The sequence below is a fragment of the Burkholderia catarinensis genome (genome assembly GCF_001883705.2).
Lineage (GTDB): Bacteria > Pseudomonadota > Gammaproteobacteria > Burkholderiales > Burkholderiaceae > Burkholderia > Burkholderia catarinensis.
This window is the reverse complement of sequence record NZ_MDEQ02000020.1, coordinates 1-57,671: the sequence shown is the minus strand read 5'-3', so window position 1 is coordinate 57,671 and position 57,671 is coordinate 1. Positions and strand designations below refer to the sequence as shown.

Genomic DNA, 57,671 nt, shown 5'->3' with positions numbered 1-57,671 from the left:
GCGCATCGATATCGTCAGACGTGCCCATTTAAAGAGCATTCAGGAACACGAATTGCTTGATGCCCCGTGTAGCAAACTCGGGAGTGAGCAATGCACATCGGCCACACCGTCGGCAAGGCGGCCGCGTGGCTTTCCGTTGTCGTCACCCTGGCGCTTGCAGCGCTGGTTGTCTTCATGGTGACGTTCGACTGGAATCGCGCCCGGCCTTGGGTCGATGACAAGGTGTCGGACGCGATCGGGCGGCCGTTCGCCATCAACGGCGATCTGCGTATCGGGTGGCGTCGGCCCGCGAGCGAGCAGGGCTGGCGTGCATGGGTGCCATGGCCACGATTCAGCGCACACAATGTCACGATCGCCAACCCCGATTGGGCGCGCACGAAGTATTTCGTCACGCTGGACGCGATCAGCTTCGAAGTCGAGGCGCTGCCGCTGATGGCACGCCGCATCGTGATTCCGGCAATCGATCTGGTCAATCCGTCCGTCGACCTCGAACGCCTCAGGGACGGGCGAGTCAACTGGACGTTCAAGCTCAAGAAGCTCGCGCAGCCGGGCAGCTGGTCGCTCGACTTGCATGAGATCGCGTTTGCCCAAGGCAATCTCGGCTACTACGACGAGCAAAAGCAATTCGATCTGAGCGCCGTGATCGACACGCTTGGCCAGCCGATCCCGTTCGATGCGGTGGTGAAACAGCAGGAGGCGTTGGCGCACCGCGAATCGGCACGGGCCGTCGGGCCGGCAGGTCAAAAAAAGCTCGCGGCCCAGGCTCACTCCGGTTCGGCCCAGCCGGTGGTACCTGCGTCGGGTGCCGAGGCGGCGTCCCGCGCATCGGCAGCGGCCTCGCAAGCGTTGGCCGCTGCTTCGCATGCTGCAGCGCTGACATCCGGCACCGCAATAGCCCCGTCCGTATCCGGCCCACCGGGGGCGTCGAACCCACCCGCAACTGCCGCACCGGGCGCAACGGGCGCAACGGCCTCGGCGACGACGAGCGCATCGGCAGGCGCAGCGCCCGCGGCATCTGCGAGCGTTGGCACTTACATGATTGGCTGGACCGTCAAGGGGACCTACAAGAAGGGGAAAGTCGCCGGCACCGGCAAGATCGGCAATTTGCTGGAGGTGCAGGGCACGCAACGCCCATTTCCGGTTCAGGCCGATTTGCGCTTTGGCGATACGCACCTGGCGCTCGTTGGCACGCTGACTGATCCGTCTCGCCTGGCAGCAGTTGATCTCCGACTGTGGCTCGCGGGCACCAGCATGGCTCAGCTGTATGAAGTCACGGGCATCACGCTACCCGAAACCTCTCCTTATGCGACCGACGGCCGACTGGTCGGCCAATTCCGGGCGTCCGGCGACGTCTTCAAGTACGAGGACTTCACGGGACGCGTCGGCGGCAGCGATATCAACGGCACGTTGGTGTACGTTTCGCGCGAACCGAGGCCGCTCTTGTCCGGTACGCTGGTGTCCAAGCTGCTGCAGTTCTCCGACCTGGCACCGCTCATCGGCGCCGACACGAATGCCAGTAAGGCGCGGCGGGGCGCCGCCGTCGCGCAGCCCGCGAACAAGGCGGTGCCGGTCGAGGCATTCCGCACTGACCGCTGGAAGAAGATCGACGCGGACGTTCGATTTAGCGGGCGGCGCATCGTCAAGACCGCGAGCTTGCCGATCACCGACCTGTCGACCCACGTCGTCATGCATGACGGTGTGCTGACGCTCAACCCGCTGAACTTTGGTGTCGCGGGCGGTACGCTTGCTTCGAACATCCACCTGGACGGCAGCGGCATGCCGCTCAAAGGGCGGTTCTCGCTGCAGGCGCGACATCTGAAACTCAAGCAGCTGTTCCCGACATTCTCGGTGATGCAAACAGCGCTCGGCGAGCTCAACGGCGATGCCGCGTTATCGGCCACCGGCAATTCGCCGGCGGCACTCGCGGCGACTTCCAACGGGGAAGTGAAGACATTGGTTACCGATGGCACGGTGAGTCTCTTGCTGATGGAAGCCGCCGGGCTGAACGTTGCAAACGTGGTGTACGAGAAATTGTTCGGCACACGTGACGTAAAGATCAACTGCGGCGTGGCCGACTTCGTGGTCACCAATGGCGTGCTCGACTCGCGCGTATTCGCGCTCGACACCGATGATGCGGTGATCGGAATGGACGGCAACGTGAACCTGCGAGACGAGACCATGAATCTGACGATCCATCCTCATACCAAGGGATTCCGGGTGATATCGCTACGCTCGCCGCTGTATGTCACCGGATCCTTCAAGCAACCGCACGTCGGGGTGAAGGCCGGGGCACTGATCGCGCGTGGCGGTGCAGCGGTCGGGCTGGGCTTGCTGAATCCGCTCGCGAGTCTGCTCGCGTTGCTGCAGCCGGGCCGCAGTCGCCCGTTGCCGTGCCAGCAGATGCTGACCGACATGGAGCACCCCCCGACGGCACCACCGCCGGGAATCCGGCAGAAGACGAAGGCTGCACCGGCGTACATGAACGAGCTATCGGCTGCTTCTGCAGCTTCCGCAGCTTCCGCGCCGACTGGTGCCGAACCCGGGCATGCGGAGCGACCGAACGGGGCCTCCTCTCACAACCGGTAACGCTGCTTTGCCCGAGGGCGTGATCCGTGTCTTCATTCGACACCCTCGATTCCTGGTCAAATTCGAAGAAACGAGTACAGCGTCGCTGGGTCATCCAGAAAATCCGTTGTCACCGTGAGGAGTGGTCATGCCAGCCCGCTCCCGTCGCACCGATGTGGCGGCGGGTTTTCAGATCGCGCGGGGCATCGATGACGCTGGAGAACCGTTTTTTAAGCGGAGCGCTCAGCAAGGCGGGGTTGCCGAGCGACCTCAATCATCGAGCCGTCGTCTCTGCGTAGGTCAAACTAAGGATACCTACATGATTATCTTGGTAGCGAAAGAATTGTAGGGCTTGGGCTGCGCAGGCCGAGGGCGGCTTCGCTCAGTTATGAATCGGATGACATGGCTGAAAGATGACGAAGCAATCGAGCACTGTGATCGATTGCGAGCATCCGAATGCAGGTAGGCGACGAACTCGGAAAGACAGGGATAACCCGAGTTCGTATCGTGAAATAGCGACGATGACGACGGACCGCATCACAGCCGCTCGGCCTTTTGTTTACGAGGGTCAGCGGCCTGAGTTGCGAGGATTACCTCAATGACTCGCGGCCGCCTATAATCGCTTTCAACTTGTCCAAGAAATCGCGGTTACCAAGGTGAGGGGGTGTCCAAATGGGACAGTGCCGTCGCATCTATTCGCGCTTCATCCTCACCAGCTCGATCGCCGGTCTGGCAAGTCTGGCAGGCGCAGGCCTCGCGCACGCCGAGGACAGTCCTTCGAGCTTGCCGACCGGATTCAAGCCATCGGAAAGAACGATCAACGTCTATGCGGTGTATGGCGACGGACGCGCGACCAACGGCGGCGATATGCATTGGCGTGCCTACGAAGTCGGCTTCGGCGACGTCTTGAACGACTACTTCTCGGTCTACCTCGCGTATGTGAACGAGGGGCATCCCGTCGATCACCACCGTGATGGCTTCGCCGCTCTGGGTTCGTTTCGTTGGCCGGTCGGCGATCGCCTAGCGCTCGAATTGTCGGCGGGACCGTATTTCAGCATGGATACGACACATGTCGACAACCAGCCGCGTAACGAAAAGCGATGGGGCGTGCGTGCCTCGGCAGCGGTGCGGTATTACCTCGTTCCCAACCGCTTCTTCCTCAAGGTGCAGTACAACCACGTCCAGATGATCGACGGATTCAATTCCGACGCGGTGCTCTTCGGCATCGGCTCGGATTTTGGCGGCGATCCCGGCCCGGCGTTTTCGGACGGCAAGACGCAGGTTAGCGTTTGGGCGGGGACGTCGCAGACGAACCGCCCCCAGGTGCCGATCGAAAAGGGATATATGGTCGAAGTCAAGCGGCCGCTCGGCAACGCGTGGGCCTATTCGGCGAGCTTCGTCTACGAAGGCAATAACGGCGTCGCCGGTCGAAGAGGTGTGGCAGCGCAATTCTGGTACGTCGCGCCGATCAAGAGCAAATGGGCGCTTTCGGCAGGTGTAGGTCCGTATCTCTCGTATGATCGGGACGAGGTCTCGAGCAAAACGCGACTCAATGCGTTGCTCAGTGCGCAGGTGACCTATCAGGTCACGAACGATTGGGCGGCGAGCTTGCGTTTCAATCGTGTCGCAACCGGCCACGATAAGGACCAGGACATGTTCATGGTCGGCCTGGCACACAATTTCTAGTGTCTCATTCTCACGCGTAGGCCCATTCCGTTTAGAGCGTCGTGAAGCGGGCGTTGCGGCATGGGCTTTCAGACGGAATAGCGTGGTTAAGTCTTCGCGCAGAAGAAATGGGATTCGCGTGGCCGGCGCGTCAGTTCGTCGATGACCACGTGCTTCGTTATGGTGCACTCGAGTAGCCGCTGTACGCCCGTCAATCGGGCGCGGACGGAACGTTGATTTGCCACGTCGACAGAGCCTTCAATATGTCAGCATTCGTTACAGAGAACGGTTCACTGGGGCTGAAATCACAGTGGTTGTGGCCGGCGAGACACACCAGGCTGCGATGTGTATAGTCTGAAATTTCCATACACATCGCGAGGTGTGCCATGCGTACCAATATTGAAATCGACGACAAGTTGATGGCCGAGGCGCTTGCCGCAACCGGTGTCAAAACCAAGCGCGAAGCTGTCGAGCTCGGTCTGAAGACGATCATCAGGCTCAAACAGCAAGAGCAGATTCGCCAGTTCCGCGGAAAGCTCCACTGGGAAGGTGATCTCGACGCCATGAGGACGGATCGATGACGCTCGTGGATTCGAGCGTCTGGATTGACTATTTCCGCGGTAAGGTTTCACCGGAAACCGACAAGCTCGACGTTTTGCTCGGCAACGAGGTACTGTTGTCGGGTGACCTGATCGTCGCAGAAGTGTCGCAGGGTTTTTCGGCTGAATCCGAATTCAATGTGGCTCGCCAACTGATGACGGCGCGCTTGAATGTCGTGCCGCTGGTCGGCACCGACAACGCTGTTCAGGCCGCTCGAAATTATCGTGAGTTGAGAGCGCGAGGCGTGACGATCCGTAAGACCATCGACACGCTGATCGCGACTTACTGTATTGAGAACGGCGTTTCACTGCTGTACAGCGATCGCGACTTCGATCCATTCGTTCAATATCTGGGTCTTCGATCAGCCCTTCTGGATGATTGAGCGAAGCCAGGCCAGCCTCGTCGGCATTTAACGATTCGGTAGATGAGCCGTGCCGAGAGTGCTGCCGCTGACTAATCAGGTCAGTGGTGCGTGACAGGTGTTGTGGCGACGCTCGACGTTGAAGTGGTGCCCCATCCGTGGTCTGCACAACGTCCCGTGACTTCCGTCGGCGCCTGCCGAGTGCGGCTTCGTCGCTTCCGCTTTTTAGTGTTTTCGCGGGGTGACAGAAATTTCGGTTTAGGGGCCTGAGCGGAAAGCCTTGCAGGCGTTGACTCGCAGCACAGGCACGATTCAAAGTTAAATGAATTGTGATCCCTTGCCGCCGCAAAATTTTGCACAATGACGGCAGCGCGGCCCGTTGCCGCGATTCCCCCTCGGGAACCCGGCCAGCCGAACGGGGACCGGGGCCGACCCGAACCGACATCCGACCTCGACCTTTACGCCGACGTGCCGCCACCCACCGCCATGGACCAACCGAAACGCATCCTGATCGTCGAGGACGACGCCGACATCGCCGACGTGCTGAGCCTTCACCTGCGCGACGAGCGCTATGAGGTCGTGCACAGCGCGGACGGCGCGGAAGGGCTGCGCCTGCTCGAACAGGGCGGCTGGGATGCGCTGATCCTCGACCTGATGCTGCCGGGCGTCGACGGCCTCGAAATCTGCCGGCGCGCGCGTGCGATGACGCGCTACACGCCGATCATCATCACGAGCGCGCGCTCGAGCGAGGTGCACCGGATCCTCGGCCTCGAGCTCGGCGCCGACGACTATCTGGCCAAGCCGTTCTCGGTGCTCGAACTCGTCGCGCGCGTGAAGGCGCTGCTGCGGCGCGTCGACGCGCTCGCGCGCGATTCGCGGATCGACGCGGGTACGCTCGACGTCGCGGGGCTGGCGATCGACCCGATCGCACGCGAGGCGAGCGTCGACGGCACGCGCATCGACCTCACGCCGCGCGAATTCGACCTGCTGTATTTCTTCGCGCGCCACCCGGGCAAGGTGTTCTCGCGGATGGACCTGCTCAATGCCGTGTGGGGCTACCAGCACGAAGGTTACGAACACACGGTCAACACCCACATCAACCGGCTGCGCGCGAAGATCGAGGCCGATCCGGCCGAACCCGTGCGGATCCTCACCGTGTGGGGCCGCGGCTACAAGCTCGCCGCGCCGGGCCAGCGGGACGCGTCATGAAGCTCACGCTCACCCAGCGGCTGTCGCTCGTGTTCTCGATCCTGCTGCTCGCGTGCTCCGGCGCATCGGCGTGGCTGCAGATCCGCGCGAACGACATGCGCGAGCAGGAAGTCGTGCAGGGGCTGTCGCGCGACCTGGCCGCCAATATCGTCAACAGCGTCGCCAACAACGCGCCGCTGATGGACGCGAACGGGCTGCGCCCCGACGCCGTGCGCACGCTGTTCGGCCAGCTGATGGGCGTGAACCCGAGCGTCGAGGTGTACCTGCTCGACAACGCGGGGCGCATCAAGGGCGACGATGCGCCGCCCGGCCACGTGAAGCGCGACCGCGTCGATCTCGCGCCCGTGCAGCGCTTCATCGCGGGCCAGCCGCTGCCGATCCTCGGCGACGACCCGCGCAGCCCCGACGCGCGCAAGGTGTTCAGCGCCGCGCCGCTGCAGCGCGCGGGGCAGCCGCCGTCGGGCTACATCTACGTGGTGCTGCTCGGCGAGGCGCACGACCGGCTGGTCGCGCGCGTCGACGCCGGCAACGTGCTGCGCACGACGCTGTGGTCGATGGCGGTCGTCGCGCTGCTCGGCCTGCTCGCGGGCCTCACCGCGTTCAGCTTCATCACGCGCCCGCTGCGCCGGCTGACGGACGCGATGCGCCGCTTCGACGCGAACGGCGCGCCCGACACGCAGCCGCCGGTGCCGCGCTCGCCGCCGGGCCGGCGCGGCGACGACATCGTCGTGCTCGAATCCGCGTTCGCGCAGATGGCCGACCGGATCGGCGACCAGTGGCGCGCGCTGACGCACCAGGACCTGCAGCGGCGCGAACTGATCACGAACATCTCGCATGACCTGCGCACGCCGCTCACGTCGCTGCACGGCTATCTGGAGACGCTGTCGCTGAAGGCCGACACGCTCGCCGAGACCGAACGGCGGCGCTACCTGTCGATCGCGCTCGCGCAGAGCGCGAAGGTCGGGCGGCTCGCGCAGGCGCTGTTCGAGCTCGCGCGGCTCGAATCGGGCGGCGTGCAGGCCGAGCGCGAGCCGTTCTCGCTCGTCGATCTCGTGCAGGACGTGTTCCAGAAATTCGAACTGGCCGCGCAGGCGCGCGGCGTCGCGCTGCATGCGCGGATCCCGCCGCGCGTGCCGGTCGTGTCGGCCGATCTCGGGATGATCGAGCGCGTGCTGACCAACCTGCTCGACAACGCGCTGCGGCACACGCCTTCGCACGGCGAGGTCGAGGTCGCGCTGGAGCCGCGGGGCGACCGCGTGGTCGTGACCGTGTCGGATACCGGGGAAGGGATTCCGGCGGCGCGGCGCGAAGGGCTGTTCCAGCGGCCGCAGCGGCCGGCGAGCGGTGGTACCGTGACGAGCGGCGGGCTCGGGTTGCTGATCGTGCACCGGATGCTGGCACTCAATGGCAGCAGTATCCGGCTGGTCGACCAGGCCGGGCGCGGCGCGGTGTTCGAGTTTGCGCTGGCGGTCGCGCAGCAGGCGGCCGGCGACGCGCGCTGAAGCCGGGCGATGTCGCGCCTGGGCGGCGCTCAGCCGCCGCGCTTGCGCCGCACGTCGCTCGGTGTCGTGCCGGTCCAGCGCTTGAATGCGTGGCGGAATCCCACCGCGTCGCTGAAGCCGAGCGTCAGCGCGATGTCCTCGGTGCTGAGCGTGGTCGTGGTGAGATAGTCGATCGCGAGCGCCTTGCGCACGCTCGCCAGCAGCTCGCTGTATGACGTGCCTTCGGCTTCGAGCTTGCGGCGCAGCGTGCGCGACGTGATGCACAGGTTGGCCGCGATCGCGTCGATGTCCGGAAACTGCCCGGGCGTGCGTGTGAGTTCCTGGACCACGCGCCGCGTGACGCCGGCCTGGCTGCGCAATTCGTCGAGCAGGCGCGCGCAGTGCGACGACACCTGCGCGGCGGTGATCGGATTCGCGAGCTGCGGCGCGCGCGCAAGCCATGCGGCCGGATAGCTGAGCACATGATACGGCTGGTCGAACGCGATCGGGCATTCGAGCGCGTCGGCCAGCAGCGCCGCATGCGCGGGCTCCGGCTGCGCGAACTGCGCGCGCGCCGGCACGCACCACGCACCCATCACGTCCTTGATGATCGTCACGTGCAGCGCGAACTGCATGTCGATCAGGAAACGGTACAGCGGCTCGTCGAGATCGGGCAGCGCGACTTCGTGCCGGTCCGGAAACAGCCACGACGCGGCATCGCCCTGTTCGACCCAGCGGATCGCGAGCATGCCGTTCGCGAGCTGGTGGTACTTGACGGCCGAATCGAACGCGTGCGCGAGCGATTCCGAGCACAGCATCGCGTAGCCGTACATCCCGTAGCTCGACGCGTGCAGCAGGCGGCCGACGCGCACGCCGAGATCGGCGCCGTCGTATCGGCCGATCGCATTGCGCGCGGCCGTCAGGAACTGCAGCGACGACGTGAGCGTGAACGGATCGACGACGGCGGCCGGCGTGAGGCCGGTGCCGTCGAGCACCATGGCCGGATCGAGGCCGGCCTGCGCCGCCACGTCGACCAGCACGGCCAGCTTGGCCGGCGTGAAGCGCTGCTCGCGCAGTGCGTGGGTGGGCGCGGCGTCCGGCAGGCGGGCTGCGCGGGCGGCCGTCGGGTTCAAGAGCGGACTGCGCGGCATGAGGGGATCCTGCGTCCGAATCGATATCGTTTACGGCACGCAATTTTGCTCGGGATCGGTCCCATGCGCCACAGGGTTCACCCTGATACCGCGCCGGCGCCACCCGCTTCAGCCAGCCTGGAACACGCCGGCCTGCCACGCGAACGGCTTCGCGAGCCGGTTCCACGTGTTGATTTGCGCGACGATCAGCGTGAGCGTCGCGAGTTCGTCGCGATCGAAGTGCTCGCGCGTCGCGTCGACGAGTGCGTCGCCGATCGCGTTCTCGCTGATCAGCGTGAGCGCTTCGGCCCAGCGCAGCGCGGCCTGCTCCTTCGGGCTGTAGAGGTCGGGCGTTTCGTGCCACACGGGCAGCAGGTTGTAGCGCAGCGGATCGTCGCCCGCGTGGAGGCCTTCCTTGATATGGCGGTCGAGACAGTATGCGCAGCCGTTCAACTGCGACACGCGTGCGCGCACCAGTTCGACGAGCCTGAAATCGTGGCCGGCGTTGTTCGCGTATTCCTCGACGTTGAGCACGACGTCGAGCAGCCGGGCGGGGAGTTGTCCAAACGAGATGCGTTCTGGCATGGCGAATGACCTTTGAGGGAACCGGATAGTCGGATCGTTGGGCGGATTTCTTGTGCTTCGTGTTCCGGTTTGGCGCACTGCCGCGATCGGCGGAATGTGTGCAGTAATCCTGATTATCAGGCGACGGGATCGACCGGCAAGACCAGGCGACGATGCGTGCATGGCCCGTTGTGCGGATGCGTGAGCGTCGGCTTCATCAGTGGCGTACGCGGCACGTTCGGCCGCGGCGAACCGGAAGCGAAGCGATCGTATCAGGTGCGACCGGCGGCAGGAATCGCCCGATCCCGTATGGTGTTCATGTCGATGGGCCGATAGTCGGGGCCGGCTGGCGCAGGCCGAATTGACGGCGCTGCGCGAGCTTGCCCGGACAAGCGCGGCCGTCCGCATGTCCGTTTCGATCATCTTTTCGGCCGCCCGGATCATTTGCAAAGCGCGCCGCGCGGGCGATAGTCGCCGGTCAGGCGGCGGCCCGCGCCCTTCCGGCGTGCAGGCCGCCGTGCGAACGGCGCGCTGCGGGCGCGCCGTCCCAGAGGAGTGAGACATGACGAAGAGACACTGGACCGGGTCGTATGGCTCGATCCCCGCCGAGATCGACGCCGATCGCCATCCTTCCGTAAGCGCGCTGCTGGACGACGCGATGCGCCGCTTCGCCGATCGTCCGGCGTTCCATGCGTTCGGCCGCACGCTCACCTATGCCGACGTCGATCGCCTGTCGACCGCGCTGGCCGCCTATCTGCAGCAGGCCGTCGGCGTCCGCAAGGGCGATCGCGTGGCCGTGATGCTGCCCAACGTGCTCGCGTTTCCGGTCGTGTTCGTCGCCGTCGCGAAGATCGGTGCCATCCAGGTCAACGTGAACCCGCACTACACGGCGCGCGAGCTCGAGCATCAGCTCAACGACGCGGGCGTCGAGGTGGCCGTCGTGTGCGGCGAGTCGATGGGCACGTTCGCCGACGTGGTCGGCGGCACGCGCGTGCGCACCGTGCTGAGCGTGGGGCGCGGCGATCTCGGCGCAGTCGATGCGCCGGCCGGTGCGTGCGATGCGCTGCCGCCCGGTTCGATCGCGCTCGCGGATGCCATCGCCGCCGGCGAATCGCTCGCGTGCGAGCCGGTCGCGCTGGGCGGCGCGGACCTGCTGCTGCTGCAGTACACGGGCGGCACGACCGGTCTGTCGAAAGGCGCCGCGCTGTCGCACCGTAACCTCGTCGCGAACATCGAACAGTTCGCGGCGATCGCGCAGGCCGCGCGGGAGCCGGGCGAGGAGGTCGTCGTCACGGCGATCCCGCTGTACCACATCTTCGCGCTGACGGTGAACTTCCTGTCCTACTTCGCGATCGGCGCGCAGAACTGGCTCGTCGCGAACCCGCGCGACATGGACAGGTTCGTCGACGTGCTGAAGGCCGCGCGGCCGACCGTGTTCGTCGGCGTGAACACGCTGTACGCGGGGCTCGCCGGCCATCCGCGCCTGAAGGAAGTCGACTGGTCGCGGCTGAAGCTGTCGGCCGGCGGCGGCGCGGCGGTGATCGACGTGATCTCGTCGCGCTGGAAGGCGGTGACGGGCAATTTCATCCGCGAGGGCTACGGGCTGTCGGAAACGTCGCCGGTCGTGTCGTTCAACCCGCAGTCGATCGATGCGTTCACGGGCACCACGGGCCTGCCGCTGCCGTCGACCGACGTGAAGCTGCTCGACGATCAGGATCGCGAGGTGGCGATCGGCGAAGCGGGCGAGATCTGCGTGCAGGGGCCACAGGTGATGAGCGGCTACTGGCAGAAGCCGGAAGCGAATGCGGCCGCGTTCACGGCGGACGGCTATTTCCGCACCGGCGACGTCGGCGTGTTCGACGCAGCCGGGTTCCTGCGGATCGTCGACCGCAAGAAGGACATGATCATCGTGTCGGGCTTCAACGTGTACCCGAACGAGGTGGAAGCCGTCGCGACCGCGCTGCCGGGCGTCGCCGAATGCGCATGTATCGGCGTGCCGGACGAACGTACGGGCGAGGCCGTCAAGCTGTTCGTGGTGCCGGCGCCGGACGCGGACGTGACGGAGGAGCAACTCGTCGCGCATTGCCGCGCGAGCCTCGCGGCCTACAAGGTGCCGAAGCTCGTCCGTTTCGTCGACCGGCTGCCGAAGTCGACCGTCGGCAAGATCCTGCGCCGGGAACTCAGCCGCACCGACTGATGGCGCCGAAGTGCCGCGCTGCCGCGGCTGCGCGGCCGGGCGCGCCGAAGGTCTCGCACGGGCCGCTCAAGTACAATGCGAGCGGTTCGATCGACGGGGACGCGATGACCGGCTCAGATCCACTTTCCGCCCGGCCCGGGCGTGCGCTGCCGTCGCCGAGCGCGACGGTGCCGATCTCGCTCGTCAACGGCTTCCTGGCAAGCGCGGGCGCGCAGCGCGACGTGGTCGAACGTTACCTGCGCGGGGCCGGCATCCCGATCGAGCTGCTCGGCGAACCGCATGCGCGCGTGACGGAGGAGCAGTTCTCGACGCTGTACCGCACGCTCGCGATCGACCTCGACGACGAGATGCCCGGCATCTTCTCGCGCCCGCTGCGCGGCGGCACGCTGAAGTACCTGTGCCTGAGCCTGCTCGATGCGCGCAACCTCGAAACGGCGCTGCATCGTTTCGGCCAGTTCTTCCATATCCTGCTCGACGACTTCTTCGTCGAATCGAAGCGCGACGGTCTCGTCGCGCAGGTGCTGCTGCGCCCGAACGAGGCCGTCGGCCCGATCGGCGCGCTCGGCCAGGAGCTGATGCTCAAGCTCGTGCACGGCGTGTGCTCCTGGCTGATCGGGCAGAAGATCCCGCTGCTGCAGATCGAGTTCGCGTGCCCGCGGCCGCGTCATGCGGTCGAGCACCTGTACTTCTTCACCGGCTCCGTGCAGTTCGACCGCGAGCGCACGCTGATGCGCTTCAGCGCGGACTACCTCGACGCACCGATCCGGCAGAGCAAGCGCAACCTGCGCAAGTTCCTCGCGCGCGCGCCCGGCGACTGGATCTTCGAATCGTTCAGCGAACAGCTCGTGTGCCATCGCGTGCGGCAGTACCTGTCGGCGGCGCTGCCCGACCTGCCCGCGATCGACCAGGCGGCCGAGCACTTGCATTGCTCGGTGCGCACGCTGAGCCGCCACCTGGCCGCCGAAGGGACGACGTTCCAGGTGCTGAAGGACGAACTGCGTCGCGACATCGCGATCCAGCGCCTGACCGATACGCCCGACACGATCGCGGCGATCGGCGCCGACATCGGCTTCGACGATCCGAGCGCGTTTCACCGCGCGTTCCGGCACTGGACGGGGAGCACGCCGGGGACTTACCGGCGGCAGGCGTAGCATGTTGTTTCAAGCCGGCTCCCATAACCGGCTCCCTTCGTTCGTTCCCATGGACGGCTCCCGTCGGAGAATCCCATAACCGTCTCCCGATATCGCTGCCGGCATCTCCCCGCCGCCCCGGCCGGCACGTCGGTTGCTCGCCGTTTTCGTCCAAACCGGCTCCGCTCGAATCCATGTCCGGCGGGCCATTTCCGGTCGGGCCCCCGGATCCCGTGGCCGATTTTGTCACTATGTGGGCCGGATATGACACTGGAAATCGGCGATCGCCGCATTAGGATGGATCATCACGTCGCCTGGGTCCGGCTCTGGCCGGTTTTGCCTCATCGGGCCCTATGGCGCGCCTCATTCACCGCCTGATTGGAACATCGACCATGAGCTATAACGCCCCCGTCAAGGACATGCTGTTCGTGCTGAAGGAACTCGCGGGCATCGACGCCGTCGCGCAGTTGCCGGGCTTCGAGGATGCCGGCTACGACACGGCGCAGGCCGTGCTCGACGAGTCCGCGAAATTCTGCGGCGAGGTGCTGGCGCCGCTGAACGTCGAAGGCGACCGCAACCCGAGCAGCTGGAAGGACGGCGTCGTGACCGCGACGCCGGGCTTCGGCGAAGCGTTCCGCCAGTTCGTCGAAGGCGGCTGGCAGGGTCTGCAGCATCCGACCGAGTACGACGGCCAGGGGCTGCCGAAGCTGATCGCGACGCCGTGCATCGAGATGCTGAACGCAGCGAACCTGTCGTTCGCGCTGTGTCCGTTGTTGACCGACGGCGCGATCGAGGCGCTGCTGACGGCCGGCACCGACGAGCAGAAGCAGCGCTACGTGCCGAAGCTGATTTCGGGCGAATGGACCGGCACGATGAACCTGACCGAGCCGCAGGCGGGCTCCGATCTGGCGCTGGTGCGCTCGCGCGCCGAGCCGCAGGGCGACGGCACGTACAAGGTGTTCGGCACGAAGATCTTCATCACGTGGGGCGAGCACGACATGGCGGACAACATCGTCCACCTGGTGCTCGCGCGCACGCCGAATGCGCCGGAAGGCGTGAAGGGCATCTCGCTGTTCATCGTGCCGAAATTCATGGTCAACGCGGACGGCTCGCTGGGCGCGCGCAACGACGTGCACTGCGTGTCGATCGAGCACAAGCTCGGGATCAAGGCGAGCCCGACGGCGGTGCTGCAGTACGGCGACCACGGCGGCGCGATCGGCTACCTGATCGGCGAGGAGAACCGCGGCCTCGAATACATGTTCATCATGATGAACGCGGCGCGCTTCGGCGTCGGGATGCAGGGGATCGGCGTGGCCGACCGCGCATACCAGAAGGCGGCGGAATTCGCGAAGGAGCGCGTGCAGAGCCGCCCGGTCGACGGAACGGCGAAGCAGTCGGTGACGATCATCCATCACCCGGACGTGCGCCGGATGCTCGGCACGATGCGCGCGCTGACCGAAGGCGCGCGGGCGCTGGCGTATGTGGCGGCGGCGCACAGCGACATTGCCCACCGCCATTCGGACGAGGCGACGCGTGGCCGTCATCAGGCAATCTACGAGTATCTGGTGCCGGTCGTGAAGGGCTGGAGCACGGAGATGGTGAACGACGTGGCGAGCCTGGGCGTGCAGGTGCACGGCGGGATGGGCTTCATCGAGGAGACGGGCGCGGCGCAGTACTACCGCGATGCGCGGATCCTGGCGATCTACGAAGGCACGACGGCGATCCAGGCGAACGACCTGGTCGGGCGCAAGACGATGCGCGACGGCGGCGCGGTGGCGAAGGCGCTGATCGCGGAGATCGGCGACACGGTGGCGGCGCTGGGCAAGCTGGACGGCGCGGCAGCCGCGTCGATGAAGGCGCAGCTGGAGCAGGGCGCGCGTGCGCTGTCGTCGGTGGTGGATTACGTGGTGGCGAACGTGAAGCAGGACCCGAACGCGGTGTTCGCGGGCAGCGTGCCGTACCTGAAGCTGGCGGGCGTGGTGCTGTGCGGGTGGCAGATGGGTCGGGCGCTGGTGGCGGCGCAGGCAAAGCGCGCGAGCGACCCGGCATTCTTCGACGCGAAGATCGCGATCGCGCAATGCTACGCGGAGCACATTCTCGTGCAGGCAGGTGGCCTCGCGGCGTCGATCGTCGGCACGAAGGGCAACGAGAGCGTGCTCGCATTGACGGAAGACCAGTTCTGATCGTAATGGTCGGGACGCAGGAGGAGACAGGATTTTGACCACACAGGACTTGCTCGCGCAATACGGCCCGCGCGAATCGATGGAATACGACGTCGTGATCGTCGGCGGCGGCCCCGCGGGGCTGTCTGCGGCGATCCGGCTCAAGCAGCTGGCCGCCGAGAAAGGCACCGAGATCGGCGTGTGCGTGCTCGAGAAGGGTTCCGAGATCGGCGCGCACATCCTGTCGGGCGCGGTGATGGATCCGCGCGCGATCACCGAACTGTTCCCCGACTGGAAGGAACGCGGCGCCCCGCTCGATGTCGAGGTGACGGAAGACCGCTTCCTGTTCCTGTCCGAGAAAAGCGCGGTCACGACGCCGAACTGGGCGCTGCCCGAGAACTTCAAGAACCACGGCAACTACGTGATCTCGCTGGGCAACGTCACGCGCTGGCTGGGCACGCAGGCGGAAGCCTTGGGCGTCGAGATCTTCCCGGGCTTCCCGGCCGCCGAGATCCTGTACAACGACGACGGCTCGGTAAAGGGCGTCGCGACCGGCAACATGGGCGTGGGCAAGGACGGCGAGCCGACCGAGAACTTCCAGCTCGGCATGGAACTGCACGCGAAATACACGCTGTTCGCCGAAGGCTGCCGCGGCCATCTGGGCCGCCAGCTGATCTCGACGTTCAAGCTCGACGCGAACGCGGATCCGCAGGCGTACGGGATCGGCATCAAGGAACTGTGGGAAATCGATCCCGCGAAGCACAAGCCGGGCCTGGTGATCCACACGGCCGGCTGGCCGCTGAAGTCGGATACCTACGGCGGCTCGTTCCTGTATCACATGGACAACAACCAGGTGATGGTCGGCTTCGTGGTGGGCCTCGGCTACACGAACCCGTACCTGTCGCCGTTCGAGGAATTCCAGCGCTACAAGACGCACCCGTCGATCCGCGCATTCCTCGAAGGTGGCAAGCGCGTGTCGTACGGCGCACGCGCGATCACCGCGGGCGGGCTGCTGTCGCTGCCGAAGACGGTGTTCCCGGGCGGCGCGCTGATCGGCGACGATGCGGGCTTCCTGAACGCGTCGCGGATCAAGGGCAGCCACGCGGCAATCAAGACCGGCATGCTGGCCGCGGACGCCGCGTTCGACGCGGTGCAGGCCGGCCGCCAGTCGGACGAACTCAACGCGTATCCGGACGCGTTCAAGCAGTCGTGGCTGTACACGGAGCTGTACCGCGCGCGCAACTTCAAGCAGTGGATGGCCAAGGGGCTGTACCTGGGCACGCTGATGGTCGGGCTCGAGCAGAAGGTGATGGGCGGCAACATGCCGTGGACGCTGCATCACAAGCACGCGGACCACGAGATGCTGAAGCCGGCGTCGCAGTGCGAGCCGATCGTGTACCCGAAGCCGGACGGCAAGCTGACGTTCGACCGGCTGTCGTCGGTGTTCGTGTCGAACACGAACCACGAGGAGAACCAGCCGGCGCACCTGACGCTGAAGGATGCGAACGTGCCGGTGAACGTGAACCTGCACACGTACGCGGGGCCGGAGGCCCGCTTCTGCCCGGCGGCGGTGTACGAGTTCGTGAAGAACGACGACGGCAGCGACCGGCTGGTGATCAACGCGCAGAACTGCGTGCACTGCAAGACCTGCGACATCAAGGACCCGACGCAGAACATCGTGTGGGTCACGCCGGAAGGCGGTGGCGGGCCGAATTACCCGAACATGTAACGCAAACGCATCCCTGCGCCTGCGGGCGCGAACGAACCGGAGTGAGACGATGAGCAATGCAGCGAAGGAAGTCGTGGTGGTGAGCGGTGTCCGTACCGCGATCGGTGATTTCGGCGGCAGCCTGAAGGATTTCTCGCCGACCGACCTTGGTGCGAAGGTCGTGCGCGAAGTGCTGGCGCGTGCGAACGTGCCGGGCGACGCGGTCGGGCATGTCGTGTTCGGTCACGTCGTGAACACCGAGCCGAAGGACATGTATCTCGCGCGCGTCGCCGCGATCGACGGCGGCGTCGCGCAGCACGCGCCGGCGCTGACCGTGAACCGCCTGTGCGGCTCGGGCCTGCAGGCGATCGTGTCGGCCGCGCAGACGATCATGCTCGGCGATGCCGACGTCGCGATCGGCGGCGGGTCGGAGAACATGAGCCGCGCGCCCTACACCGTGCCGGCCGCGCGCTTCGGCCAGCGCATGGGCGACGGCAAGCTCGTCGACATGATGCTCGGCGCGCTGCACGACCCGTTCCAGACGATCCACATGGGCGTGACGGCCGAGAACGTCGCACGCAAGTACGGGATCTCGCGCGATGCGCAGGATGCGCTCGCACTCGAATCGCATCGTCGCGCGGCGCGCGCGATCGCGGAAGGGCGCTTCAAGGACCAGATCCTGCCGGTCTCGATCCGCACGAAGAAGGGCGAGGTCGCGTTCGACAGCGACGAACACGTGCGCCACGACGCGAGCCTGGACGACTTCTCGAAGCTTCGGCCGGTGTTCGTGAAGGAGAACGGCACGGTGACGGCCGGCAACGCGTCGGGCATCAACGATGCGGCAGCCGCCGTGCTGATGATGAGCGCGGACGCCGCGCGCGCGCAGGGCGTGAAACCGCTCGCACGCCTCGTCGCGTATGCGCACGCGGGTGTCGATCCGGCCTACATGGGCATCGGCCCGGTGCCGGCCACGCAGAAGGCGCTCGAACGCGCGGGCCTGAAGATCACCGATCTCGACGTGATCGAGGCGAACGAGGCGTTCGCCGCGCAGGCCTGCGCGGTCACGCAGGAGCTCGGCCTCGATCCCGCGAAGGTCAACCCGAACGGGTCGGGCATCTCGCTCGGTCACCCGATCGGTGCGACCGGCGCGCTGATCACGGTCAAGGCGCTGTACGAGCTGAAGCGCATCGGCGGGCGTTACGCGCTCGTGACGATGTGTATCGGCGGCGGCCAGGGGATTGCCGCGATTTTCGAGAACATCTGATAATCGAACGCTCAGCACCCGAACACACAGGAAATTTCATGGCCATCGAAATCGTCGGCGTCGTGGGCGCCGGAACCATGGGCAACGGCATTGCGCAGACCGCCGCCGTTGCGGGACTCAACGTCGTGATGATCGACGTCAGCGACGCCGCGCTCGACAAGGGCATCGCGACGCTGAAAGGCAGCCTCGAGCGGCTCGTGTCGAAGGACAAGCTCGACGCGGCGACGCGCGACGCGGCGCTGGCGCGCATCACGACGTCGACCGACTACGCGAAGCTCGCGTCGGCCGACATCGTGATCGAAGCCGCGACCGAGAACGTCGAGCTGAAGGGCCGCATCCTGAAGCAGATCGAGGCCGTCGCGCGGCCCGACGCGATCATCGCGACCAACACGTCGTCGATCTCGATCACCGCGCTCGCGGCGCCGCTCGCTGATCCGTCGCGCTTCGTCGGCATGCACTTCTTCAACCCGGTGCCGCTGATGCCGCTCGTCGAGATCATCCGCGGGCTGCAGACGAGCGACGCGACCGCGTCGGCCGTGCGTGCGCTGACCGAGCGCTTCGACAAGTCGCCGATCGGCGTGCGCAATTCGCCGGGCTTCGTCGTGAACCGGATCCTCGTGCCGATGATCAACGAGGCGTTCTTCGTGCTGGCCGAAGGCATTGCGTCGGCCGAGGAGATCGACGCGGGGATGAAGCTCGGCGCGAACCACCCGATCGGGCCGCTCGCGCTGGCCGACCTCGTCGGCCTCGATGTGTGCCTCGCGGTGATGGATGTGTTCGCGAAGGACTTCGGCGATCCGAAGTATCGTGCGTGCCCGCTGCTGCGCGAGATGGTGACGGCGGGAAGGCTCGGGCGGAAGACGGGGCGCGGGGTGTACGACTACGCCTGATCCATCGGGGGAGATGAACTGACCGTCAATTCGGGCCGGCGCGCGGGATCGTGTGCCGGCTCGTGTACTGCTTCCCCGTCTCCTGCGTAGCTCATTGCATATCTTCATATGCCGCAACGCGACTGTTGCGCATTCGCGGGTTCCCGTGCCTCTTTCCCCCATATCGAGTGCTGAAGCGGCTCTTCGATATTGGCGGTTTCATTTGATTATCAACGGTCGTTCCATGGAAAGCGACGGGCCGATATGCCCGAATCGGGCCGCCGGCTCGGATCCCATAACCCCTGTTTCGATGTGAATGGCGACAAAAATTGTCGCTTGTTTCCCGGGAGTGCTTTATCCGGCCAGTGACGTCGATCTGTCTACGATCATTATTTGAACATCCCCGGGCGCGAGGCCTCTGGGCGGTCGATGGGTTGTGCTTGACAGCGCGGGCGATGCGGCGCAATGCCGGGCTGTATTGCAGGATTCGGAAAAATGCGGCGAATCATAAAAACCAGCTGTCGAAAATAAATTATTTAATAAGAAAAGCAAGCACTGAAAGCAATGTGTAATTAACGTCGTGAATGCCGATTTTATTGTATGACAATTGTTGACTGTCTTTCGGTGTTGGCTGTGCGAACATCTGCTGAAAATACCGAGCGAGACCAACCATGCGCCGCGCCATGCGCGATATTGAGATTCGGCACGTTCAACGGGGAACGGCCAAGCACGCGATTATTTTCGATCAAGCTTCGCTGACAAGCGAAGGGCACTCGCTTTGGGTCAAAGCAGTTGCATGGATCTTGACGGTCGTGATGTATTTCAGTCCGGCCGTGTTTCTCGCGGATCAAACCGCGCATGCCTCGCCGATCGTCGATCCGCGTGCACCCATCCCATTCCAGCCGTCCGTCACTCAGACGAGCACGGGTGTGCCTGCGATCAACATCCCCGGCGCCAACGCAAATGGAATCAGCGTTGGGCAGTACCAATCGTTCGATATCGATTCGCGCGGCGTCGTGCTCAATAACAGCACTGTGGCCGGCACGCCGCTGCTCGGCGGTACGCTCGGCGCCAACCCGAACCTGAACGGCCGGCCGGCGACGACCATCATCAACCAGGTCACGTCCAACAATATCGCGACGTTGAACGGGCCGCTCGAGGTGTTCGGTGCGCCGGCTGCGGTTATCGTAGCGGCGCCAGGCGGAATCTCCGTAAACGGCATGGCGCTGACAAACGTACCCGGTCTCACGCTGACGACGGGTACTCCGCAGTTTCTTACTGGCGTCGGCGGTACGGGGACCGATTTCGCGCACGCCGGTGCGGTGGCGTTCGACGTTCGCTCAGGCAACATCTCGATCGACGGTCCAGCAGGGGTAAATGGGCCCGGCGCCGGTATCGAAGGCACGGTCGGGAATATCGATCTCATCGGCCAAAGCGTCAGCATCAACGCACCGTTGCGCGCGGATCAGCGCGTCAACGTGGTAACGGGCAACCAGCTCGTCACGCCGACGTCCGGCGCGAGCGGCATCGCTTACGGTACATCCGCCAACGGCGCGACGAACACCGCCGCCGCGATCGGCAAGGCGATTGCCGTGGATGCGAACCAGTATGGTTCGGTGACGAGCGGCACGGTCTATATCGTGTCGACCGCGGCCGGCATGGGCGTGAATACGCAAGGTCCGCTGTCGGCTACGGCGGGCAACGTGGTCGTCAATGCGAACGGCGACGTGTCGGTCGGTCAAACGTTTGCCAATCAGAACGTCACCCTGACCAGCGCGGGCAATACGACGATCAGCGGTACCGGGCTCGCGAACCAGAACTACACGGTCAATGCGAACGGCGATATCAATGCACCGGGCTCAGTGTCGGCCGGGCAGAACGTCGCGATGACCGCGGGCGGCAATCTGAGTGCCGCATCTGTCGCGGCAAACGGCGCGGCGAATTTGACGGCCGGCCAGTCAATGTCGATCGGTTCGCTCTCGGCGCATGACGTTGCGTTGCAGGCGACGAACGGTAACCTGACTGTCGGTGGCCTGAGTGCACCGGGGACGATTTCGGCAAAGGCTGGACAAGACTTAACCGTCAACGGTGCTGTACAAGGTGGCAGCACGGTCGCCCTGACTGGCGGGCGAAATGCGACCGTCAATGGTTCTGTATCGGGCGTCGACAACACGTCGATTACTGCTTCGACGGGTTCGGCGCAAATCAATGGCGACGCAGTCAGCAACGCGGCGCTGTCGATCGCGGCCGGCCAGAGCGCAACAGTGAGCGGTACGGCGTCTGCGCAAGGGCCGCTCACGATCACGGCAACAGCAGGTGACGCGACCATTTCAGGGACCGCTGTGACGCCCGGCGTCCTGACGGTGCAATCCGGCGGCACGACCACGCTCGGTGGCCAGACGCAGGCGGCAACGGCGAACGTGTCCGGCGGCAGCGTGGCGGTCAATGGGGCGCTGACGACGACGGGCGACACAACGCTCGCGGCCACCAACGGCAACCTGACGGGCGCCGGTGCGATTGGTACGACGCAAGGCAATGTCAATCTGTCGGCGAGCCAAAACATTGCGTATAGCGGTGGCGTGCAAAGTGGCGGCGCGGTGACGGCCACGGCCGGTCAGGATGCGACGCTCGCGAACGTCTCTGCGCCGGGTGCGATTGCGATTACCGTTGGCCGCGACGCGACTGAAACAGGCAATCTGGCCGGCGGTAGCAGTGTGCAGATGACGGCCGGGCGGAATGCTACGGTCACCGGTTCGGTTGCGTCGGTCGGTGACGCGTCGATCAAGGCGCAATCCGGTTCTGCGACTGTGAATGGAAACGCGCAGTCGAACGGCGCGCTGACGATTTTGGCCGGCCAGAACACAGCGATCGGCGGTACCGCGCAGGCGCAGGGGCCGGTGTCGATCACGGCGCAAGGCGGCGCGATTTCGGGCCAGGGCAACGTCATGTCATCGCAGGGCGCCGTTAACTTGAATGCCGGGCAAGCGATTGATCTGAATGGCGCCGTGCAAAGTGGCAGCACGATCGACGCTGCGGCTGGCACGAATGCCAGTTTCGGTGGGACGGTGAGCGCGCCTGGCGCGGTCACGATTCACGCGGGGCAGAACTCGACCTTGGGCGGCAACGTCACGAGCGGCGGTAACCTGAGCGTGACCTCGGGCGGTAGCACGCAGGTGAACGGCGGCGCGGCGTCGGTCGGCAACATGACGCTCGCGGCGAATGGTGGAACCCTGAGCACGACTGGCAACGTTTCGTCGATGGGCGCCTTGAGCGCGACGGGGCAGCAGGGTGTGAGCCTGGGTGGTACCGTCTACGGTGGTGGCGATACGTTGATCGGATCGAGTGCAGGCGGCGTCTCGGTCGCTGGTACGGTTTCGACACCCGGCGCGCTGAACATCAATGCCGGACAGGACGCGACCGTTGCCGGCACCGTGCAGAGCGGCCAGAGCACAACGATTTCGGCGGGTCGCGATGCGAATCTGAAGGGCGGTCTGTCGGTCAGCAATGCCGGTAACGCGAGTGTGACGGCAGGCCGAGACGTGAACGGCACGGGTTCGATCAGCGTCGCGAACGATACGACACTGAAGGCCGGTAACAACATCAATGTCTCAGGGGACATTCAGACCGGCAACAACCTGTCGGCGACGGCGAGCAACAAACTGTCGGTCGGTGCGACGACTGCTGTAGGTGCCAGCACGCTGACCGCGACGAACGGCAGCGCGACGCTGACGGGTGATGCATTGTCGGGCGGGGCGACGACGATCGCGGCCGGTACGGACGTCAATACCCAAGGCAGCGTCAAGAGTCTTGGCGATCTGAGCATCAGCGCAAAGTCCGGCAACCTGACCGCGAACGGTTCGGTATCCACAGCGGGTAACGCGACCCTGAACGCAGGGCAGAACCTGACGCTGAACGGTCAGACCACGGCGTCGAAGGACGCGACGCTGGTCGGAAACAACATCACGACGCAGGGCGTGGCGGTGGGCGGAAATCTGACGGCCACGGCAACGAACAACCTCGATACCTCTGCCGGCCAGCTCAACGCACAGTTCGACGCGAGCGCGCCTGCGCTGTCGGTGAATGGCAATGCCACACTGAAAGGGACGAATGTCACGACCGCGAACGCAGTAGTCGGTGGCACGACGCAAATCACGGCATCGCAGAACCTGACCACGGGCGGCACCGCAGCGTTCAAGGGCGATGCGAGCTTGAGCGGCAACTCGATTTCGAACGTCGGCACGCAGATGGCTGGCGGCAATCTGAACGTCTCGGGTTTCAACGTCACGAACACGGGGAGCCTGTCGTCGCTGCAAACCGCAGCCGTCAACGCGACGAATCTGAACAACAGCGGTTCGATCTACGGCCCGGCCGCGAATATCAACGTCAGCAACGCGACGACCAATTCCGGTTCGTTGCTCGCGACGAACGCGCTGAACCTGACAACCGGCAGCTTGAGCAACTCCGGGCTGATCTTCGCCGGCGATGTCCAAAACCCAACGACCGCGACTGGCAACACCACGGTCACGGTCACTGGCGGTAACGGCTCTTTCAACAATGCAAACGGCAAAATTCTCGCGCAGAACATCGCGACGCTGAATCTGCCGAACCAGACGCTCGATCCGTCGGCTGGGGCCTTGGGGACGATCGACGGTACCAACGGCGTCAATCTTTCTGCGTTGTCGGTGAACAACTCGGGTACTTGGACGCTCCCGGCAAGGGCCGTGACAGTCACGGCCGCGCAAGGCATCACGAACGCAGGAACGATCAATCAAGGCACCGGTTCGCTGACGCTGAACAGCGCCGTTGGCAACACCGGCACGATCAACGGTAACGACCTGACGATCAATGGCTCCCTCGCCAACCAGTCGAGCGGCACGGTGGTAGCCAATGCCCTGACGTTGAACGGATCGGGAACGAATACCGGCACGGTGCAGGCGAACAACACGCTATCGATTTCGGGGACCAGCTACGACAATTCGAACGGTACGACCCAGGTCGGCACGAGCAATGGGCCGGCCGGCAGCGGCAATGCGACCATCACGTTATCGGGCGATCTCGGCAATGCCGGTGGGCATTTGACGGCCACGAACGACCTGTCGATCACGGCCAACAACGTCAACAACGCAGCGATATCGTCGAGCGCGGCCAGCACGACAACAACGAGGGTGGTGGATAACCCCGGTCTGTTGTGGTCGACCGTCATCGGAACGATCAATTACCAGTTCTTCTTCCCCGGCGCTGGCGATCACGTGCCGATGGAAAACATTCCGCTCACGCAGCAGGCAACGCTGGGCGATTTATTGTCTCCGGTCGGCGTGGCGATCACGCAAGCGCCGATCGCATCGACCGGCACGTTCACGATGGTGCAAGTGCCGGGAAGCGCATCGCAGGGACAACCTCCGTTGGGGAGTCTTGGCGCGGCCTACTGGTATGTGCAGTCCGCGAACGTACCGAATGCCGGTATCAGTCAGACCTTTACGTTGCCGACCGTGACCGAAACCACGACGACGGCGGGTGCCGTTTCCGGGCCGCCGTCGGTGATCGCGGCTGGCCACAATCTTTCGCTGAATGCTCAGACCCTTAATAATCAGGGCGGTACTGTCAGCGCTGGAAATGACGCGTCGCTGAACGTCCAGACGTTGAACAATGAGGCCCGTTCCTATACGTCGACGGTGACGGATACGGTCGACGCGACCGGGCTGAATACGTTGTTGTCGGGCTTGGCCGCGTTGAGCGGGGCATCAGCTAGTGGATTCCTGGGGCAAGGCGGCACGCCGATCGCGGTCTATCAAAGTGTTAACACGCATCCGGGAGAAATGGGGGGCGGTATTTATGGTACGGGGATTCATGCGTGCGATCTGAACAGCCATTGCTCGTACAACATCGGCATGCCGACGACGTTCACGATCAATGCGCCGTCGACGGTCACGATTCCGTCCGTGTCGCAGAGTACGACCGTGCAGGGCACTGCCGGTCAAGTGCTTGCAGGACATAACCTCAATGTGTCCGGCGGCAATCTGACCAACACCGGCACGCTCGCGGCTGGCAACGACGTCACGATTCAAGCGGCGAGCTTCACGAATCAGGGATCGAATGTCGGCTCGAAGTCGGTGACGGCCGGTTGTGCATCGGGCGTCTCGAATGCGGGTTGCACGTCGCTGCATACGACCAATCCGAACTCGGAGTTGTATAGCTATCAGCAGGCCAATAGCAACGTTACCGCGGGCCACGACATCGTCATCGCTGCCAATCAGGTCAGCAATACGTACGGAAATTTGGTTGCGAAGAACGATGTCGTCATCGGCGGCGCTGGCACGACCGCGACGAACCCGACGCAAGCCGCCAGCGTCACGAACACCTCGGCCGCGATCGAGGCGGGCAACAACGTGCAAATCAACGCGGCGAGCGTGACGAACACGATCGCCGCACCGGTCACGGTTCACCAGAACTACGGGTCGGCATCGCCCTACACCGGTTGCGGACAGAATTGCGAAGCGTATGTCGAGGTGCAGTCGGCCAGGCCGTCGACGATCACGGCCAACAACAATCTGTCGATCACGACGAGCGTGTTCAGCAACACCGGGAGTCTCGTCACGGCATTGAATACCGCGACGATTAATGCGACCCAAAGCGCATCGAGCGATAACCAGTACCTGCATGCGTACTGGACCGGCAATCCGCTCGGCACGCGGACGTGGGGTTGTCTGGGCATGGCGTCGACCTGTCAAAACCTGTATGGCGGTGCGTTCAACGCCGGAGACGCACAAGCCACTTCAGGCCTGCCGTCAAACGTCGGGCTGCCGGACTTCGTGCCCGGCACGATTCAGGCGGGCAACCTGAGCGTGCATTCGCCGACGCTGAACAACACCGGTAACGTGATAGGTCAATCGATCACGCTGACGGGCTCGCAGCTGGTCAACGGGATCACGAACCCGAACGTATTTACGCCGCCTCCGGTCGTCTCGGGGCAGGTCATTTCGCTGGCTCCGCCGACGCTGCCGAGCTCCGTCGCGAATGCAGTGAACAATGCCGGGCTGGTCACCGACCAAAATGGGCGTCCGACGTCGGTCACGGGCACGACGGGCTTGCCGGCCAATACCCCTATCGGGACGCAGACGGTCGGCCAGCCGGTCGCACCGGTGGTTACGGTCACGACTCGTCCGGTGGGCGCATCGCTTGGCTCGGCGGCTACGCCAATCGCTGGTACGCCGCTCAGCACGACCGTCGAGACGGTGACGGGCGAGACGGTCACGGCAACATATTTGACGAACAATCCGGCGGCTCAGGTCGTGAATTCGATCTCGTCGGCGTCGTTGGTTGCTGCATTGCCGGCCAATCTGCGGCCGAGCACTGTCCCGTTCTACTACGATCCGTATACCGAGAATCAGCAGATCGAGCAGGCTGCGTTGCAGGCAACCGGCAAGAGCAGCTTTTACAGCACGACGAGTGCGACTGACAGCACGGGCCAGGCGTCGATCAACAATCAGGACAAGACGGCGCTGTACGGCGCAGCGCTCGAATATGCGGAGAAAAACAATGTGTCGCTCGGCACGAAGCTGAGCGATGCGCAGCTCGCGCAGATCAACTCGCCGATGCTCTGGTATGTCGAGCAGTCCGTGCCGGAGCCGGGATGCAGCACGACCGGCGGCGCAGCCTGCCCGATGGTGCAGGCGTTGATGCCCGAGGTGCTGCTGCCGAAGAACTTTGCGGTGGTGAACGCTGATGGCGAAATCACGGGCACCAACGTCACGCTCAACTACGCCAACAGCATCCTGAACACCGGCACTGTCACGGCGCAGAACCTGACGGTCAACACGAATTCGCTGACCAACGAACAACGCTCGACGGATGTCGGGACGATTTATCAGAAAGGTCCGGAGGGCGTGACGCTGGAGACCACGGGCACCGTGGCGCAGCAAGGCGGCTTCATGTCCGCCGCCAACTACGATCTTCAAGTACAAAGCCTGAATCAGATCGGCGGAGCGCTCCAGAAAATCGGCGCGGACGGTGCCGTCGACACGGCTGGTACCCAAGCGATGCTGGCGAATCTGAAGGGGCAGCTCGGCGGCAACTTCACGCAACAGACCGTCACCGACCATCTCGATACCAAGGTTCTCGACGCCGACGCGTGGTACGACCAGCTCTTCATGACGGCAGTCATTACCGGCCTCTCGATCATGTCAGGGGTGGCGGCATCGGCGGCCGTTGGCGCGCTGGCTTCGGCAAGCGCGGGGACGACCTTTGCAGCGGCCGTGCCCGCGACTACGACGACGGCGGCGATTGGCGCGGGCACGGCGAACCTTGCCTTGTCGGCCGGGTTCGCCGGCATGATGAATAGCACGATGAGCCAACTGAATTCCGGCGGCTCGTTCAGTGTTGGGAAGATGCTGGAGACTGGCGGTGTCGCAGGACTGACGGCGGGACTGACGAACGGCATCACGTTCGATAACGGTAGCCTTGGCTGGTCGTGGAATGCCTCGCAGAACAGCCTGGCCGCGCTGGCGGGTGTGCAGTCGGTAGGAAATACGCTGGTGCCGCAGGCTGGTGCCGCATCGGGTTCGCTCCCGACGGCGATTGGTGCACTTGCAGCCGAGTCGGTGCTCCAGGCGACGGTTCAGACGACATTGCGAGGTGGCAGCTTCCTGACGAACCTGCGCGATAGCGCGGCGACGAACGCGGCGGCGTCGATTGCCTACACGATCGGCAATCTGAACCAAGACGGCACACTGACCGGTGCGGCGTATGTGGCGGCTCATGCAGCGCTTGGCTGTGCTGCAGGTGCGGCAACGGGGCAAGGGTGCGGCGGTGGTGCGATTGGTGGGGCTGTGTCGGCGATGACGGCGAATGCGATCGCGACTGCGGTAACCGGCGGGCAGGGCATCACCGACCAAGGGCAGCTTGCGGCGATTGTGACGGCGACGTCGCTACTTGGTGGCGCGGCGGCTGGCTTGCTGGGTCAGAACGCGCTGGCTGCGATGACGGCGGCTCAAAATGAGACGCAGAACAACACGTGTGCAGCGGGACATAACTGCGGTACGTTGAAAAGCGCAGCCGCAGATACAGGACGTGCTGTATGGAACACGGCAGTCGGAGCGGTTGAGGCAATTCCGAATCTGATCGGGAACGGCGTTTTGCCGGGTTACCCTGGCTACGTGCCGTTCCTGAGTGGTGCGATGCTTCCTTATGATGATCCAGACTATGGGAGTCTGGTGTCGCTGGTGGGAACGGTTGGGGCTGCGTCGCTGCTTGGAGGTTCGAGAGTAAGCAGTGCAACGGCGGATGGTACGGTGCCGGCGGCTGGTAGTATCAGGAATGTCAATCCAACCGGCGGTGACATGAACTGCGTCAACTGCGCAATAGCGACCGATGCTACGTTGCGCGGTAATCCAGCGAGTGCGCTGCCTGGTAGTCCGACGAGCATCCTTGTTCTTCAGAAGCAGTTCGGGAGTAGGTTCGCGCCGGCGACGACGAGCAGCATTGAGCAGTCGTTGCTTCAACAAGGCAATGGTGCGACTGGGATTGTGTACGGCTTTCCGCCTGCCGGATCAGATGTGGGGCACGTATTCAATGTTGTCAATCAGAATGGCACTATTAGATATCTCGATGGACAAACGGGTACTGTTGCAAACCCAGCAGGCTTTCCGAATTTGCTGTTTATGCCCGTGAAACCAATTGGTGCGAAATGACTGAAATTTCTCTAGCGGCCGCAATTGAGATTGCAGAGAGCTATCTCAACGAGTCAGTTCGTACCCCACATAATTCTATTGAAGATGATCGATGGGTCGTGTCGACGGAAAAAATCGTGGACTGCGGTGAATACTGGCTCTTCCATTATCAATCAGCCTTGTACTTGAGTACTGGTGACCCAGCTTATCTACTTGCGGGGAATATTCCTCTTAGAGTTTCCAAGGCGGGAGTGGTGTTGGGATTTGGTAAGCGCGAGTGAACATGTTCTTGATGCAAGAAATTGCATCGCGCAGTATTACTTAAGTGACAATTGACGGGTGGCTAAAGCGGCTGATGTTTGGAGTTCTGACATCAGGGGGCGGATTGCTTGCGCAGAGTGATAGTTAAAAATAGAAATGATTTCAGATGCGTTTGAAATTTACAGGATATTTAACCCGCTGTTTCAGATAGGATTCACGATCTTTATAAACCAAAGATCGCGCTTGTGCGGGGGGCTGGTTTTCCGAATTATTGTGCTTGTGTGGTCGGTATGGTTCGTCACGATTAATGGTGTTTAATATGATAAAAATTAATCGAAGTGCAGTGATTTGTTGTGCGCTCTTTCTGAGCGCATGCGCGTCTAAACCTCCAGTCGACTTCGATGTACAGAAAATGTCATCGATCAAGACGATTGCGGTCAATGTACCGAAGCCAACCACGTATTTTGCGGTCACCGCTGGCGGGCCAATAATCGTTCCGATTCCCGGCGTAGGACTGCTGGCTGCTGCTGTTGGCGGAGCAATAGCTGGCGGAACGGCAGCGGTATCGACCCGTACCAACAAGGATTTTGACAGCGTCGTCAAGAGTGAGCTTGGCGATACCGGGCTGAACCGCAAGTTCATTGACGCACTTGAGGCCGAACTGCGAGCACAAGGCTATCAGGTGAAGGAAGTCGAACTTGGGCAGGCTGGTTTGCCGCAAATTGCGGGCGATTGGTTCCACCCGGTTTTGAAAGGGGGCGCTTATACCGGTGCGGATGCAATCATGATTGCGCCAGTCATTACGGGATATGGTGCGAACGGGTTGGGTTGGCCATATGTTCGGTCGGTGAGCAGTCAAATTCGCATTTTTTTGGCTGGTACGTTCGACCCTATTTTCTCACAGAATATTTTCCTCCCGCCTCCCGCTTATATAAGCCCGAAATCCAGCAGGGGCGGCAGTAAAAATGCGGATCTGAATTCCAGCCAGGATGCCAAGGAATCGATCCCGTATACCTACCCGTTTTACGCTGATCTTCTGAAAGATTTGCCTCATGCAATTCAGGGGATTGACGAGGCGCTCATGGGCTTTGTGCCACAGTTTCACGCTGCGTTGCTGGCAGGGAAGGGCGTGTCTCAATCAACGAGTGTCAGTCAAAAATAACCCGTCGCGGGAACGACATGATGAAAATCGATGACATCGAGCGACTCACGCGCATCCAGCATCTTTTAGCATTGCTAGTGATGTCGTGTCCGGCCTGGCAGGGTGCTGCGCACGCCGCGACCATCGTTCCTGATGGCGGTACCGCGACATCCGTTTCGGTAGGCGCAAACGGCCGCCAAACCGTCAACGTCGCCCCCGCCATCGGCGGCGTGTCGAACAACACCTACTCGTCCTTCAACGTCTCGAAAGCCGGTGCCGACCTCAACAACGTCGGCATCAACGCGCGCACGATCGTCAACCAGGTCACGAGCACGAACCCGTCGCTGATCCAGGGCAACATCAACGTTCTCGGCCCGCGCGCGAATGTGATTCTGGCGAACCCGAACGGCATCACGGTAGATGGGGGGAGCTTCACGAACACGGGCCACGTCGTGTTGTCGACCGGCCAGGTCAGCTTCAACGATCTCACGATCGCACCGGGCGTTATCCAGCGCAACGTCTCGCTGACGACCAACCGAGGCGGTATCGCGATCGGCCCCGGCGGCCTGTCCGGCACGCTGGTCAACCTCGACCTGATCGCGAAGCAGCTCAGCATCAACGGCCCCGTCACCAACGATTTCACGAGTTCGACGAGCGGTATCCGCGCAATCGTTGGCGACAGCACCGCGAACTACGACACCAGCTTCTCGCCGTCCGACAACGGCCATGACTGGCTGATCGGCACGACGTCTCCCGGCACAAAAAGCAACGCCGTCGCGGTCGACATCACTGCAGCCGGCGGCCTTACCGCCGGTCGCGTCCAACTGATCGTCACCGACCAAGGCGCTGGTGTGCACAGCCTCGGCAAAGTCTATGCGAACGCCGGTGACGTCGTCGTCACGGCGAACGGCGACATCACGATCGCGGATGGTTCCGTGAAAGCGGAACGCGACGTCGCACTGACGACGCCCGGAACCGTTTCGCTGCAGGGCGCACAGGTCACCGCGGCGAACGATACAACCGTTCAGGCCGCCAACATCTCCCTGACCGACGACGCTACCGGCTCGACCACCCTGAGCGCGGGCAACACGGTTACGCTGACGAGCAGCGGTGCGATCGCCAGCACGGGCAGCCTGATTCAGGCGGGAGCGACGGCGAGCGACGGCACCACTACCGGTGGCGACGTGATCCTCAACGCCACCGGCGACATCACGAACCGGTCGAGCGCGAGCAACCTTGGGATTGTGTTTTCTGCAAACGGCCAGACGAAGCTGACCGCCGGCGGCAACATCATCAACGACAACGCCCGCATCCTGTCGAACGGCGCAGTGAGCCTCAACGCAGCCGGCGACGTGCAAAACACGATCGACCACACCAGCGGCACGAACGGAGGCCAGCCGACCGCCTACTCGGATCGCGGCGGCAGCTTCCTGTTCTTCACGCACACGACGAGCGGTTTCAACGTCGACTACGGCACCGTCAGCAACCCGGACCAGCTCGCCTATATCGCGGCCGTCCACGGTCCGGTGACGATCACGAGCCGCAACTTCACGAATACCGGCGGGATCGTCCAGTCGAACGACAGCGACGTCAACATCACCGCCCAGAACGCCTTCACCAACGCCGCCGTTTTCACCGGTCAGGCGAGCTATACGCGCAGCTGCTGGATCTTCTGCCACGCCGACGCGTCGAGCAACGTCACGCCATACGGCGGCACGATCCAGGCGGGCGGCAACATCGGCATCAAGGCCGGCACGGTCGCGCGCAACGTCGGCGGCAACGTCTTCGCGACCGGTGACATCAAGGTCGACGCCCCCGTGACCTACGCGCAGGGCGTGACCGGCTACTCGGCCATCAATCAGCACCGCGGCTTCAAGGCGTTCTTCGGCAGCACGTGGGCGCAGATCATTGCGATGGACATCGGCGGCGGGTTCACCGCGAACGGCAGCGTGACGCTGACCGGCGACGGCGTGATCGACGGCGGCTCGTTCAGCGGCGGGAAGGGCGTCACGGCGGCCGGTGGCATCACCACCGTGCGCGCGCCGTCGCGCACACCCGTCCAGATCGACCAGCATCTCGGCCTGACGACGTGGTGGTGGCGATAACGGATGACTTATCGAACAAAAAATCGACTCGGGCTGGCGGCCGTCGCCTTCCTTGCCTTCGTGATCGTCATCGCCGCCTCGAAGAGCGGCACGGCCGGCACGGCCGCATCAACGCTCGGGCACCTGCACGCACAACAACGATGAAAACACGCGTATTCCCCCGTCTGAAGCTGCCGCTGCTGGTCGCGAGCCTCGCTGCGCTCCATATGCCGGCGCATGCGCAAACCTCGCCCCCGGCCGGCCGTCCCGTGCAGGATCCGGCGCAACTGATCATCGAGCAGCAACGTGAACAGGCGCGCCAGCGCCAGCTCGAACAGCCGCCTGCATCGATCACGGTCGCGCCGACGACGGAGACGACGCTCGACGTTCCGCCGGACACGCCGGTCGATGCAATCAAGGAATCCGGGCCGACCTTCCCGGTCAACCGGATCGTGCTGCAAACGCCGGACGGCAAGCCGTTCGTTCCGCCCGGCGGCATTTCGAGCGCGAAGCTCGACGCCGTCGTCGTGCCGTTTGCGAATCACGATCTCGGCTCGCATCGCATCAACGTGATGCTCAAGCGGTTGACGGATGTGTTCGTCGAGGCCGGCTTCGCCACGACCCGCGCGTTGCTTGGCCCGCAGAATCTGGCGACGGGCACGCTGACGGTCACGATTCAGGTCGGCCGGATCGCCGGCTTCACGATCAACGGCGTGCCGATCCATCGACTGAAGCCGGGCGAGCGTTCGTCCGGCGGCGGCTGGTTCACGGACGCAGGCTACGAGAACGCGTTTCCGGCATCGCCCGGCGATCCGCTGCGCCTGTCGGACATCGACCAGGGCGTCGCGCAGATCAACCGCCTGCGCCGCAATCAGGCGACGGTCCAGATCCTCCCTGGCCAGAGCCCGGGCGAATCGATCGTCGACATCGGCAACAAACCGGGCGATCGCCTCTACTACACGCTCGGCGTCGACAACTACGGCAGCTCGGCTACCGGCGTAACGCGCTATCGCGCAGGCGTCGAGGCCGACAACCTGCTCGGCCTGCAGGAATCGCTGAGCCTGAATTTTCTCGACAGCCTCGACAGCAACGCGATCGTCGGTTCGTTCGCCGTGCCGTTCGGTCGCCATACGTTCAGCTATACGATTTCCGATTCGGAATATCAGCAGGTGATCGGCACGACCGCGCTCGAATACGGACGCACGCTTTCGCATATCTTCGGCTGGAATTATCTGGTCAGTCGCACCGTGAGCGACATCACCAGTGTCGACGCGACGGTGTCGTGGCGACGCACCGACCGAGAGGTCAACGGAATCGATCTCGATCCCCAGCGCGTCGCCGTGCTCCGCCTTGGCGGCAACTGGCTGCACAAGTTCGTGATGAACGACGCGCAAGGCAATTTCACGGTCAACGGCGGGCTGTCGCAGGGCCTGCCGTGGTTCGGCGCGAATCACGATCCGCACGGCATCACGCGCGACGAAGCGCACAGCCAGTTCACGAAGGTAGATGCGACCGCTGCGTTCACGCTGCCGTTGCCGAAGATTGGCCAAGCGCTGCTTGCATATCGAGGGGCATTGAGCGGCCAGTATACGAATATGGCGCTGTTCGGATCCGAGCAGCTGTACCTCGGTGGGATGGACACCGTGCGTGGTTTTCGTTCGGGCGAGATCGCCGGCGATCGTGGTTTCTACTCGCGCAACGAACTGGCGTGGGTGAACGCGCCGGCATGGAAGGACGGTCGAATCGAACCGTATGTGTTTGTCGACGCCGGTAAGGCAGGTCTGGTCTCGATACCAGGCTTCCCGACACTCGCCGGGGCGGGCGCCGGATTGCGGGCGCAATGGCAGTGGCACAAGCAGTTCCTTTCAGGCGAGGTTTTGGTCGGGCGTGCGCTGACACAGCCGGCTGCACTCGGACCGAAGGCGACGTTGGTGTTGGCGACGGTGAACTGGAACTACTGATCGGCTGTATCTGCTACCCAGAGGGCGCGCATTTGCGCAGGACGTCCTTGTGCGCTCATTTATTGGACTTTCGAAACGATGACGAAAACGAAACTGAGCTACACACTGTCGGCATTTGCCCTTACCGCGGCAATGACCGGCTCGGCGCTTGCACAGACGTCCGCCGTACCGCAGGCGGCGGGCGCCGTTGCGATGGTCAACGGTACCGCGATCACACAGGTGGAAGTCGACGCAGTGCTGCGTGCATCGCGGCAACCGGATACGCCGCAGGTACGTCAGGCGATCAAGAATCAACTGATCGCACGTGTACTGATCCAGCAGGCAGCGGAGAAAGCGAACTATGGCAGCAAGCCGGAAGTCCAGGCGGCGATGCAGGTAGCCAAGTCCAACGCGGAGACGCAGCTATATCTGAAAGACAACGTGAAGCCGGAGCCGGTAACGGATGCGCAAGTCAAGTCGCGTTACGACGAGATCGTCGCGTCGCTCGGCAAGGACGAGTACAAGCCGCGATTGATCGTGGTTCGCGACGCCGCGACGGCAGCGACCGTGCTGAGCGAACTGAAAGCGGGCAAATCGTTTGAAGGACTTGCGCGTCAATACAGCATCGCGCCGAGCCGCGATACGGGCGGGGAACTGCCGTGGGTGAGTTTCAAGACGCCGGCGACGGAAGGCAAGACGTCTGGCCTGCCCGTCGCGATCGCACAGGCGCTTGAGAAGCTACCTGCCGGCGCCATCACACCCGAGTCAATTCCGGTCGACGGCGCACGGATGATCGTGAAGCTCGATGCGAAGCGGCCGACGCAGGTGCCGGCGTTCAAGCAGGCGCAGGCGACGATCCGTCAGCAACTCGAGGCGCTTGCGCTGGAAAAGGCGAGTGCGCAGTTCGTCGGCGGTTTGCTCAAGAGTGCGACGATTCAGCAGTAGGAATGACCGTCGGTATAGTGTTGCCGCATGTGCCATGCCACACTGCCGTCGTTGCGGATGGCTTGCGCTGAACCGTACATGAAGGCGGTCTCGTATCGAATCGTCGGAGTAGCGATGAGGCGGAAGATGGCGTGTGTCACAACCGGCCTGGGACACTCATTGAACGGGGGCAGCCATCGATTTCTTTCAGATTCTCGGCCGCTACTTCTGGCTGATTGCGATCGTGTTCAGTGCAGTCCAGTACGTGCATTGTTCGCGCAGACGCATGTCGACTCTACCGAGCGATACGCTTCGCGACCAGGCTCGTTTCTACGGCCGGATTCTTTTCGGATTGCAGATATTTCCGTGGATCGTGATGGGCACTGGCATCCTCTCCGGCCAAGCTCATGACATATGGGATTTTATGAACCCGTCGCATGGCGATGTACTGCTGGCGACGGCATTTTGGGGTGTCATTGCGGCCACGGCATCGGGAACCGCGTGGTGGATCTTCACTGGCGGCGCACGAAAGGTCGTCGAACTCAGGCTCATGGACCAGTTTGGCTACCCAGCCGAGAATGTTACGGAGCGTACTGTCAAGGCGATGGCCATCACCATGAGCATTGGCGTGATTGCGCTTTTGATCGGTTGCACGTTGATCGGCGGCCCGAGCCTGCGAAACGCCCTGACGAGTCTGACCGGCAACGCATCACCTGCTGTGTCTGGCGACGCCTATCGGATCGTATTCGACTGCGCCAACGGTGGATGTGCGAACTGGACGTTTCCGGCATTGGGGCTATGCTTCGTGGCGATCGGTGTTGTATTTGTCTGGTTTCGCAACGATCTTCCGATGCAGGGGCCTGCCTTCATGCGCAAGGTCTTCCCGTTCATCTGGTTGGGCTTTGCGATACTGTGGACAACCATCGCGTTCGGAAGCACGTATGGCGCCGCACATCGCATCAGGAATGCAATCGCTTCCGGTGAGGTTCGTGTGGTGGAAGGCGACGTGACTGCCTTCGAACCCATGCCTTATGGCGGTCACGCGATGGAGCGTTTCTGTGTCAGACAGGTATGCTTCTCCTACTCGGACTATGTGATAACGGGTGGCTTCAACAATACCGCATCGCATGGCGGACCGATCCGGTCCGGCTTGCCGGTCAAGGTCAGTTATGTTGACGGCTTGATCGTGAAGCTCGAAGTCGCACCGATGCAGTGAGCATAAACACAATCGAATTTCGACAAGATGAAAATAAAGACAGGCCTTTTCGGGGTGTTGCTGTCCGTTGCGACCGCAACGGCATATGGATTGGGCGTGCAGAGTACTCCTGCCGAACCGACGACGTCGGCGCCGGAAGCGAATCCGGCGATCAACTTGACGCCCGCGCAAATCACCGAACGCGCGCGCGCATACTTCGCGCAGAGCGGTCTGGATCCCGACTCGGAAAACGGGCAGATCATGACCGCATGGTTCACCCGGATCTTGCAAGATCCGGACTATATTGCCAAACTGCGCAGCCGGCGCGGCCTACTGGCCGGGGAGGCGGGCACGATGTTGCCCGCTGCCGAGCGCCTGAAGCTCCTTCGGCTCATGAAGATTATTTCCAGCGACTCGCAAAACGGTTGCGAGGCAGTGAAGCTGGCCAGTGGCGGCGATTTGGTGTCGCTGGCGAAGACGTCGTCGCCGAAGGTGCTGCGTAATTTGTTCGAACTGGTGGACATCGACGCCGCGAAGCGCGACGCATCATCGCAAGACGAGCATTACACCGTCGCGGAATTGCTTGAAGTCGAGGCACGCCTGAATGCAATCGCTTCGCGGCCGGAGTTTTTCAAGAAGGACACGCCGAGCAGTTGCGCATCGATCGGGCTTGTGTATGACCTGATCGATAGGCTTCCCGAGCCGGAACAGCGCCGTGCGACCTATGACTTCTTCAAGATGATGTCCGAAGGCAAGTCGGCGAGCGAGACCGTGCTTGCCGATCCCTTCGCGTATCGGGATGAAGTCTTCGACGATCGTCGCTTGCCGGACGCGATTCGCAGCCAGTTGCCGCCCGACGGCAGCCGGCCGTTTCCGTATGCGCGCCTGATCGTCGATGGTGAATGGGTGAACAAGATGACGCCGAAGGCTTCGGGGCCATATATCGACACCTATGTCAATCGACACAACAACGGCGTGGTCGTCGATCTGTTGACCCCGAAGAGCACGTCCGGGAACCCGCGCTGGGTGTCGTTCGACATGTGGTACGGAATCGCGGATCTGATGACCCAGGACGTCAACGGTCGCTTCGATGCAACGATGCTCGGTACACAAACGAAAACCTCGGCGATCGCGCTGGCGAACGAACCGATGACGGAGGGAAAGCGTGTCGAGATTGCGCTGCCGCAACCGTCCAGCCACGGCCAACTGACCCGTCGATGCGAAATCGGTAAGACGGAGCCCGCATCGTCGATCTTCGGCACGTTGACGGGCAACGCGATCAATCTGGATTGCAGCCAGGTCCACAAGGACGGGAAGACGGTTCGCGTTCGTTCCGTATGGCTGCCTGATTACGGAATCGAAATGAACAAGTCGATCGACGATGAAGACGGCAGGACCGACGTCATCATCAAGAACATCACAATCGTGAAGCCATGAAACCGGTGGGCAAACATCGGCGACGCGTTCCGGCGGGGCCGCGTACCGACTTCGTCGGACCTGCGCTGAAATGGTCGATCGGGGCCATAGGCTTGATCGCAGGGCTGACCGTCGGATTCGGTAGTACGGCTGCACTCCAGCCGACGGCGCCGCTTGCCGCGATGCCGGCAATTCGAAGTGCCGTGTCCGTTCCAGTCAACGACGACACGACGCCATGCTCGCTCGCACTGAACGTGCGATTCGGCAGCCTTCCGCTGAAGGACAAACCCGCGCGGATCCGCAGCTTGTGCAGGCAGGACGCAGGGACCGGCAACCTCACGGCCCGCGCGCTCTACGGTCAAATGGTGCTGCATGGCTACGCGGCTCGTCCTGACCCGCCGCGCGGGATGATGATCCTCGAATCGGCGGCGAGCGACGGTTCGACGGTGGCCAAGCGCGCACTGGGCTACATCTACTACGATGGTGTCGCGCAGCCGCGCGACCTGGCGGCGGCGCACGCGTGGTTCGTGTCGGCGGCGCGCGACGGCGACGCGGCGTCGGCGAACCAGCTCGGCGGGATGAGCGCTGACGGCGACGGCCAACCCGCCGACGATGTTGCGGCCTATCGCTATTTCGTGACGGCCGCCGAGGGCGGATCGCCGGCGGGCGCGACCAACGCGGGGAAATTCGCGCTGGCCGGCCGCGGCGTGGTGCGCGATCCGGTAGTCGCGGCGGCGTGGTTGTCGCGTGCGGCGGCGGGCGGCGAACCGAACGGGCAGTTCATTCTGGGCCTGATGCTCGTCCGGGGCGACGGGGTGCCGCGCGATGTCGGCGAGGGGACGAAGTGGCTGCGCGCCGCGGCGGACCAGAACCATACCGAAGCGCAGGCGGTGCTGGCCAATCTTTATCTTGCCGGCATCGGCATGCCACAGGACGCGCGTCGCGGCTTCAGCCTGATGTCGACCGCGGCGCTTGCCGGCTCGCCCTACGCGCAGCGCAGGCTCGGCGATCTGTACAACAGCGGGACGGGCGTGCCGCGCGACGCTGCGAAGGCGCGCGACTGGTACCGGAAGGCGGCGCTCGCCGGCGATGCGCAGGCGCGTTACGCATTGGCGAACCTCTATCTGTTCGGACGGGGCGGCCCGGTCGACAAGGAGGCGGCACTGGGATGGATGCAGGGCGCGGCGGATGCGGGCCTGGCCGTGGCCCAGAACGATCTCGGCGCGATGCTGCAGAACGGCCTGGGGACGCAGCCGAATCCGGTCGCCGCCAAACCGTGGTTCGAAAAGGCCGACGCGCAGGGTAATGGCGCCGCGGCGGCCAATCTGTCCCGTTACGCGGCGCGCGGCGACGATGAGCCGGTGGACATGCGCAAGGCGTTTCGACTGGCGAAGCGCGGTGCGGATCGCGGCGACGGCGCGGCCGCGCTGATGGCCGCCGGCATGGCCTGGCGCGGAGAAGGCACGAGCGTCGACCGGACGCAGGCGATGCAATGGTTTCGGTTCGCCGCGGATCACGGCAACGTCGAGGCGGCGCGCTGGGTCGGCTATCAATATCTGTCGGGTACCGCCGGCGTGCCACGCGACGAACAAACGGGCCTGCGCTACCTGACGCAGGCCGCCGACGCCGGCGATCACGCTGCCGGCGTATCGGTCGGCTTCTACCTGAACGAGCGCCATATGTCGTTCGCTGGCAGGACAGGGCTTCAATGGCTGGAGGATCTTGCGAGCCGCAAGGTACCCGCCGCGTATTCGGCGTTGGGCTCGGCCTATTGGCGCGCGCAGCCGGCGATCGCATTCGACTGGTTCACACGCGGCGCGACGCTGGGCGACGCCGGGTCGCAAGCGATGCTGTGCTCGATGTATCTGGATGGCAATGGCACGCCGCGCAATCCGGCCGATGCCGCGCGCTGGTGCCGCGCAGCGGCTGCTGGCAACAATGTCGGCGCGATGCGCATCCTCGCGTCGGTCGACAGAGGCTTCGTTACAGCCGACGAGCGGGCGTACTGGCAATGGAAACTCGCGGATCGCGGCGAAGCAACGTATCAGTCGACACTCGGCGATGCCTACGACCTCGGAGATGGCGTACCGGCGGACTTCGATGCGGCGATGTACTGGTTTCGCCGCGCGGCGGAGCAGGGCAACGTGTCGGCACAGGGTTCGCTCGCGTGGCACCTGTCGACCGGGCTCGGCGGACGCACCGACGACTACGAGGCCTTCGCATGGGCACTCCGTGCCGCGCCGTCGAGCGTCGAGGCGAAGCGGATGGTCGGTGTTGCTTATCTGCACGGACGTGGCGTCGCGCGCGATCCGAAAGCAGCGTCGACGTGGCTCGAAAGCGCGGTCGCAGCCGGTTCGCAATGGGCGGAAAGCGATCTTGCGCTGATGTACGAAACGGGCGACGGCGTGACCCTGAACGAGACCACTGCCTTGGACCTGCATCGCCGCGCCGCGCGACGGGGCTCGGCGGTCTCCGAGATCGCGCTGGCGCTGCGCAGCGTTGCGCCGGGAACGGAGGCGAGGCTGTCGGCCGGCGAGAAGCGCTGGCTGATACCGGCCGATCCGGTCGCCACGTTGTGGAGCGATCCGCCGGTCAACGCATCCGCGGCGGCCAATCGCCAATGGGAAGGCCTGTCGAGCCTGAACGAGGCATTGCTCGGCGATCCGTTCATGCAGTATGCGGTCGGTATCCGGTTCCTGACTGGCAACGGCCTGCCGAGAGACCGGGCGCTCGGCGCAGCATGGATCGAGCGTTCGCGCGCGAGCTTCGATGCAATAGCCGGTTTCCGGCAGTACGGTTCTGCCGCGGCGCGCGTCGAGGCGAGAATTGCTCAGCGACTGGATGACGCGGAAAAACAGCGTGCTGCCGATATCGCGGGGAATCTGAGCGCGACACTACATTGAGTACGGCCGGATGCAGCGAGTTCGGAGACGCATCCGGAATTCACGGTTCAATGACCACGAACATGAAAAATACCTTCAAGAACGCGTGGAACGGGGAAGAACGCTTATGGAAAGTCTGGTGGCTGATCGGCGTACCGCTCAGTCTGCTGTTCATCCCGTTGCTCACGCTGATTATCGGGCCGACTTTTCCGGCGCCGCTGCGTTTCGCGGCATTCGTCATGTATGTCGTCCCGTTCTGTGCATGGATCCGCTGCGCATGGATGTGCGCGCCGAACGTCGAAAATCGCATCTGGACGATCGTCGCGCGTGCCGTCATCGTCTATCGCGTAGGTTCGCTCGGATTCATCCTGCTCAGTTTGAATTGATCGAGCGAAATGACCGTGCTGCCGCGTTTCGTTTCCGGAAGCGGTGCATGGACACGATCCCGCTCGAGAGGGTGATCGTTACACATCCAGCACCGCCAGATCCCGCGGCAACGTCCGCTTGAACATCGCGAGGATCTGCCGCGCCGCCTTCGGCGGCAGCGTGATCGCGTGGCGCACGGCCGCCGCGATCTGGATCATCATCAGCCCGGCGAACGCGCTCCGTTGCGCGCGCGTCGTGCCGGGCGCCACCTCTCCCAACGCATCCGCGAACAACCCCGCCAGAAACTCCCCGTCCGCGCGGTCGAGTTCCTGCAGCGCGCGGTCGGCCTGCGTCGCGCGCCAGATGTCGCGCATCAGCGGCTCGTCGACGAACATCCGGTAGTAGCTGTCCGTGATGCGGGCCAGCGTGCCGTGCAGGTCGTCGAGCGTCTTCATCGCGGCGAGATCGCGCCGCACGCAGTCGTGCCCGGCCTCGTTGTAGCGCTCCGCGAGCGTGCCGATCACGGCCGCCTTGTCCGGAAAGTACTGGTACAGCGAACCGAACGAGATGCCCGTGCGTTCGACGATGTCGCTCATCCGGAACGCGTCGCAGCCTTTCTCGATCATCACTTCCGACGCGCACGCGAGGATGCGCTCGAACCGCTCGCGGCTGCGCTGCTGCGTCGGCACCAGCCGCGCGCGCGCCGGCGCGTCCGTTGCCGCCGCTTCGCGCTCGTCGTCCTGCCCCGATTTTTGTCGGCCCATGCCGCCTCCGGAAAAACTTGACGTTGCTAATGCGAGAGTCTATCGTGTTTTTTGAAACACGAGGAATTCTCGTATTTTAGCCAAAGGAGACGCACATGTCGGCACTTCCCATCCTCATCGTCGGCGGCTCGGGCAAGACGGGCGTCCGCGTCGATGCACGGCTGCGCGCACGCGGCATCGCGACCCGCCCCGTGTCGCGCACATCGGCCGTCCGCTTCGACTGGACGGCGCCCGCGACCTGGGCCGCCGCGCTCGACGGCGTGTCGGCCGCATACGTGACCTACCAGCCCGATCTGGCCGTCGACGGCGCGGTGGAAGCGATCGCCGCATTCGCGCGGCTCGCGCGGGAAAGCGGCGTCGAGCGCGTGGTGCTGCTGTCCGGGCGCGGCGAGCCCCGCGCGCAGGCGGCCGAGGCCGCGCTGCAGGCGTCGGGCGTCGGCTGGGGTGTCGTGCGTGCAAGCTGGTTCAACCAGAACTTCTCCGAGGGCTACCTGATCGACGGCGTGCTGGCCGGCGAAGTCGCGCTGCCGGCCGGCGCGGTGCGCGAGCCGTTCGTCGATGCGGACGACATCGCGGACGTGGCCGTGGCCGCGCTCACCGATGCGCGCTTCGCGAACCGCGTGATCGAGGTCACGGGCCCGCGCGCGCTGACGTTCGCCGAAGCCGTCGGCGAAATCGCGCGGGCCGCCGGCCGGCCGGTCGCTTATCGCGAGATTCCGCCCGACGCGTTCGTCGCGGGGCTGCGCGAGGCCGGCGTGCCGGAGCCGGTTGTCGCGCTGCTCGACGACCTGTTCGGCGTGGTGCTCGACGGGCGCAACAGCGCGGTGACGCACGGCATCGAGGTCACGCTCGGGCGGCCGGCGCGCGATTTCGCCGACTATGCGCGCGCGACGGCCGCGACCGGCGTGTGGAGCGCATGACCATGATCGCGCTCGCGACTTCCGCGTTGCTGTGGGGTTCGGCCATCGGCTGCGGGCTGATGGCCGGCGTGTACTTCGCGTTCTCGACGTTCGTGATGACGTCGCTCGCGCGGATTGCGCCGCATGCCGGCGTGGCCGCGATGAACGCGATCAACGTCGACATCGTGCGTTCGCCGTTCATGCCGCTCTTTCTCGGCACGACGCTGATGGCGTTCGCGCTGGTCGTGATAGCGCTGTTCGAGCGCGACCAGCCGGGCGCGATGGCGGCGGTCGCGGGCGGCGTGCTTTACGTGTTCGGCATGTTCGCGGTGACGATGGCCGTCAACGTGCCGCTCAACGATGCGCTTGCCGCGGCCGATCCGGCGACCGCGCACGGCGCGGCGCTGTGGACGCGCTACGTGCACGACTGGACGATGTGGAATCATGTGCGCACGGTGGCGTCGGCGGCGGCGTGTGCGTTTTTTATCGCGGGGATTGCGATGCGGTAGCAGCGCATGTCATGACGCGCGTGCGGCCCGCTCGGGCAACCGGTATTCGGCGATCGTGTCGGCATCGAATGCAAGCAGCGAACCGCGTATCGGATCGTGCCGTCGCGCGACGAAGCCCGGAAGTTGCCCGAGTGGCGCGCCCGACGCCACGTCCCAGATCGTCGTGCCGGCTGGCGTCGCGACATACAGCGATGCGCCGTCGCTGAACAGGTTGCCGACCCGATCGGGTTCGCTCGTCATTGGGATGCGCTGGTCCTGGGATTGCGGGGTTGAGGTCGTATCCAGAATGCGTACCCCGGGGCCTTGCCCGGTTTCGGCGAATTCATCCTCGTCCCAGTCGGCGAGCCCCCAGTACGCAATGTGCCGGTTGTCGACCCAGCAGGCGGGCGTATCCCAGTCGTCGCGCTGGGTCAGCCCGACGGCCGACGGGCCGTCTTCGCTTTCGAACGGATTGGCGTCGAGCCACGCGGCCATCGACCAGGCACGCGGGATCGAAAGAGGTTGCCAGACCCATCCGTCGTCGAACAGCCGGCTTCCATCGGGGCTCGGCACGAGCCGGCCGTGAAAGTAGTCGAGGTAGTGCGCTGGCCGGTCGTTGCTGGCGTACGGCGCAATCTCGCGCACGGTCAGCGATGCGCCAGTGGCCGGATCGGACGCGTCGAGCCGGTTCCATGCGGTGCGGTGCACGAAGATCGTGCGATCGCGATGGCGAAGAAAGCATGCACTGAACGGGACGGTATGTTCGTAGTAGTCGCCGCCGTCGAGGTGCATCGTCGGCGTACCGGACGCGACGTCGACGACGATGCCGTGCCGCCCGTAGTCGATCACGATCGCCGCGTATTTGCCGTCAGGCGAACCGTGCAGGTGATAGGCCGCCGTGCCGAACGCGGTGTTTTCCGCGGCTGGCGGGAGCGGCGGCAACGGCACGGAACAGCGCACCATGCGATGCCCGGTATCGAGATCGACGCCGTGCAGCGCGCCGTCCGCCGTCAATACAAGCAGATGGCCGTAGTCCGCTTGAACGGGGCAAGCGTCGACGATCGGCGCGTGTTCCCACGTGAGCGTATTCACGGGATGCGATTCGTGCGCCGATGCGGACAAGCGGCGTTGGCTGATCGGGTCAGCGTGCGGCCGTCGCAGCTTGCGAGCGTGGTGCCGCGCGGCACCCGGTGCGCGACGGCCGAGACATCGACGGCCCATGTGCAATACACGACGTTCTCGACGTCGCTCGCGAGTTGCAGGAACGGCAGACGCGACGGCAGCGCTCGGCGGGCGCGTAGCAACGGGTGGCTCGCGACGAGCCGGTTGGCGCGCCGGCCGATGAGGCCGGCCGACGGGTAGACGAAGGTGTTGTCAGGGCGCATGAGCGGCATTGTGCCGGTGTCGCGGTGCTGGCGGAAGAGGCGACGTCGCGCCGTGGTCAGTCAGTTTCCCGTTTCCGTTCCTCTTTTGCGCGATCGCGCCGCGGACTGGCAACTTCGTCGTGCCGAAGCGATCTGCGTTCAGGACTTGCCGAAGCGCGTCTCCCAGCCGCCGCCGAGTGCCTTGCACAGCGTGACGAGATGCATGGCCGCCTCGGCCTCGCTGGTTTCCTGCCGGCCTTGCGCATCGAACAACTGCCGCTGCGCGTTGAGCACGTCGAGATAATCGGCCGCGCCGGCCCGGTACTGTTGCTGCGCAATTGCCAGTGCGCGCTGGCTCAGCGTCACGATCGCGACGAGTCGATCGTGACGCTGCTGTTCGGCGTGATAGACCAACAGCGCATCGTCTACCTCGCGCCAGGCTTCGAGCACGGTGCGCTGATAGACGATCGCGGCTTCCTGCTGCTGGGCCCGGCGCAGGTTCAGCATGCCCGTCAGGCGCCCACCCTCGAAGATCGGCAGCGAGATCGACGGCCCGACCACGAACTGGCCCGACGCCCAGCTCGCGAGATTCGCGAGCTGGAGGCTCTGAAAACCGGCGCTGCCGTTCAGCGTGATGCGGGGATAGAAGTCGGCCTGCGCCACGCCGATGGCGGCGGTTGTCGCATGCAGCTGCGCCTCGGCCTGGCGGATGTCGGGCCGGCGTTGCGCGAGTTCGGACGGAAAGCCGATCGGCACGCTTGCCGGCAGCCCAGGCACCGCATGCGGCGCCTCGAGCATCGGGCTCAGCGCGCCGGGCGGTTGCGCGAGCAGCACGCCGATCGCATTGATGCGCGTCTCGCGGCGCGATTCCAGCATCGGCAGCCTGCTTTCGATCGACGCCACCTGCGCGGCGGCATTGGCGACATCGAGGTCGGTCGTCACGCCGTCCTTGCGGCGGATTTGTGCGAGTTTCTCCATGTCGCGCGCGATCGCGAGGTTTTGCCGGGCGATCTGCAACTGGGCCTGCGCGTCGCGCAGTTCGAGGTAGTCGCGTGCGAGTTCGGCGCGGGCCGATAGCAAGACCGCATTGCGTGCTTCGTACGAGGCCTGGGTCAGCGCATCGGCCGCCTCGACCCCACGCCGCACGCGGCCCCACAGATCGAGTTCCCACGAAGCATCGAAGCCGGCCTGGTAGAGGTTGTAGGCGGGCGAGCCCGACGAGCCGGGCGCGGCGGCCACGCCGAATGGCGCATCGCCCGACGCCGATTGCGTTGGGGCCGCGCTCGGCGGCACGCCCAGCAGCGAGAGGATGCCGTTCTCGCTGCCGCGCTCGCGTTCGTACGAGCCGGCGGCGGCGAGCGTCGGCATCTCGGCGGCGCGGGCTACGCGCCGCGCGGCCCGGCTTTGCCGCAGCCGCGCCGAGGCGGCCGCCACGTCCAGGTTGGCATCGGCCAGGCGCTGTTCGAGCGTATCCAGCACGGGGTCGTCGAACAGGGTCCACCAGTCGGCCTTGAAGGCGGCCTCGACGGGCTGGCTCGCGGCCTGCCGTGTCTGCGTGCGTACGAACACGGGCGGCACCGTGCTGGCCGGCGCCTCGAAGTTCGGGCCCATGGTGCAGGCCGTCATCGTGGCGCAGGCGAGCAGCGTCAGCAGCGACGCGCGCAGGAAACGGATCGGGTTCATCGCTGAGCCCCCTTGTTGCCGGTGGTCTCGCGATGCGCGCGCGTATCGACGCTGGCCTCGACGGAAAGCCCCACGCTCAGCGCGTCGGTCTGCCCGCGGGGCGCGTCGATGGCGATCTTGACCGGCACGCGCTGCACGACCTTGGTGAAATTGCCGGTGGCATTGTCGGGCGCGATCGGCGCGAAGCTCACCCCCGTGGCCGGTGCGAGGCTGTCGACATGACCCGCGATGCTGACGCCAGGCTGGCTGTCGATCCGGATGCGCACGCGATCGCCCGGATGCATCGCGCCGATTTGGTTCTCCTGGAAATTTGCGATCACGTAGGCATCGGCGAGCGGCACGATGGCGAGCAGGGGCGCGCCGGGCGTGACGAAGGCGCCGACGCGCGCGGTGCGCCGGCCCACCTTGCCGTCGACGGGCGCGCGCACTTCCGTATAGGACAGGTTCAGCTTCGCCTGCTCGAGGGTGGCCTCGGCGCGGGCCAGCGCGCCGTTCGCCTTGTCGCGCTGGGTGCCCAGCACGGCGAGGTTCTGGCTGATCGAGGCCAGCGCGGCCGCGTCGCCGGCGCGCTTGGCAAGCTGCCCGGCCAGCGTGCTGGCCGCGCGCTGCTGCTCCTGGGCGGTGCCTGCGCCGCTATCGGCCAGGTCGCGGTAACGCGCGTCGTTGGCCTGCGCGAATTGCAGGGCCGCGTCGTCGGCGCGCAGCGCGGCGCGCGCCTGGTCGACCAGTGCGGGCTGGCGTGCGATCTCGGCCTCGTCGTTGGCCACCGCGGCGCGCGCGGCTGCCACGTCAGCCTGCGCACTCGTCAGCGCGGCACGGAAGTCGCGGTCGTCGATGCGCAGCAGCAACTGGCCGGCATGCACGCGCTGGTTGTCGTCGACCAGCACCTCGACGAGCGGGCCGGCGACGCGTGGCGCGACCAGCGTGAAGTCGGCGGCAACATAGGCATCGTTGGTCGTTTCGGTATGCGAATCGATGAAGCGGTGCGTACCGGCGCAAGCCGCGACGCAGAGCGCGATCGCGAGCGCGGCGGCGGCAAGCGCCTTGTGCTTGGTTGGGATGGCGGATGACATGGCTATCGTCTCTCAGTGCGAGGAAGGAGGTTGAGGAGCCCACGGCGGTGCGATACGCACCGGCAGCAGCGGCACGAGCAGCAGCAGGGCGACGGCGATGCAGGCCGCCAGCCGGTACAGGTCGGCCGAGGCCAGCACCAGCGCCTGCTCGTGCAGCCGGTGTGCGAGCGGGGCGAGGCCGGATGCCGTATCGAGCCCGTCGCCCGCGACCAGTTGCGCCCGGTTGCCGAGCTGGTCCACCAGCCGGTTCGAATGCAGGTGCTCGCGGGCGGTGCCCAGCATGTCGAGCAGGCCGGTGGCCAGCGCCGCGGAAAAGGTCTTCAGCGAGTTGAACATCGCCGACGCGAACGGCCCTTCGGCGGGCGGCAGGCCGGTGGTGACGCCCATCAGGATCGGCACGATCAGCATCGGTTGCGCGACGATCTGCAGCGCCTGGAGCCAGTAGAAGTCGTCGCGGATCCAATCGGCGGTGATCCGGCTGCCCGCCACGCAGGTGAGCGCCATCAGCAGGCAGCCGGTGGCCAGCACCCAGCGCGAATCGACGCGCCGCAGGTTCAGCAGCGCCGCCGTCAGCGGCAGGCTCAGCAGCAGCGGCAGGGCCACCAGCAGCGACAGCGGTGCGGCCTGCAGCGGCCGATAGCCGTGCACGCCGGCGAGGTAGTGGCCCGGAATCGCGGCCACCGCGGTCAGCAGCATCACCGCGCCGGCCAGCGTGAGCAGTCCGTGCGTGAAGTTGCGGCGCGCCAGCAGTTGCAGCCGGAAGAACGGCAGCGGATGAAACCATTCGTTGACGAGGAAGGCAGCGAGCAGGGTCAGGCCGCCGGCCGCCAGTGCGCGGATTGCCGTCGACTCGAACCAGTCGAGGCGATCGCCCTGCAGCAACGCAACGACGAGCATTGCCGCGGCGGGGAACCCGGTCAGAAACCCGGTCCAGTTGAAGGCGCGCAGCCGTTCGGGTTTCGGCGTATCGGCGGGCAGGCCGTAGCCGATTGCCGCGCAGCAGGCGACGCCAAGCGGCACGATCTGCCAGAACGCCAGGCGCCAGTCGGCGAATTCGGTCCACAGCGCGGCGAGTGGCGTGCCGAGCGCGGGCCCGAAGGTGGCCGTCATCGCGTAGCCGGCGAGCCCGTACAGTTTCGCCTTCGGCGGCAGGTAGCGCAGGGCCACGATGATCAGCATCGGCGGCAGGCAGCCGCCCGCGACGCCCTGCAGGACGCGCAGCAGGGTCAGCGCGCCGAGGTCCGGCGCGAACGGGCACAGCACGCCCAGCAGCAGGGTCGCCACCACCGCGCCGATCGTGAAGCGCTTCAGCGTGAAGGTGACGCCGAACCACGGCGCGAACACCATGGTCGCCACGTTGGTCGCCTCGAACAACGCGGTGAGCCAACTGCCGTCGTCATGGCCGACCGAGAAGGCGCCGCGGATGTCGGCCATCGCGGCGGCGGTAACGTGTTCGTTGAGGATGGCCAGCAGGGACGCGAACAGCATGCCGACGAGGCCGGTCACGAGGCGCGGCGTCAGGACGGGCGACGGGGCGGCGCTGGCCTGCTGGGGCGTCGTTGCGGTTGCCGGCAAGAAAACGGTGTTCATGGTGTCGAGCGCTTCGAATAGGTTCGGATTGCCTGGGAATGGGCGGGCGGCGGTCACGAAACCGCTACCGTGAAAGCACGATACATTCTTCAGGATTTGCCGATAATTGGTCTTGATCGGGAATCATCCTCTCGAAAATCGGGAGGAAGTCGGCGCAAAAAAACGCCGGCGGATTCGCGCGCGGCGTGCATGTTTCGCAAGGGGAAAGCGGGCGGCGGAACACGGGCGTTCGTGGCGAACCAGGCGGCCTCGTGCGGCCGGGTCAGAGATCGCTGACGACCTGCGCGACGAACGCGGCGATGGCCGTGTCGTCGCGGGCGACGAAGATCCACTGGCCGACGGGCGTCGCGACAATCAGGCCCGCGTCGCGCAGCAGCGCGACGTGGGCCGACACGGTCGATTGCGACAACCCGCTGCGCGCCACGATCGACGAGAGCGGCGAGCCGTGGCACGAGTGGAGCCGCGCTGCGCCCGGGAACGTGTCCGGCGAGTTCGGTGACTTCAGCCAGCGCAGCACGTCCCGCCGAAACGGATGCGCCAGCGCCTTGTGGGCGAGGTTGAGATCGAGCATCGCGAACGCCGGATCAGCGCCGCCCCATGCAGCGATGCACGAGCGCGGCGGCGAGCCCGGCCGCGATGCCGAACGCGACCACGCCATGCCAGCCGAAGCGGGCCATCAGCGCGCCGCTGACGGTCGCGCCGAGCGCGCCGCCGACGAAGGTCGCGGTCATGTAGAGGCTGTTGATGCGGCCCTGCGCCTTCGGATCGGCGGCGAACGCACGCGTCTGGTTCGCGACCAGGCCGGCCTGCACGCCGATGTCGAGCACCACCACGCCGATCAGGAGCAGCGCGAGCGAGCTGCCGGCGCCGGCCAGGATCAGGTAGGAGACCGTCACGATCGCGATGCCCAGGCCGATCACGCGCCGCGTGCCGATCCGGTCCGACGCCCGGCCGCCGATCGTGGCGGCCAGCGCGCCCGCCGCGCCGATGAGGCCGAAGCCGCCGGCCCACGCGCTGCCAAGGTGCCAGGGCCCCTCGGCGAGCAGCGCCGCGAGATTGACCCAGAACGCATTGAACGCGGCCCACAGCAGCGCCTGCACGATCATCGATTCGCGGATCGGGCGATGCGCGCGCGCCAGCGTCCAGAGCGACGCGAGCAACCGGCCATAGGGCAGCATGGTGCTCGGCACGCCGCGCGGCAGCAGCCACGCGGCGGCGATTCCCACCGGCACCATCGCGGCGGCCTCGACGCCATACACCGCGCGCCAGCCATAGCGCGCGGCAATCAGGCCGCTGACCGCGCGGCCGAGCAGGATGCCGACCATGATGCCGGTGACGACCGTGCCGACATTGCGTCCGCGTTCGTTGGGCGCCGACATCACGGCCGCGAACGGCACCAGTTGCTGCGGGACGCAACTGACCACGCCGAGCGCGAACGCGGCGCCGACCAGCGCCCAGACACCCGTCGCGAGCGCGGACGCCACCGCGAACGCGAAGGCCAGCGCGATCTGGCCGAGCACCAGCTTGCGCCGGTCGTAGCGGTCGCCGAGCGGCAGCAGCAGCGCCAGCCCGGTCGCGAAGCCGAGCAGGGCCGCGCCGGCCACCAGGTCGGCCGTCGCCGGGTCGGCATGCAGGTCCTGCGCGATCAGCGGCAGGATCGGTTGCGTGCAGTAGATGTTGGTCACCACCGCGCCGGCGATGGCGGCCATCGCGACGATCTTGCCGCGCGACGCGGCGGCATGCGGCGCGGCGGCCGCGATGGGCGGCATGCCGGAGGCGAGGGGCAATTCGTTCATGGCAGGTTCCTTTCACGACGGTCTGTCATCGCAGGCAGCGGATACCGCCGGCGGGATGCGTGAAAGGAGCGTACCGCCTTGCACTGGGAAAGATAATCCAACAGAATCTGGAATCATCTTTCCGAAATTCGAGAGGCAACATGAACCGTCTCGAGTCGATGTCCCTGCTGGTGGCGGTGATCGATGCCGGCAGCATGTCGGCCGCCGCGCGCCAGCTCGGCATTCCGCTGGCGACCGTGAGCCGCAAGATCGCGGATCTCGAGTCCTACCTGAACACGCGGCTGCTGCATCGCACGACGCGGCAACTGTCGTTGACCGAGGCCGGGGAATCCTATGTCGCCGGGTGCCGGCGCATCCTCGACGACATTGCGGAAACCGAGCGCGCCGCCACCGGCGAGTACGCGGCGCCGCGCGGCGAGCTGATCGTCACCGCGCCGATCGTGTTCGGGCGTCTGCATATCGTGCCGGTGGTGGCCGCGTTCCTCGCCCACTATCCCGAGATCGACGTGCGCCTGGTGCTGACGGACCGCGTCACCCACCTGATGGAAGAGCAGATCGACGTCGCGCTGCGGATCGGCGAGCTGCCCGACAGCAGCTTCATGGCCACCCGTGTCGGCAGCGTGCGCCGCGTGGTCTGTGCGAGTCCGGCTTACCTGGCGGCGCATGGCACGCCCGGCGAGCCCGCCGAGCTGGCGCGGCATCAATGCATCACGTTCGAGGTGCTGGCTTCGCGGCGCGCGTGGGTGTTCGACGGCGAGAAGGGCGAACTGACGGTGCCCGTCCATTCGCGCTTCGCCGTGAATACGGCCGAGGCGGCCATCGATGCCGCCGTGCTCGGCGTGGGGCTGATCCGCGTGTTGTCTTACCAGGTCGCGCAGGCGTTGCGCGATCGCGCGCTCGACGTGGTGCTCGAAGCGTTCGAATCGCAGCCGCTGCCGGTCAGCCTGGTGCACAAGGGACAGGCGCCGATGCCGCTGAAGCTGCGCGCGTTCCTCGATTTCGTCGCGCCACGGCTGCGCGAACGCATCGCAGGGCTGACGCCTGGCGCGAGCGAGCCGGGCCAGCCGGCCGACCGCGCTGGTTCGAGGTCGATTGCCGACTAGGCGCTGTTATCCGGTGCTCGCATCCGTCGTACGTGCGGCCGGGCCATTCGCGAAAACGCGAACAGGGCCTAGAATCGCATGCGCCGTGCTCGAGGCCGCGGCGGCAATGCATCGCGTATCGCATGCCCATTGAACAACAACGGAACAACGGCGAACGCCGTTTCGCGACAGGAGTCGACATGGATCATCCGGCACAACCGCTTCAACCCGAATTCGTCGTGCGCGGCAGCCGTTTCGCGTTGCCGATGCTGCTGTTTGCGGTGATTGCCATCGGCGGCGGCTTCCTCTGGGCCGTGCAGTCCGATCCGTTCTTCAGTTTCAGCGCGTTCATCATGCCTTTCGTCGGGGCGCTGGGTGCGCTCGGGTACATGTTCGTGATGACCCGCGCGACCTTCTTCGACGACGACTTCAAGGTGCAGCGCATCTCGGTGCGTTACCGGGACGTCGTTGAAATCAAGCGCGGACCCTTTTCGCTGATCGTCCTGTATCAGATCAAGACCGGATCGGGCGCGATCAAGACGCGCAAGGTCAAGTTGCCGTTCCTGGAAATGCGCGAGGACGATCGCAAACGATGCCTGGAGATCTTTCGACAGCGCGTTCCCGGCGCATTCAAGTCGGATATCGGGGCGTAGAAGCAAAAGCATCCGGCGGCCGGCTGCTGCGCGTCGGCCGCGCCGCAACGGGTGGTCGTCAGTACCCCGATCCGCTGCTACCCTGATCGGTGACGATCGCCACCCCCGAGCTCGTGCCGAGCCGGGTTGCGCCGGCTTCGAGCATCGCGAGTGCGGCCGCGCGGTCGCGCACGCCGCCCGATGCCTTCACGCCGAGCGCGGGGCCGACCGTGCGGCGCATCAGCGCGACATCCGCGAGCGTCGCGCCGCCGTGGCCGAACCCCGTCGACGTCTTCACGAACGCGACGCCGAGATCGCGGCACATCTCGCACACGCGCACCTTCTCGTCGTCGGTCAGCAGCCCTGTTTCGAGGATCACCTTCAGCGGCACCGCGCCGCATGCCCGGTGCACGGTTTCGATGTCGGCCTTCACGTCGTCGGCGCGGCCGCTCTTCAGCGCGCCGAGGTTGATCACCATGTCGATCTCGCCGGCGCCCGAGCCGATTGCGGCCGTGGCTTCGAATGCCTTCGCGGCGGACAGCCCCGCGCCGAGCGGAAAGCCGACCACCGCGCACACGAGCACGCCGGTGCCGGACAGTTCGCGCGCGGCGAGCGGCACGTTCGCCGAATTCACGCAGACCGAGTAAAAGCGATGCTCCGCCGCCTGGCGGCAGAGTTCGCGGATCTGCGCGTCGCTCGCGTCGGGCGCGAGCAGCGTGTGATCGATGGTTTGGGCGAGCTGGGCGTTGGAAAGCGGCATGTTTCAGGACTCCACGGATCGTGTGCCGGCAGGGCACACGGAAAGTTGATGTTTTCACATCGGTTTGTTACAAATACGACATTCCGGCCGGGCCCGCGCGCCCGGCACGACAAGCGACGGATGCGGCGCGCACGCAGGATACAGGCATGGAAACAAAGAAGGGCGAACGGATCAAGACATTGATGAACGTGCTGCAAGGGCAGAACGCGATTCATCTGAGGGAAGTCGCCGAGCTGTTCGGCGTGTCCGAGATGACGATCCGCCGCGATCTCGCGGACAACCCGCACGGCCTCAGCCTGATCGGCGGCTACGTGACGCGCCATTTCGCCGCGCAGCGCAGCGACATCGGCGAGTACCTGATCAGCGCCGAGAACAACCGGCAGACCGAGGAGAAGCGCCGCATCGGCAAGCTTGCCGCGCAGTTTGTGACGACCGGCGACACGATCTTCGTCGACTGCGGCTCGACCACGCCGTTCATCGTCGACTTCATTGCCGACGACCTCGAATTCACGGCCGTTTGCAATTCGTTGAACGTGTTCGCGAAGCTGCAGCAGAAGCCGCATTGCAACGTGATCCTGTGCGGCGGCGCGTATCACCGCGAGAACATGGTGTTCGAGTCGGTGGCCGAGACGGGCATCCTCGACTCGGTGCGCGTATCGAAGGCGTTCATCTCGGCGGCCGGCGTGAGCGACCGTTGCGGCGTCACGTGCTTCAACTTCCACGAAGTCGACGCGAAGAAGAAGGTGATGGCGCGCGCGCAGAACCGCTTCCTGCTCGTCGATCATACGAAGTTCGACGAAGTGCGCGCGGCCTATTTCGCCGAACTGACCGACTTCAACTACGTGATCTCCGACGGGCAACTGAGCCGCCGCTACGAAACGGCGATCCGCGAACACGGGATCGCGCTGGTGACCTGACGCCACGCGGCCGCGCATCGCTTCACGCATTGCGTGCTTCCGCCGCGCTCAGGTAGCAAGTGACGACTTCGAAGCGGCGCGTCGCGCCCGGCGCGAGTGCCGCGACATGGCCCTTGCGGCGTTCGGCTTTATAAGCTTCCGGCTCGCAGGTCGACGGCCGCGCGAACGCGGCGGCCCAGATCATCTGGTCGAGATACGGCAGCACGACGAGGTGGCCGCGGCGGTTCTCGAGCTTCAGCGCCTCGACGCCGGACGGATACGCGAACGCGGTGACGGCGAGGCCGTCGGTGCGGTACGGCGTGCACGGTGCTTCGCGGAAGTCGTCGCGCCGCAGTTCGATCTCGCCTCGCATGGTCATGCGCCCGACGTGTTGCGCGTCGCGGCGTAGCGCGCGGGCGCGTTGCCGTCGGCGGCCGCGTCGGGCGTCGCGGCCGGCAGGTGGCGCAGGCAGTGGAAACCGTAATAGACGATCACGACGAAGCACGCGAGCGGCACGACGAACGCGAGCTGCATGTTGCCGCCGGTGTGGTCGGAGATCAGCCCCTGGATCAGCGGCACGACCGCGCCGCCGACGATGCTCATCACGAGGATCGAGCCGCCGTATTCGGTGTCCTTGCCGAGGCCGTCGATCGTGAGGCCATAGATCGTCGGCCAGCACGGGCCGAGGAACACGCTCACGCCCACCGCCGCATAGACGGCCGTGATGTTGTGCACGCTGATCGTGTATGCGAGCAGCGCGATGCACAGGATGCCGTAGACGATCAGCACCTTGGCCGGGCCGATGCGCTTCATCACGAGCGTCGCGACCAGCTTGCCGACGAAGAACGCGAAGAACGTCGCGAGCAGGTAGTGCGATGCGCCGCGCTCGGTGAGGCCGCCGATCTGCATCGCGAGCCGGATCGTGAAGCTCCACACGCCGACCTGCGCGCCGACGTACAGGAACTGCGCGACGACGCCCGCGACGAAGCGCCGGTTGCCGAACAGCCGCGCGAGCGTGCCGCGCGCGTCGATCCGGTGCGTGACCGCACCCGGCCCGTTGCCCTTGCAGGCCGGGTAGGGCGTGAGCGCAAACACGATGAACACGGCGACGAGCACGACGATCAGCCATTTATACGGCTCGAGCGTGGCCTGGATCATCGCGAGCTGGTGCACGTGCGCTTCGGCCGCCGACATCGCCGCGAGCTGCGCGTGCGATGCGTCGCCTTCCTTGAAGATCAGGAAGCTGCCCATGTAGACACCGGCCATCGCGCCGAACGGATAGAACGTCTGCGAGATGTTCAGCCGCCGCGTGCTGGTTTCGCGCGGGCCCATCAGCGTCGAATACGAGTTCGACGCCGTTTCGAGGAACGACAGGCCCGCGGCGATCACGAACAGCGCGACGAGGAACATCCCGTATTTCGCCATCGACGCGGCCGGGAAGAACAGCAGGCAACCGGTCGTGTAGAGCAGCAGGCCGACGAGGATCGTCGTCTTGTAGCTGAACTTCTTCACGACGGTCGCGGCCGGAATCGCGAGGAAGAAGTAGCCGAGATAGAACGCGGACTGCACGAACGCCGATTCGAAATCGGACAGGAAGAACGATTTCTTGAACTGCGCGATCAGCACGTCGTTCAGGTTCGCGGCGGTACCCCACAGCGCGAACAGGCAGCACAGCAGCGTGAACGCGAAAAGCGGCGTGCGGTTCAGATAATAGCCGTCGGGTGTGTGTTCGATCCTGGCTCGGCTCATGGGTGTCTCCTTCCCGGTTGTCTCGTCGATGAAGGCGCCGTTCAGAAGCCGGCGTCGCGGAGGAAGCGTTCGAACGTCGCGGCGTCGGCGTACGACTTCTGCGTGCCGAGGCCCGTGACCGAATGCGCGGCGTATGCGGACGCGTAATGCATCGCGTCGACGGCGTTGCGCGACGCCGCGTAGCAGCGCGCGAAGCAGCCGATATACGCGTCGCCGGCGCCCGTCGTGTCGCGTGCGTCGACCGGTACGCCCGGCACGTGCCGCACGCCGTCGTGCGACACGAGCAACGAGCCCTGGCTGCCGAGCGTAACGAGCACGTGCTTCAGGCCGCGCGCGACCAGCGCCTCGGCGGCGCGTGCCGCGGTCTCGCGCGAATCGACCGGCATGCCCGACACGATCGCGAGCTCGGTTTCGTTCGGCACGAAGAATTCGACGGAGCGGATCCGCTCGAAATCGAGGTCGGCCACCGCGGGCGCGGGATTCAGCAGCACGGGAATGCCGTGTCGCGCGCCGAATTCGATCGCGTGATAGACGGTGTCGAGTTCGATCTCGAGCTGCAGCACGATCAGCGCGCATTCGACGAGATTCGGCGCGGCCGCGTCGATGTCGGCCGGCTTCAGGTGGCGGTTCGCGCCCTTGACGATCAGGATGCTGTTGCTCGAATCGGGCTCGACGAAGATCGGCGCGACGCCGCTCGGCACGCCGGCGACTTTGCGCACGTGCGTGGTGTCGATGCCTTCGCGCTCGAAGTTGCGGATCGTGTTGTCGGCGAATACATCGTCGCCGACCTTCGTGACCATCACGACGTGCGCGCCGAGGCGCGCGGCCGCGACGGCCTGGTTCGCGCCCTTGCCGCCGCAGCCGAGCTCGAAGTTCGGCGCCTCGAGCGTTTCGCCCCGGGCGGGCATGCGCGCGACATAGGTTACGAGGTCGACCATGTTGCTGCCGATGACGGCGATTGTCTCCATCTGCGTCTCTTCCTTGGTATGGCTGCGCCGCACGCGTGGTCGGCGGCGGCCTGCAACGAGTGATAATAAAATCACAATAAATGTGAAAATGCAATCGTCTAATGTTAGGGTGCTCACTATGTGGAATTGGCGCGCCGGGTGGTTGCCGCGCGTTCATGTGTCGACATACAAAAAAGGTCGCACTTACGAGAAGGGGATGGAAATGTGCAAAAAAGACCGCACCTCGCATTTCATTATGTGATAAATGGAGGTAACTGATTGATATCAATCTACTTTATTTCATGCTGCGTTTGGAGGGCTTGAGAGTCGGCAGGGGCGTGCAAAAGTTGCCCGTCGAGAATATTGATTGGTATTTCTAAGTTAATGCGCGCACTAAGTCGATGTGGCAAAGGAAAGCGATATCCTTTCACAATGCTTTCTAATTGGGGCGGAAATCCACTCAATGCGAGCAGGTTGAATGACCTGACGTTGGCGCTCTCCCCGCGGGTGACAGAAGACGAAGGGCGGAGCACGGATGAACGTGGCGCCGACTGCACGGGCGGCTCAACATGGGCCCCGTTTGGGGCGACGACAGACTTACAGGACTGCGTGACATGACCCGTCCTGATGGGTCATCAGCACGGCGCAGATCCGGCCGGTGTTCGCGGTCCATTGCCAGATGTACCTTGCGCCACGTGCGACGTTTGGACCAGCCATGCTTGCGTACCTTCCACTCGCCTTCGCCGTAACCGTTGTCGTCGATGAACAGCAAGTGCCTAGACCGCAGCGTCTAGTAAGGGATTCATGATGTGAATGCCATGCGATTCAAAAGAAAAAGTTCAAGGAGACCTGATCACTCGATATGCTCGGAAAATCTCTTCCGTTTCGTAGCGGGGCGACTTTTCCACTAACGGGGGCGTCGTTGCAAGTGGTCACTGGGTGTACTGCGCATATGGCTGCGACTACATCAATGCGTACAACTCCGCAGGAGTAAACTTTGAACGAAATGCCCTGGATCAAATCGTATCCCCCCGGCGTGCGGTGGGACACCGACATTGAGCCAATGACGGTCCACCAAATGCTTGATGATGCGGCCGCGAAATGGGGTGATCGACCCGCGCTACAGTTTATGGACAAGCGCCTTACCTACTCGGAGCTACAGTCGCATG

General features: G+C 64.8%; 41 protein-coding genes and 1 pseudogene. 27 read left to right on the top strand and 15 right to left on the bottom strand.

Annotated features, from left to right (window positions below):
• Nucleotides 1-90: 90 nt before the first annotated feature.
• The 6 genes from BFF94_RS27385 to BFF94_RS27360 all read left to right on the top strand — a co-directional run bounded on the left by BFF94_RS27385 (nt 91) and on the right by BFF94_RS27360 (nt 7,902).
• Nucleotides 91-2,586, top strand: coding sequence for an AsmA family protein (locus tag BFF94_RS27385; RefSeq protein WP_128841452.1), 2,496 nt, complete (start codon nt 91-93; stop codon nt 2,584-2,586).
• Between the two features lie 651 nt (nt 2,587-3,237).
• Nucleotides 3,238-4,251, top strand: a complete 1,014-nt coding sequence (locus tag BFF94_RS27380; RefSeq protein WP_128841453.1) for a hypothetical protein — start codon at nt 3,238-3,240, stop codon at nt 4,249-4,251.
• A gap of 365 nt (nt 4,252-4,616) precedes the next feature.
• Entirely contained in the window at nt 4,617-4,811 is a 195-nt protein-coding gene (locus BFF94_RS27375) for a type II toxin-antitoxin system VapB family antitoxin (RefSeq protein WP_095400851.1), read from the top strand.
• Nucleotides 4,808-5,212: a type II toxin-antitoxin system VapC family toxin gene (gene vapC / locus BFF94_RS27370; RefSeq protein ID WP_128841454.1), complete on the top strand. Its 405-nt coding sequence runs from the start codon at nt 4,808-4,810 to the stop codon at nt 5,210-5,212. Before BFF94_RS27375 ends, vapC begins: the two co-directional genes overlap by 4 nt.
• Nucleotides 5,213-5,677: 465 nt before the next feature.
• Nucleotides 5,678-6,400 (top strand): response regulator transcription factor, encoded by a 723-nt coding sequence (locus tag BFF94_RS27365; RefSeq protein ID WP_128841455.1) that lies wholly within the window; start codon nt 5,678-5,680, stop codon nt 6,398-6,400.
• Entirely contained in the window at nt 6,397-7,902 is a 1,506-nt protein-coding gene (locus BFF94_RS27360) for a sensor histidine kinase (RefSeq protein ID WP_219140079.1), read from the top strand. The genes BFF94_RS27365 and BFF94_RS27360 overlap by 4 nt, the downstream gene beginning before the upstream one ends.
• Nucleotides 7,903-7,931: 29 nt before the next feature.
• Here the strand turns inward: BFF94_RS27360 and BFF94_RS27355 are convergent, their stop codons facing one another.
• Both BFF94_RS27355 and BFF94_RS27350 read right to left on the bottom strand, forming a co-directional pair.
• Nucleotides 7,932-9,032: an AraC family transcriptional regulator gene (locus tag BFF94_RS27355; protein WP_128844278.1), complete on the bottom strand. Its 1,101-nt coding sequence runs from the start codon at nt 9,030-9,032 to the stop codon at nt 7,932-7,934.
• A gap of 108 nt (nt 9,033-9,140) precedes the next feature.
• Nucleotides 9,141-9,596, bottom strand: a complete 456-nt coding sequence (locus BFF94_RS27350; protein WP_158062008.1) for a carboxymuconolactone decarboxylase family protein — start codon at nt 9,594-9,596, stop codon at nt 9,141-9,143.
• Nucleotides 9,597-10,137: 541 nt separating this feature from the next.
• On the opposite strand from BFF94_RS27350, the gene BFF94_RS27345 reads away from it, so the two are divergent.
• The 16 genes from BFF94_RS27345 (at nt 10,138) to BFF94_RS27270 (ending at nt 40,799) form a co-directional block, all read left to right on the top strand.
• Nucleotides 10,138-11,772 (top strand): AMP-binding protein, encoded by a 1,635-nt coding sequence (locus BFF94_RS27345; protein WP_128844273.1) that lies wholly within the window; start codon nt 10,138-10,140, stop codon nt 11,770-11,772.
• Nucleotides 11,772-12,923 carry an AraC family transcriptional regulator gene (locus BFF94_RS27340; protein WP_128844270.1) on the top strand — a complete coding sequence of 384 codons (1,152 nt, stop codon included), beginning with the start codon at nt 11,772-11,774 and terminating at the stop codon, nt 12,921-12,923. The genes BFF94_RS27345 and BFF94_RS27340 overlap by 1 nt, the downstream gene beginning before the upstream one ends.
• Nucleotides 12,924-13,294: 371 nt before the next feature.
• On the top strand, nt 13,295-15,085 hold the full coding sequence (locus tag BFF94_RS27335; protein ID WP_128844268.1) for an acyl-CoA dehydrogenase: 1,791 nt from the start codon (nt 13,295-13,297) through the stop codon (nt 15,083-15,085).
• 79 nt (nt 15,086-15,164) lie between these two features.
• Complete coding sequence (locus BFF94_RS27330) at nt 15,165-16,793, top strand: electron transfer flavoprotein-ubiquinone oxidoreductase (protein WP_372454337.1); 1,629 nt, start codon at nt 15,165-15,167, stop codon at nt 16,791-16,793.
• 49 nt (nt 16,794-16,842) lie between these two features.
• Entirely contained in the window at nt 16,843-18,036 is a 1,194-nt protein-coding gene (gene bktB, locus BFF94_RS27325) for a beta-ketothiolase BktB (protein WP_128848659.1), read from the top strand.
• 38 nt (nt 18,037-18,074) lie between these two features.
• Entirely contained in the window at nt 18,075-18,926 is an 852-nt protein-coding gene (locus BFF94_RS27320) for a 3-hydroxybutyryl-CoA dehydrogenase (protein ID WP_128848662.1), read from the top strand.
• A gap of 650 nt (nt 18,927-19,576) precedes the next feature.
• Entirely contained in the window at nt 19,577-28,591 is a 9,015-nt protein-coding gene (locus tag BFF94_RS27315; protein ID WP_128848665.1) for a two-partner secretion domain-containing protein, read from the top strand.
• Nucleotides 28,588-28,851 (top strand): YrhB domain-containing protein, encoded by a 264-nt coding sequence (locus tag BFF94_RS27310; protein ID WP_128848667.1) that lies wholly within the window; start codon nt 28,588-28,590, stop codon nt 28,849-28,851. The genes BFF94_RS27315 and BFF94_RS27310 overlap by 4 nt, the downstream gene beginning before the upstream one ends.
• Nucleotides 28,852-29,243: 392 nt before the next feature.
• On the top strand, nt 29,244-29,993 hold the full coding sequence (locus BFF94_RS27305) for a hypothetical protein (RefSeq protein WP_128848670.1): 750 nt from the start codon (nt 29,244-29,246) through the stop codon (nt 29,991-29,993).
• An 80-nt stretch (nt 29,994-30,073) separates the two neighbouring features.
• Nucleotides 30,074-32,077 (top strand): two-partner secretion domain-containing protein, encoded by a 2,004-nt coding sequence (locus BFF94_RS27300; RefSeq protein WP_128848697.1) that lies wholly within the window; start codon nt 30,074-30,076, stop codon nt 32,075-32,077.
• A gap of 206 nt (nt 32,078-32,283) precedes the next feature.
• On the top strand, nt 32,284-34,017 hold the full coding sequence (locus BFF94_RS27295; protein WP_128848699.1) for a ShlB/FhaC/HecB family hemolysin secretion/activation protein: 1,734 nt from the start codon (nt 32,284-32,286) through the stop codon (nt 34,015-34,017).
• Nucleotides 34,018-34,095: 78 nt separating this feature from the next.
• Nucleotides 34,096-34,941, top strand: coding sequence for a peptidylprolyl isomerase (locus tag BFF94_RS27290; RefSeq protein ID WP_128848673.1), 846 nt, complete (start codon nt 34,096-34,098; stop codon nt 34,939-34,941).
• A 265-nt stretch (nt 34,942-35,206) separates the two neighbouring features.
• Entirely contained in the window at nt 35,207-36,136 is a 930-nt protein-coding gene (locus BFF94_RS27285; RefSeq protein WP_128848675.1) for a hypothetical protein, read from the top strand.
• A 27-nt stretch (nt 36,137-36,163) separates the two neighbouring features.
• Entirely contained in the window at nt 36,164-37,552 is a 1,389-nt protein-coding gene (locus tag BFF94_RS27280; RefSeq protein WP_219140077.1) for a hypothetical protein, read from the top strand.
• Nucleotides 37,553-37,734: 182 nt separating this feature from the next.
• Entirely contained in the window at nt 37,735-40,434 is a 2,700-nt protein-coding gene (locus tag BFF94_RS27275) for a tetratricopeptide repeat protein (RefSeq protein ID WP_219140076.1), read from the top strand.
• 50 nt (nt 40,435-40,484) lie between these two features.
• Nucleotides 40,485-40,799, top strand: coding sequence for a hypothetical protein (locus tag BFF94_RS27270; RefSeq protein WP_219140075.1), 315 nt, complete (start codon nt 40,485-40,487; stop codon nt 40,797-40,799).
• Between the two features lie 78 nt (nt 40,800-40,877).
• Here the strand turns inward: BFF94_RS27270 and BFF94_RS27265 are convergent, their stop codons facing one another.
• A complete protein-coding gene (locus BFF94_RS27265; protein ID WP_128848687.1) occupies nt 40,878-41,543 on the bottom strand; it encodes a TetR/AcrR family transcriptional regulator in 666 nt (221 codons plus the stop codon).
• Nucleotides 41,544-41,638: 95 nt separating this feature from the next.
• On the opposite strand from BFF94_RS27265, the gene BFF94_RS27260 reads away from it, so the two are divergent.
• Both BFF94_RS27260 and BFF94_RS27255 read left to right on the top strand, forming a co-directional pair.
• Nucleotides 41,639-42,463: an NmrA family NAD(P)-binding protein gene (locus tag BFF94_RS27260; protein ID WP_219140074.1), complete on the top strand. Its 825-nt coding sequence runs from the start codon at nt 41,639-41,641 to the stop codon at nt 42,461-42,463.
• A gap of 2 nt (nt 42,464-42,465) precedes the next feature.
• Nucleotides 42,466-42,951 carry an anthrone oxygenase family protein gene (locus tag BFF94_RS27255; protein ID WP_128848701.1) on the top strand — a complete coding sequence of 162 codons (486 nt, stop codon included), beginning with the start codon at nt 42,466-42,468 and terminating at the stop codon, nt 42,949-42,951.
• Between the two features lie 9 nt (nt 42,952-42,960).
• Here the strand turns inward: BFF94_RS27255 and BFF94_RS27250 are convergent, their stop codons facing one another.
• The 7 genes from BFF94_RS27250 to BFF94_RS27220 form a co-directional block, all read right to left on the bottom strand.
• Nucleotides 42,961-44,022 carry a hypothetical protein gene (locus BFF94_RS27250; RefSeq protein WP_128848692.1) on the bottom strand — a complete coding sequence of 354 codons (1,062 nt, stop codon included), beginning with the start codon at nt 44,020-44,022 and terminating at the stop codon, nt 42,961-42,963.
• On the bottom strand, nt 44,019-44,324 hold the full coding sequence (locus BFF94_RS27245) for a hypothetical protein (protein WP_246637415.1): 306 nt from the start codon (nt 44,322-44,324) through the stop codon (nt 44,019-44,021). The genes BFF94_RS27250 and BFF94_RS27245 overlap by 4 nt, the downstream gene beginning before the upstream one ends.
• Nucleotides 44,325-44,453: 129 nt before the next feature.
• Nucleotides 44,454-45,977, bottom strand: coding sequence for an efflux transporter outer membrane subunit (locus BFF94_RS27240; RefSeq protein ID WP_219140073.1), 1,524 nt, complete (start codon nt 45,975-45,977; stop codon nt 44,454-44,456).
• On the bottom strand, nt 45,974-47,050 hold the full coding sequence (locus BFF94_RS27235; protein WP_219140072.1) for an HlyD family secretion protein: 1,077 nt from the start codon (nt 47,048-47,050) through the stop codon (nt 45,974-45,976). Before BFF94_RS27235 ends, BFF94_RS27240 begins: the two co-directional genes overlap by 4 nt.
• 12 nt (nt 47,051-47,062) lie before the next feature.
• Nucleotides 47,063-48,640 carry an MFS transporter gene (locus BFF94_RS27230; RefSeq protein WP_219140089.1) on the bottom strand — a complete coding sequence of 526 codons (1,578 nt, stop codon included), beginning with the start codon at nt 48,638-48,640 and terminating at the stop codon, nt 47,063-47,065.
• A gap of 262 nt (nt 48,641-48,902) precedes the next feature.
• Nucleotides 48,903-49,211, bottom strand: a complete 309-nt coding sequence (locus BFF94_RS27225) for an ArsR/SmtB family transcription factor (RefSeq protein ID WP_128847572.1) — start codon at nt 49,209-49,211, stop codon at nt 48,903-48,905.
• Nucleotides 49,212-49,224: 13 nt separating this feature from the next.
• Nucleotides 49,225-50,436 carry an MFS transporter gene (locus tag BFF94_RS27220; protein ID WP_372454335.1) on the bottom strand — a complete coding sequence of 404 codons (1,212 nt, stop codon included), beginning with the start codon at nt 50,434-50,436 and terminating at the stop codon, nt 49,225-49,227.
• Between the two features lie 140 nt (nt 50,437-50,576).
• Between BFF94_RS27220 and BFF94_RS27215 the strand changes: the two genes are divergently transcribed.
• On the top strand, nt 50,577-51,539 hold the full coding sequence (locus BFF94_RS27215) for a LysR family transcriptional regulator (RefSeq protein ID WP_246637414.1): 963 nt from the start codon (nt 50,577-50,579) through the stop codon (nt 51,537-51,539).
• A 218-nt stretch (nt 51,540-51,757) separates the two neighbouring features.
• Nucleotides 51,758-52,171: a hypothetical protein gene (locus BFF94_RS27210; protein WP_128844600.1), complete on the top strand. Its 414-nt coding sequence runs from the start codon at nt 51,758-51,760 to the stop codon at nt 52,169-52,171.
• A 58-nt stretch (nt 52,172-52,229) separates the two neighbouring features.
• Here the strand turns inward: BFF94_RS27210 and deoC are convergent, their stop codons facing one another.
• Nucleotides 52,230-52,910, bottom strand: a complete 681-nt coding sequence (gene deoC / locus BFF94_RS27205; protein ID WP_128844603.1) for a deoxyribose-phosphate aldolase — start codon at nt 52,908-52,910, stop codon at nt 52,230-52,232.
• Between the two features lie 146 nt (nt 52,911-53,056).
• Here deoC and deoR point away from each other — a divergent pair, with 146 nt between their 5' ends.
• The gene (gene deoR, locus BFF94_RS27200) at nt 53,057-53,827 is read left to right on the top strand and encodes a DNA-binding transcriptional repressor DeoR (protein ID WP_128844605.1); all 771 of its coding nucleotides are present in this window, start codon (nt 53,057-53,059) and stop codon (nt 53,825-53,827) included.
• A gap of 22 nt (nt 53,828-53,849) precedes the next feature.
• On the opposite strand, the gene BFF94_RS37995 is transcribed toward deoR, so the two are convergent.
• The 4 genes and pseudogenes from BFF94_RS37995 to BFF94_RS27180 form a co-directional block, all read right to left on the bottom strand.
• Nucleotides 53,850-54,185, bottom strand: a complete 336-nt coding sequence (locus BFF94_RS37995; protein ID WP_246637413.1) for a hypothetical protein — start codon at nt 54,183-54,185, stop codon at nt 53,850-53,852.
• Nucleotides 54,182-55,555, bottom strand: coding sequence for an L-fucose:H+ symporter permease (gene fucP / locus BFF94_RS27190; protein ID WP_128844609.1), 1,374 nt, complete (start codon nt 55,553-55,555; stop codon nt 54,182-54,184). Before fucP ends, BFF94_RS37995 begins: the two co-directional genes overlap by 4 nt.
• 41 nt (nt 55,556-55,596) lie before the next feature.
• On the bottom strand, nt 55,597-56,523 hold the full coding sequence (rbsK, locus tag BFF94_RS27185; RefSeq protein WP_128844611.1) for a ribokinase: 927 nt from the start codon (nt 56,521-56,523) through the stop codon (nt 55,597-55,599).
• A 600-nt stretch (nt 56,524-57,123) separates the two neighbouring features.
• Nucleotides 57,124-57,250: pseudogene (locus BFF94_RS27180) on the bottom strand (IS5/IS1182 family transposase); the annotation flags it as partial.
• Nucleotides 57,251-57,671: the final 421 nt, after the last annotated feature.

Coding starts and splice junctions, on each gene's coding strand:
- BFF94_RS27285 (WP_128848675.1), top strand. CDS start 35,207: ATGTCGACTCTACCGAGCGATACGCTTCGCGACCAGGCTCGTTTCTAC.
- BFF94_RS27225 (WP_128847572.1), bottom strand. CDS start 49,211: ATGCTCGATCTCAACCTCGCCCACAAGGCGCTGGCGCATCCGTTTCGG.
- BFF94_RS27385 (WP_128841452.1), top strand. CDS start 91: ATGCACATCGGCCACACCGTCGGCAAGGCGGCCGCGTGGCTTTCCGTT.
- BFF94_RS27240 (WP_219140073.1), bottom strand. CDS start 45,977: ATGAACCCGATCCGTTTCCTGCGCGCGTCGCTGCTGACGCTGCTCGCC.
- BFF94_RS27350 (WP_158062008.1), bottom strand. CDS start 9,596: ATGCCAGAACGCATCTCGTTTGGACAACTCCCCGCCCGGCTGCTCGAC.
- BFF94_RS27375 (WP_095400851.1), top strand. CDS start 4,617: ATGCGTACCAATATTGAAATCGACGACAAGTTGATGGCCGAGGCGCTT.
- BFF94_RS27295 (WP_128848699.1), top strand. CDS start 32,284: ATGCCGGCGCATGCGCAAACCTCGCCCCCGGCCGGCCGTCCCGTGCAG.
- BFF94_RS27230 (WP_219140089.1), bottom strand. CDS start 48,640: ATGAACACCGTTTTCTTGCCGGCAACCGCAACGACGCCCCAGCAGGCC.
- BFF94_RS37995 (WP_246637413.1), bottom strand. CDS start 54,185: ATGACCATGCGAGGCGAGATCGAACTGCGGCGCGACGACTTCCGCGAA.
- BFF94_RS27340 (WP_128844270.1), top strand. CDS start 11,772: ATGGCGCCGAAGTGCCGCGCTGCCGCGGCTGCGCGGCCGGGCGCGCCG.
- BFF94_RS27300 (WP_128848697.1), top strand. CDS start 30,074: ATGTCGTGTCCGGCCTGGCAGGGTGCTGCGCACGCCGCGACCATCGTT.
- BFF94_RS27260 (WP_219140074.1), top strand. CDS start 41,639: ATGTCGGCACTTCCCATCCTCATCGTCGGCGGCTCGGGCAAGACGGGC.
- BFF94_RS27380 (WP_128841453.1), top strand. CDS start 3,238: ATGGGACAGTGCCGTCGCATCTATTCGCGCTTCATCCTCACCAGCTCG.
- BFF94_RS27265 (WP_128848687.1), bottom strand. CDS start 41,543: ATGGGCCGACAAAAATCGGGGCAGGACGACGAGCGCGAAGCGGCGGCA.
- BFF94_RS27315 (WP_128848665.1), top strand. CDS start 19,577: ATGCGCCGCGCCATGCGCGATATTGAGATTCGGCACGTTCAACGGGGA.
- BFF94_RS27335 (WP_128844268.1), top strand. CDS start 13,295: ATGAGCTATAACGCCCCCGTCAAGGACATGCTGTTCGTGCTGAAGGAA.
- BFF94_RS27310 (WP_128848667.1), top strand. CDS start 28,588: ATGACTGAAATTTCTCTAGCGGCCGCAATTGAGATTGCAGAGAGCTAT.
- deoC (WP_128844603.1), bottom strand. CDS start 52,910: ATGCCGCTTTCCAACGCCCAGCTCGCCCAAACCATCGATCACACGCTG.
- BFF94_RS27255 (WP_128848701.1), top strand. CDS start 42,466: ATGATCGCGCTCGCGACTTCCGCGTTGCTGTGGGGTTCGGCCATCGGC.
- BFF94_RS27280 (WP_219140077.1), top strand. CDS start 36,164: ATGAAAATAAAGACAGGCCTTTTCGGGGTGTTGCTGTCCGTTGCGACC.
- BFF94_RS27235 (WP_219140072.1), bottom strand. CDS start 47,050: ATGTCATCCGCCATCCCAACCAAGCACAAGGCGCTTGCCGCCGCCGCG.
- BFF94_RS27245 (WP_246637415.1), bottom strand. CDS start 44,324: ATGCCGCTCATGCGCCCTGACAACACCTTCGTCTACCCGTCGGCCGGC.
- BFF94_RS27270 (WP_219140075.1), top strand. CDS start 40,485: ATGACCACGAACATGAAAAATACCTTCAAGAACGCGTGGAACGGGGAA.
- BFF94_RS27220 (WP_372454335.1), bottom strand. CDS start 50,436: ATGAACGAATTGCCCCTCGCCTCCGGCATGCCGCCCATCGCGGCCGCC.
- BFF94_RS27365 (WP_128841455.1), top strand. CDS start 5,678: ATGGACCAACCGAAACGCATCCTGATCGTCGAGGACGACGCCGACATC.
- BFF94_RS27330 (WP_372454337.1), top strand. CDS start 15,165: ATGGAATACGACGTCGTGATCGTCGGCGGCGGCCCCGCGGGGCTGTCT.
- BFF94_RS27360 (WP_219140079.1), top strand. CDS start 6,397: ATGAAGCTCACGCTCACCCAGCGGCTGTCGCTCGTGTTCTCGATCCTG.
- deoR (WP_128844605.1), top strand. CDS start 53,057: ATGGAAACAAAGAAGGGCGAACGGATCAAGACATTGATGAACGTGCTG.
- BFF94_RS27215 (WP_246637414.1), top strand. CDS start 50,577: ATGAACCGTCTCGAGTCGATGTCCCTGCTGGTGGCGGTGATCGATGCC.
- fucP (WP_128844609.1), bottom strand. CDS start 55,555: ATGAGCCGAGCCAGGATCGAACACACACCCGACGGCTATTATCTGAAC.
- BFF94_RS27345 (WP_128844273.1), top strand. CDS start 10,138: ATGACGAAGAGACACTGGACCGGGTCGTATGGCTCGATCCCCGCCGAG.
- BFF94_RS27290 (WP_128848673.1), top strand. CDS start 34,096: ATGACGAAAACGAAACTGAGCTACACACTGTCGGCATTTGCCCTTACC.
- BFF94_RS27305 (WP_128848670.1), top strand. CDS start 29,244: ATGTCATCGATCAAGACGATTGCGGTCAATGTACCGAAGCCAACCACG.
- bktB (WP_128848659.1), top strand. CDS start 16,843: ATGAGCAATGCAGCGAAGGAAGTCGTGGTGGTGAGCGGTGTCCGTACC.
- BFF94_RS27320 (WP_128848662.1), top strand. CDS start 18,075: ATGGCCATCGAAATCGTCGGCGTCGTGGGCGCCGGAACCATGGGCAAC.
- vapC (WP_128841454.1), top strand. CDS start 4,808: ATGACGCTCGTGGATTCGAGCGTCTGGATTGACTATTTCCGCGGTAAG.
- rbsK (WP_128844611.1), bottom strand. CDS start 56,523: ATGGAGACAATCGCCGTCATCGGCAGCAACATGGTCGACCTCGTAACC.
- BFF94_RS27355 (WP_128844278.1), bottom strand. CDS start 9,032: ATGCCGCGCAGTCCGCTCTTGAACCCGACGGCCGCCCGCGCAGCCCGC.